The organism is Enterobacter cloacae complex sp. 370H10 (assembly GCF_050031535.1).
Classification (GTDB): Bacteria; Pseudomonadota; Gammaproteobacteria; order Enterobacterales; family Enterobacteriaceae; genus Enterobacter; species Enterobacter intestinihominis.
Window position 1 is genome coordinate 1,596,659 of record NZ_JBLGWG010000001.1, and the last position, 56,561, is coordinate 1,653,219.

At 55.8% G+C, this 56,561-nt stretch carries 55 protein-coding genes (2 of these 55 running past the window's edge); 34 read left to right on the top strand and 21 right to left on the bottom strand.

All coding sequences use genetic code 11. From position 1 onward, the window contains the following. Both ACQG2Q_RS07780 and ACQG2Q_RS07785 read right to left on the bottom strand, forming a co-directional pair. Window positions 1-812 carry the 5' portion of an abortive infection family protein gene (locus ACQG2Q_RS07780; RefSeq protein ID WP_045308519.1) on the bottom strand. 7 nt of this gene lie to the left of the window's left edge, so only the first 812 of its 819 coding nucleotides appear in the window; the start codon lies at window positions 810-812; its stop codon lies beyond the left edge, outside the window. A gap of 260 nt (window positions 813-1,072) precedes the next feature. Beyond that, a complete protein-coding gene (locus ACQG2Q_RS07785) occupies window positions 1,073-2,758 on the bottom strand; it encodes an aspartate:alanine antiporter (RefSeq protein WP_001024855.1) in 1,686 nt (561 codons plus the stop codon). Window positions 2,759-3,032: 274 nt separating this feature from the next. Here ACQG2Q_RS07785 and ACQG2Q_RS07790 point away from each other — a divergent pair, with 274 nt between their 5' ends. Then, window positions 3,033-3,407: an inner membrane protein YbjM gene (locus ACQG2Q_RS07790; protein ID WP_023299682.1), complete on the top strand. Its 375-nt coding sequence runs from the start codon at window positions 3,033-3,035 to the stop codon at window positions 3,405-3,407. A 30-nt stretch (window positions 3,408-3,437) separates the two neighbouring features. On the opposite strand, the gene ACQG2Q_RS07795 is transcribed toward ACQG2Q_RS07790, so the two are convergent. Further along, window positions 3,438-3,707 carry a GrxA family glutaredoxin gene (locus ACQG2Q_RS07795; protein WP_014169305.1) on the bottom strand — a complete coding sequence of 90 codons (270 nt, stop codon included), beginning with the start codon at window positions 3,705-3,707 and terminating at the stop codon, window positions 3,438-3,440. A 185-nt stretch (window positions 3,708-3,892) separates the two neighbouring features. Here ACQG2Q_RS07795 and nfsA point away from each other — a divergent pair, with 185 nt between their 5' ends. The 11 genes from nfsA (at window position 3,893) to ACQG2Q_RS07850 (ending at window position 14,608) form a co-directional block, all read left to right on the top strand. Continuing rightward, window positions 3,893-4,615, top strand: a complete 723-nt coding sequence (gene nfsA, locus ACQG2Q_RS07800; RefSeq protein ID WP_023299683.1) for a nitroreductase NfsA — start codon at window positions 3,893-3,895, stop codon at window positions 4,613-4,615. Window positions 4,616-4,679: 64 nt separating this feature from the next. Then, window positions 4,680-5,582: a 30S ribosomal protein S6--L-glutamate ligase gene (rimK, locus tag ACQG2Q_RS07805; RefSeq protein WP_063849212.1), complete on the top strand. Its 903-nt coding sequence runs from the start codon at window positions 4,680-4,682 to the stop codon at window positions 5,580-5,582. Window positions 5,583-5,645: 63 nt separating this feature from the next. Further along, window positions 5,646-6,122, top strand: a complete 477-nt coding sequence (locus ACQG2Q_RS07810; protein ID WP_022647571.1) for a YbjN domain-containing protein — start codon at window positions 5,646-5,648, stop codon at window positions 6,120-6,122. Between the two features lie 350 nt (window positions 6,123-6,472). Beyond that, window positions 6,473-7,585 (top strand): spermidine/putrescine ABC transporter substrate-binding protein PotF, encoded by a 1,113-nt coding sequence (potF, locus tag ACQG2Q_RS07815; protein ID WP_022647572.1) that lies wholly within the window; start codon window positions 6,473-6,475, stop codon window positions 7,583-7,585. Window positions 7,586-7,728: 143 nt separating this feature from the next. Further along, the gene (potG, locus tag ACQG2Q_RS07820; protein ID WP_006809449.1) at window positions 7,729-8,862 is read left to right on the top strand and encodes a putrescine ABC transporter ATP-binding subunit PotG; all 1,134 of its coding nucleotides are present in this window, start codon (window positions 7,729-7,731) and stop codon (window positions 8,860-8,862) included. A 9-nt stretch (window positions 8,863-8,871) separates the two neighbouring features. Beyond that, the gene (gene potH / locus ACQG2Q_RS07825; RefSeq protein ID WP_017384875.1) at window positions 8,872-9,825 is read left to right on the top strand and encodes a putrescine ABC transporter permease PotH; all 954 of its coding nucleotides are present in this window, start codon (window positions 8,872-8,874) and stop codon (window positions 9,823-9,825) included. Next, a complete protein-coding gene (potI, locus tag ACQG2Q_RS07830) occupies window positions 9,822-10,667 on the top strand; it encodes a putrescine ABC transporter permease PotI (protein ID WP_022647574.1) in 846 nt (281 codons plus the stop codon). Before potH ends, potI begins: the two co-directional genes overlap by 4 nt. 42 nt (window positions 10,668-10,709) lie before the next feature. Beyond that, window positions 10,710-11,207 (top strand): YbjO family protein, encoded by a 498-nt coding sequence (locus ACQG2Q_RS07835; RefSeq protein WP_087878582.1) that lies wholly within the window; start codon window positions 10,710-10,712, stop codon window positions 11,205-11,207. Window positions 11,208-11,247: 40 nt separating this feature from the next. Then, window positions 11,248-12,375, top strand: a complete 1,128-nt coding sequence (rlmC, locus tag ACQG2Q_RS07840; protein ID WP_063149649.1) for a 23S rRNA (uracil(747)-C(5))-methyltransferase RlmC — start codon at window positions 11,248-11,250, stop codon at window positions 12,373-12,375. 72 nt (window positions 12,376-12,447) lie between these two features. Beyond that, a complete protein-coding gene (locus tag ACQG2Q_RS07845; protein WP_063149658.1) occupies window positions 12,448-13,155 on the top strand; it encodes a response regulator transcription factor in 708 nt (235 codons plus the stop codon). Beyond that, entirely contained in the window at window positions 13,139-14,608 is a 1,470-nt protein-coding gene (locus ACQG2Q_RS07850; protein WP_032624570.1) for a sensor histidine kinase, read from the top strand. Before ACQG2Q_RS07845 ends, ACQG2Q_RS07850 begins: the two co-directional genes overlap by 17 nt. A 75-nt stretch (window positions 14,609-14,683) precedes the next feature. On the opposite strand, the gene artJ is transcribed toward ACQG2Q_RS07850, so the two are convergent. The 6 genes from artJ to ACQG2Q_RS07880 all read right to left on the bottom strand — a co-directional run bounded on the left by artJ (window position 14,684) and on the right by ACQG2Q_RS07880 (window position 19,203). Next, entirely contained in the window at window positions 14,684-15,415 is a 732-nt protein-coding gene (artJ, locus tag ACQG2Q_RS07855; protein ID WP_015571008.1) for an arginine ABC transporter substrate-binding protein ArtJ, read from the bottom strand. 173 nt (window positions 15,416-15,588) lie between these two features. Beyond that, window positions 15,589-16,257, bottom strand: a complete 669-nt coding sequence (gene artM, locus ACQG2Q_RS07860; protein ID WP_022647579.1) for an arginine ABC transporter permease ArtM — start codon at window positions 16,255-16,257, stop codon at window positions 15,589-15,591. Continuing rightward, a complete protein-coding gene (gene artQ, locus ACQG2Q_RS07865) occupies window positions 16,257-16,973 on the bottom strand; it encodes an arginine ABC transporter permease ArtQ (protein ID WP_003858367.1) in 717 nt (238 codons plus the stop codon). Before artQ ends, artM begins: the two co-directional genes overlap by 1 nt. Before the next feature lie 6 nt (window positions 16,974-16,979). Further along, window positions 16,980-17,711, bottom strand: a complete 732-nt coding sequence (artI, locus tag ACQG2Q_RS07870; RefSeq protein WP_063849211.1) for an arginine ABC transporter substrate-binding protein ArtI — start codon at window positions 17,709-17,711, stop codon at window positions 16,980-16,982. An 18-nt stretch (window positions 17,712-17,729) separates the two neighbouring features. Continuing rightward, window positions 17,730-18,458, bottom strand: coding sequence for an arginine ABC transporter ATP-binding protein ArtP (gene artP / locus ACQG2Q_RS07875; protein ID WP_262935140.1), 729 nt, complete (start codon window positions 18,456-18,458; stop codon window positions 17,730-17,732). A gap of 226 nt (window positions 18,459-18,684) precedes the next feature. Next, entirely contained in the window at window positions 18,685-19,203 is a 519-nt protein-coding gene (locus ACQG2Q_RS07880) for a lipoprotein (RefSeq protein ID WP_022647580.1), read from the bottom strand. A gap of 97 nt (window positions 19,204-19,300) precedes the next feature. Here ACQG2Q_RS07880 and ACQG2Q_RS07885 point away from each other — a divergent pair, with 97 nt between their 5' ends. From ACQG2Q_RS07885 to ACQG2Q_RS07895, 3 genes are all read left to right on the top strand, one after another. After that, a complete protein-coding gene (locus ACQG2Q_RS07885; protein WP_003858361.1) occupies window positions 19,301-19,624 on the top strand; it encodes a heavy metal-binding domain-containing protein in 324 nt (107 codons plus the stop codon). Next, the gene (locus tag ACQG2Q_RS07890) at window positions 19,621-20,451 is read left to right on the top strand and encodes an N-acetylmuramoyl-L-alanine amidase (protein WP_063163408.1); all 831 of its coding nucleotides are present in this window, start codon (window positions 19,621-19,623) and stop codon (window positions 20,449-20,451) included. The genes ACQG2Q_RS07885 and ACQG2Q_RS07890 overlap by 4 nt, the downstream gene beginning before the upstream one ends. Before the next feature lie 261 nt (window positions 20,452-20,712). Beyond that, window positions 20,713-21,336: a helix-turn-helix domain-containing protein gene (locus ACQG2Q_RS07895; RefSeq protein WP_199004797.1), complete on the top strand. Its 624-nt coding sequence runs from the start codon at window positions 20,713-20,715 to the stop codon at window positions 21,334-21,336. 3 nt (window positions 21,337-21,339) lie between these two features. Here the strand turns inward: ACQG2Q_RS07895 and ACQG2Q_RS07900 are convergent, their stop codons facing one another. Beyond that, window positions 21,340-21,972: a hypothetical protein gene (locus ACQG2Q_RS07900; protein ID WP_052680851.1), complete on the bottom strand. Its 633-nt coding sequence runs from the start codon at window positions 21,970-21,972 to the stop codon at window positions 21,340-21,342. Next, window positions 21,972-23,534, bottom strand: a complete 1,563-nt coding sequence (locus ACQG2Q_RS07905) for an ExeA family protein (protein ID WP_063150540.1) — start codon at window positions 23,532-23,534, stop codon at window positions 21,972-21,974. The genes ACQG2Q_RS07900 and ACQG2Q_RS07905 overlap by 1 nt, the downstream gene beginning before the upstream one ends. Before the next feature lie 300 nt (window positions 23,535-23,834). Between ACQG2Q_RS07905 and gspC the strand changes: the two genes are divergently transcribed. The 15 genes from gspC (at window position 23,835) to ACQG2Q_RS07980 (ending at window position 39,987) form a co-directional block, all read left to right on the top strand. After that, complete coding sequence (gene gspC / locus ACQG2Q_RS07910) at window positions 23,835-24,566, top strand: type II secretion system protein GspC (RefSeq protein ID WP_032671003.1); 732 nt, start codon at window positions 23,835-23,837, stop codon at window positions 24,564-24,566. Window positions 24,567-24,579: 13 nt separating this feature from the next. Then, window positions 24,580-26,502: a type II secretion system secretin GspD gene (gspD, locus tag ACQG2Q_RS07915; RefSeq protein WP_023299693.1), complete on the top strand. Its 1,923-nt coding sequence runs from the start codon at window positions 24,580-24,582 to the stop codon at window positions 26,500-26,502. A gap of 14 nt (window positions 26,503-26,516) precedes the next feature. Continuing rightward, window positions 26,517-27,995: a type II secretion system ATPase GspE gene (gene gspE, locus ACQG2Q_RS07920; protein WP_063138156.1), complete on the top strand. Its 1,479-nt coding sequence runs from the start codon at window positions 26,517-26,519 to the stop codon at window positions 27,993-27,995. After that, window positions 27,995-29,203, top strand: a complete 1,209-nt coding sequence (gspF, locus tag ACQG2Q_RS07925) for a type II secretion system inner membrane protein GspF (RefSeq protein ID WP_426759097.1) — start codon at window positions 27,995-27,997, stop codon at window positions 29,201-29,203. Before gspE ends, gspF begins: the two co-directional genes overlap by 1 nt. A 3-nt stretch (window positions 29,204-29,206) precedes the next feature. Next, a complete protein-coding gene (gspG, locus tag ACQG2Q_RS07930) occupies window positions 29,207-29,656 on the top strand; it encodes a type II secretion system major pseudopilin GspG (protein ID WP_038415752.1) in 450 nt (149 codons plus the stop codon). Next, on the top strand, window positions 29,656-30,141 hold the full coding sequence (gene gspH / locus ACQG2Q_RS07935) for a type II secretion system minor pseudopilin GspH (RefSeq protein ID WP_023299697.1): 486 nt from the start codon (window positions 29,656-29,658) through the stop codon (window positions 30,139-30,141). The genes gspG and gspH overlap by 1 nt, the downstream gene beginning before the upstream one ends. Further along, a complete protein-coding gene (gene gspI, locus ACQG2Q_RS07940) occupies window positions 30,134-30,514 on the top strand; it encodes a type II secretion system minor pseudopilin GspI (protein WP_048966125.1) in 381 nt (126 codons plus the stop codon). Before gspH ends, gspI begins: the two co-directional genes overlap by 8 nt. After that, window positions 30,511-31,164 (top strand): type II secretion system minor pseudopilin GspJ, encoded by a 654-nt coding sequence (gspJ, locus tag ACQG2Q_RS07945; protein WP_063150538.1) that lies wholly within the window; start codon window positions 30,511-30,513, stop codon window positions 31,162-31,164. The genes gspI and gspJ overlap by 4 nt, the downstream gene beginning before the upstream one ends. Beyond that, on the top strand, window positions 31,161-32,171 hold the full coding sequence (gene gspK / locus ACQG2Q_RS07950; protein WP_426759098.1) for a type II secretion system minor pseudopilin GspK: 1,011 nt from the start codon (window positions 31,161-31,163) through the stop codon (window positions 32,169-32,171). The genes gspJ and gspK overlap by 4 nt, the downstream gene beginning before the upstream one ends. Window positions 32,172-32,186: 15 nt before the next feature. Next, window positions 32,187-33,320 carry a type II secretion system protein GspL gene (gspL, locus tag ACQG2Q_RS07955; protein WP_023299701.1) on the top strand — a complete coding sequence of 378 codons (1,134 nt, stop codon included), beginning with the start codon at window positions 32,187-32,189 and terminating at the stop codon, window positions 33,318-33,320. Continuing rightward, window positions 33,317-33,802: a type II secretion system protein GspM gene (gspM, locus tag ACQG2Q_RS07960; protein WP_063849210.1), complete on the top strand. Its 486-nt coding sequence runs from the start codon at window positions 33,317-33,319 to the stop codon at window positions 33,800-33,802. The genes gspL and gspM overlap by 4 nt, the downstream gene beginning before the upstream one ends. Continuing rightward, entirely contained in the window at window positions 33,799-34,596 is a 798-nt protein-coding gene (locus ACQG2Q_RS07965; protein ID WP_063849209.1) for a prepilin peptidase, read from the top strand. Before gspM ends, ACQG2Q_RS07965 begins: the two co-directional genes overlap by 4 nt. 253 nt (window positions 34,597-34,849) lie before the next feature. Continuing rightward, window positions 34,850-37,483: a glycosyl hydrolase family 18 protein gene (locus ACQG2Q_RS07970; protein WP_063849208.1), complete on the top strand. Its 2,634-nt coding sequence runs from the start codon at window positions 34,850-34,852 to the stop codon at window positions 37,481-37,483. A 102-nt stretch (window positions 37,484-37,585) separates the two neighbouring features. Next, on the top strand, window positions 37,586-38,026 hold the full coding sequence (gene iagB, locus ACQG2Q_RS07975; protein ID WP_022647598.1) for a type III secretion system invasion protein IagB: 441 nt from the start codon (window positions 37,586-37,588) through the stop codon (window positions 38,024-38,026). A gap of 134 nt (window positions 38,027-38,160) precedes the next feature. Beyond that, the gene (locus ACQG2Q_RS07980) at window positions 38,161-39,987 is read left to right on the top strand and encodes a chitinase (protein ID WP_063849207.1); all 1,827 of its coding nucleotides are present in this window, start codon (window positions 38,161-38,163) and stop codon (window positions 39,985-39,987) included. 144 nt (window positions 39,988-40,131) lie between these two features. Here ACQG2Q_RS07980 and ACQG2Q_RS07985 read toward each other — a convergent pair whose 3' ends face one another. The 8 genes from ACQG2Q_RS07985 to aqpZ form a co-directional block, all read right to left on the bottom strand. Continuing rightward, window positions 40,132-41,145, bottom strand: coding sequence for an NAD-dependent epimerase/dehydratase family protein (locus ACQG2Q_RS07985; RefSeq protein WP_022647600.1), 1,014 nt, complete (start codon window positions 41,143-41,145; stop codon window positions 40,132-40,134). Window positions 41,146-41,237: 92 nt separating this feature from the next. Further along, complete coding sequence (locus ACQG2Q_RS07990) at window positions 41,238-42,674, bottom strand: SDR family oxidoreductase (RefSeq protein WP_045623357.1); 1,437 nt, start codon at window positions 42,672-42,674, stop codon at window positions 41,238-41,240. A gap of 10 nt (window positions 42,675-42,684) precedes the next feature. Further along, window positions 42,685-43,686 (bottom strand): low-specificity L-threonine aldolase, encoded by a 1,002-nt coding sequence (gene ltaE / locus ACQG2Q_RS07995; RefSeq protein WP_063849206.1) that lies wholly within the window; start codon window positions 43,684-43,686, stop codon window positions 42,685-42,687. 38 nt (window positions 43,687-43,724) lie between these two features. Further along, window positions 43,725-45,443, bottom strand: a complete 1,719-nt coding sequence (gene poxB, locus ACQG2Q_RS08000) for a ubiquinone-dependent pyruvate dehydrogenase (protein WP_063163397.1) — start codon at window positions 45,441-45,443, stop codon at window positions 43,725-43,727. Between the two features lie 238 nt (window positions 45,444-45,681). Further along, complete coding sequence (gene hcr, locus ACQG2Q_RS08005; protein WP_063146160.1) at window positions 45,682-46,650, bottom strand: NADH oxidoreductase; 969 nt, start codon at window positions 46,648-46,650, stop codon at window positions 45,682-45,684. A 10-nt stretch (window positions 46,651-46,660) separates the two neighbouring features. After that, the gene (gene hcp, locus ACQG2Q_RS08010; protein WP_023299708.1) at window positions 46,661-48,313 is read right to left on the bottom strand and encodes a hydroxylamine reductase; all 1,653 of its coding nucleotides are present in this window, start codon (window positions 48,311-48,313) and stop codon (window positions 46,661-46,663) included. 144 nt (window positions 48,314-48,457) lie between these two features. Beyond that, the gene (locus tag ACQG2Q_RS08015; protein WP_022647606.1) at window positions 48,458-49,357 is read right to left on the bottom strand and encodes a lysine exporter LysO family protein; all 900 of its coding nucleotides are present in this window, start codon (window positions 49,355-49,357) and stop codon (window positions 48,458-48,460) included. Window positions 49,358-49,534: 177 nt separating this feature from the next. Further along, window positions 49,535-50,230, bottom strand: coding sequence for an aquaporin Z (gene aqpZ, locus ACQG2Q_RS08020; RefSeq protein WP_063849224.1), 696 nt, complete (start codon window positions 50,228-50,230; stop codon window positions 49,535-49,537). A gap of 291 nt (window positions 50,231-50,521) precedes the next feature. Here aqpZ and ACQG2Q_RS08025 point away from each other — a divergent pair, with 291 nt between their 5' ends. Further along, window positions 50,522-52,180: an ATP-dependent endonuclease gene (locus ACQG2Q_RS08025; protein WP_063849204.1), complete on the top strand. Its 1,659-nt coding sequence runs from the start codon at window positions 50,522-50,524 to the stop codon at window positions 52,178-52,180. Here the strand turns inward: ACQG2Q_RS08025 and ACQG2Q_RS08030 are convergent. Further along, window positions 52,177-53,133: a VirK/YbjX family protein gene (locus ACQG2Q_RS08030; protein WP_063849203.1), complete on the bottom strand. Its 957-nt coding sequence runs from the start codon at window positions 53,131-53,133 to the stop codon at window positions 52,177-52,179. The two genes, ACQG2Q_RS08025 and ACQG2Q_RS08030, sit on opposite strands and share 4 nt — an antisense overlap. On the opposite strand from ACQG2Q_RS08030, the gene ACQG2Q_RS08035 reads away from it, so the two are divergent. Genes ACQG2Q_RS08035 through macB form a run of 3 tightly spaced genes read left to right on the top strand, consistent with a single transcriptional unit; the run spans window position 53,123 to window position 56,345 of the window. Continuing rightward, window positions 53,123-53,296, top strand: coding sequence for a hypothetical protein (locus ACQG2Q_RS08035; protein WP_159427240.1), 174 nt, complete (start codon window positions 53,123-53,125; stop codon window positions 53,294-53,296). The genes ACQG2Q_RS08030 and ACQG2Q_RS08035 overlap by 11 nt on opposite strands. Beyond that, the gene (gene macA, locus ACQG2Q_RS08040) at window positions 53,293-54,408 is read left to right on the top strand and encodes a macrolide transporter subunit MacA (protein WP_022647609.1); all 1,116 of its coding nucleotides are present in this window, start codon (window positions 53,293-53,295) and stop codon (window positions 54,406-54,408) included. The genes ACQG2Q_RS08035 and macA overlap by 4 nt, the downstream gene beginning before the upstream one ends. After that, entirely contained in the window at window positions 54,405-56,345 is a 1,941-nt protein-coding gene (gene macB / locus ACQG2Q_RS08045) for a macrolide ABC transporter ATP-binding protein/permease MacB (RefSeq protein WP_032624546.1), read from the top strand. Before macA ends, macB begins: the two co-directional genes overlap by 4 nt. Window positions 56,346-56,415: 70 nt before the next feature. Here macB and cspD read toward each other — a convergent pair whose 3' ends face one another. Continuing rightward, a protein-coding gene (gene cspD / locus ACQG2Q_RS08050; RefSeq protein WP_006174390.1) for a cold shock-like protein CspD crosses the window boundary here: on the bottom strand, window positions 56,416-56,561 show its 3' portion. The gene runs 76 nt beyond the window's last position; 146 of the gene's 222 nt are visible here — the last part of the coding sequence; the start codon falls outside the window, past its right edge; its stop codon occupies window positions 56,416-56,418.

Here is a 56,561-nt window from a genome sequence, read left to right on the forward strand (position 1 = left end):
CTTTTTTGTTTCTGTTCATCCCAAGATTCGAGAATGAACATAGTCAAGGTATGTGCGGCATTTATAGCTAACCTAGCGTGGCGAGGCTTTAAGTTATAGATTTTTCTCCCGGCTCCGTGAGCTGAACTTGCGTGAGTTCGTAGGGCACCAATCCCATCAGTCAACGAATAAAGGCCACTAAGAATGCGTTTGAGGTCTTCATCTTCAACTGCTTTAGTATCAAGCCCTAAAGACTCGCGAACAACTTTCCATAGTCCCTGGAGATCTTGCTTAGCTGGAACCTGAAGTTTTTCATCGGCAATAAACACTTTGAAGGTAGATTCCATAATGTTACAGGCTGCGGATACTGCTTCTCTCGGATCAGTGTGGATATTCTCAAGTGCCCTGGAAAACTCCATCTCTACTGCGGGAATGTTGCGTTTACCAATTGCCTCTTTTAGGGTGACAGAAGTTATCGATGCTCCATCAGAAATATGTCCGCCAGTTAGATATCGCAATCCATATCGACCAAGCAAATCAGTCATTTTTTCGGCAAAATCAACCTTGGGTTGCTCCCAACCGAATATGCTGCCTTTAGGCTGATCAGCTTCCATGTAGCCTTCTATCAATCTGCCAAGGATTGCTAATGGGTCGTCACATTCTTTGTTGATTCTTCTCAGCCAGTCCTGTGCTTTCGCCGCTTTCGCTAAATCAGGAGCATCGCCAGGTGCATCAGCGTACATGAACAAACTGTTCATGGTTGCGTGAGTTTCGACTGAGCCCATATGGTCCGATAAAACCGAAATAACTGGCTGTGGAATTTGTCGTCCCATATAGACTCCATCAACGTGATTACGCGCTGCCGCCATTTTGTCGCCAATGGCTTTAGTGAAAGGTTATAAGTGGTTGGTTTTCAGGGGATAATATAGCAGGCAACAAAAAACCCATCAACCTTGAACCAAAAATGGCGGGGTTGATGGGCTCCACAAATTGGGGACATCAAAGAAAAGCAGTGGCACTAGTTATGACTGCACCCTGCGTAAAAAGTTCTGCGCGTAACGAAAATTTTTTCAGCCACACGCAATCTTGAGATTTATCCGAGTCCTGGCCAGATAATGATGATCAGCGTACCTGCCAGCGTCAGCAGCACGTTTGCGATGGCGTAGGTGCCTGCATAGCCCAGCGCCGGGATGTTGCTGCGCGCGGTGTCGCTGATGATCTCCATTGCCGGTGCGCAGGTGCGCGCGCCCATCATCGCGCCGAAGAGCAGGGCGCGGTTCATGCGGAGCACGTAGGCGCCGAACAGGAAGCAGATGACTACCGGTACCAGGCTGACGATAAGTCCGGAAACCAACATTTGCCAGCCGACCGCACCCAGGCCATTGCCAATGCCGCTCCCGGCGCTTAAGCCGACACCCGCCATAAAGACCATCAGACCGAACTCTTTCACCATGTTCAGCGCTCCCTGAGGGATGTAGCCGAAGGTGGGATGGTTCGCTCGCAGGAAGCCCAGCATGATCCCGGCGAACAGCAGACCGGCAGCGTTACCGATGCCGAAGCTAAAGTTACTGAACTGGAAGGTGATCATTCCGATCATCAGGCCAACAATGAAGAAGGCGCAGAAGGCTAACAGGTCCGTCACCTGACTGTGAATCGAGATAAAGCCGATACGGTCGGCAACGGTTTTAACACGTCGGGCATCGCCGCTGACCTGCAACACATCGCCTTTATTAAGCACCACGTTATCGTCGATAGGCATTTCAATCTGGCTGCGGATCACGCGGTTGAGGAAACAGCCGTGGTCGGTCAGCTTCAACTGCGCCAGACGGCGGCCCACGGCGTTGTGGTTCTTCACCACAATCTCTTCGGTGACGATACGCATGTCCAGCAGGTCGCGGTCGAACACTTCTTTCCCGTTGCGGAAGCTCGGATCGAGACGCGCGTGGGCGTCCGGGTAACCAACCAGAGCGATGTCATCGCCCATCTGGAGCACCGCGTCACCGTCCGGGTTTGCCAGAATGCCGTTACGACGGATACGTTCGATGTAGCAGCCGGTCTGACGGTAAATCCCCAGCTCGCGCAGGTTTTTCCCGTCGGTCCAGGCAACCAGCTCTGGCCCGACGCGGTAGGCGCGGATCACCGGCAGGTAAACTTTACGTTTGGAGTCCGTATCCAGACCACGCTCTCGGGCAATGGTTTGGGCGCTGGTCTGGAGATCCTGATGCTGAAGTTTTGGCAGATAGCGCGCGCCAACAATCAGGCTCACCAGACCAATCAGATAGGTCAGGGCATAGCCCAGGCTCAGGTTATCCAGCGCGGCGGAAAGCTGCGTGCCTGCCATGCCAGAATGACGAAGCGTATCCCCCGCGCCAACAAGCACCGGCGTGGAGGTCATCGAGCCTGCCAGCATACCGGCCGTTAAGCCGATGTCCCAGCCAAACAGTTTGCCCAGCCCTAACGCAATCAGCAGGGCGCTGCCGACCATCACCAGCGCCAGCATCAGATAATTTTTGCCGTCTCGGAAGAAAATGGAAAAAAAGTTCGGACCGGCTTCCACGCCAACGCAGAAAATAAACAGCATGAAACCTAAGTTAAGCGCGTCCGTGTTAATACTGAAATGTTGCTGACCTAATAACAGGGAGACGACTAAAACGCCAATGGAATTACCAAGTTGAACTGAACCCAGGCGCAATTTACCCAGACAAAGGCCCAGTGCCAGTACCACAAATAATAACAGGATGTAATTCCCATTTAACAAGTCTGCGACGTTTATATTCACGGAGGCTAACTTCTTGTTTACCAGTAAGTTGTTGAATGAAAGGACTATTTGGGCTACTGTTTTCAGAGTCAGGGAATCACTTTGCACCTCCCTGCTTCCTGATAAATACCCTAAACACTAGCAGGCGGTTAGTTTAATCGTAATAGCTACCGACAGCCACCTATTATCGCACGACTTGTGTGCGTGTTTTGGCAAGGATTGCCGCAATGCTTTATCTGACTGGGCGTCCACCGGACGATTTTTGTATTTGATAGAGATAAGTCAGGAGGATAGTTTGAACTTTAAACGAAACTGGGTTGGCGTAATCAGCTGCTTTTTGCTGTTTACGGTCGTTTGCATGTCGCTTGCTTTTAATGTGAAGGGCGCCTTCAGAGCGTCCGGTCATCCCGAGCTGGGCCTGTTGTTCTTCATCCTGCCGGGGGTAGTGGCCAGTTTTCTCTCGCGCAAAGGCGAGGTGGTAATGCCGCTGCTGGGGGCCATCCTTGCGGCGCCCCTCTGCCTGCTTCTGATGCGCGTGCTGTTTCTCTCGTCGAGAAGCGTCTGGCAGGAAGTGGCGTGGCTACTAAGTGGCGTTTTCTGGTGTGCGCTGGGGGCGCTCTGTTTCTTATTTATGCGCAGCCTGCTGCAACAGCGGAAGCACCATAAATAAAAGCGCCCTCAGGGTGAGGGCGTCTTAGCATTACTGAGCGGCAAACAGGCCCAGGTGCTCTTTGGCGTACGCTTCGAAATCGGTGCAGCCGCCGATGTGTTTCTGATCGAGGAAGATTTGCGGCACGGTTTCAACCGGTTTACCCACGGTTTTTTCCAGATCGGCTTTGCTGATGCCTTCCGCGTGGATATCCACGTAACGGAAGTTGAAATCATCACGTTCTTCAGTTAGTTTCTCAGCCAGCTCTTTCGCGCGCACACAGTAAGGGCATCCTGGACGACCAAAAATTACTGCAAACATTTCTCTCTCCTCAAAAAACAAGCCTGACGGCGAATAATCCCTATAGTGCACGATAACCTGCCGTCATGGAAAGAAGGTTTCACCTGTCACTTTGATACAGTCAGGCTATGTTTCGCCAATTACATCAGGTGGATCATTGCCTATACTGGCTGCCATACGTTTTACGCAATACAAAGAGAGACAAAATGACGCCAACCATTGACCTGCTTCGTTCCCACCGTTCCATTCGCCATTTCACCGATGAGCCGATCACCCAGGCGCAGCGGGACGCGATCATCGACAGCGCAAGAGGCACCTCCAGCTCCAGCTTTTTGCAGTGCAGCTCCATTATCCGCATCACCGATCCGGCGATGCGTGAGCAGCTGGTAACGCTGACGGGCGGACAAAAGCACGTTGCCCAGGCGGCTGAGTTCTGGGTGTTCTGCGCCGATTTTAACCGTCACCTGCAAATCTGTCCTGAGGCGGAGCTGGGGCTGGCGGAACAGCTGCTGCTGGGCGTGGTGGATACGGCATTGATGGCGCAAAACGCGTTCACGGCGGCGGAATCGCTGGGGCTTGGCGGCGTCTATATCGGCGGGCTGCGTAATAACATCGAAAGCGTGACGCAACTGCTGAAGCTGCCGAAACACGTGTTGCCGCTGTTTGGTCTGTGCCTCGGCTGGCCGGCGGATAACCCGGATCTGAAGCCGCGTATTCCTGCTGCGATGCTGGTGCATGAAAACCACTACCAGCCGGTCGATCAGGACGTTCTGCATCAATACGATGAAGAGCTGGCGAACTACTATCTGACGCGCGACAGCAACAACCGCCGCGACACCTGGAGCGACCATATTCGTCGCACCATCATTAAAGAAAACCGCCCGTTCATTCTTGATTACCTGCACAAACAGGGCTGGGCAACGCGATAGTCCCTTCCTCCTGCGCCTCGTGTATGATAGGCAGGCTTTTCCCATGTCTTTAGAGAGGTGCAGGGTGAAAATTGCCATATTGTCCCGGGATGGAACGCTCTATTCATGTAAACGCCTGCGAGAAGCGGCGGCGAAACGCGGACATCAGGTTGAGATCCTCGATCCGATGTCCTGCTATATGAACATCGACCCTGCGGCGTCGTCGATTCATTACAAAGGCCGCAAACTCCCGCATTTTGATGCGGTAATTCCCCGCATTGGCTCCCAGATCACCTATTACGGCACGGCCGCGCTGCGCCAGTTTGAAATGCTGGGAAGCTATCCGCTCAACGAGTCCGTGGCGATCTCACGCGCCCGCGATAAGCTGCGCTCGCTGCAGCTGCTGGCGCGCCAGGGGATCGATCTGCCCGTCACCGGGATTGCTCACTCCCCGGACGACACCAGCGATTTAATCGACATGGTGGGCGGCGCGCCGCTGGTCATTAAGCTGGTGGAAGGCACGCAGGGTATTGGGGTGGTACTGGCGGAGACGCGTCAGGCGGCGGAAAGCGTGATTGACGCCTTTCGCGGTCTGAATGCCCATATTCTGGTGCAGGAGTATATTAAAGAGGCCAAAGGGTGCGACATCCGCTGCTTTGTGGTGGGCGATGAAGTGGTGGCCGCCATAGAGCGGCAGGCGAAAGAGGGCGACTTCCGCTCTAACCTGCACCGCGGCGGTATCGCGCGGGTGGCCCTTATCAGCGAGCGCGAGCGCAAGATTGCGGTGAAAGCGGCGCAGACGCTGGGCCTGGACGTGGCGGGGGTCGATCTGCTGCGTGCCGACCGCGGGCCGCTGGTGATGGAAGTCAACGCCTCGCCGGGGCTGGAAGGGGTGGAAAAAACTACAGGCGTCGATATTGCAGGTAAAATGATCGCATGGATTGAACGCCATGCGACGCCGGGATTTTGCCTGAAAACGGGCGGTTAAATGGATCGGCGCGCACTTTTTGCGTAAGCTGGACAACGTTTTTATTTAAGAGGCTGCACAGCGATGGATTTACAGGTCGTACCTACACTGGATACGTTACGTCAATGGCTCGATGATGCCGGTATTACTTTTTTCGAATGCGACTCCTGCCAGGCGCTGCATCTGCCTCACATGCAAAATTTCGATGGTATTTTTGATGCCAAAATCGATCTGATTAACGACGTGATCCTGTTCTCGGCGCTGGCTGAAGTGAAGCCTTCAGCGCTGCTTGCACTGGCATCCGATCTGTCAGCGATTAACGCCAGTTCTTTGACCGTGAAAGCGTTTCTCGACATACAGGATGATAATCTGCCGAAGCTGGTGGTTTGCCAGTCTTTATTCTCCGGCGCGGGGCTCTCCTTCAAACAGTTCGCCTGGTTTATGCGCCTGAGCGAAGAGCAAATTTCCATGGTAATGATGGAAGCCAACGCACATCACCTGCTGTATAGCGCGGAAGATGATGCCGAGAATAATGATGCATCTTCCAATTTTCTCCACTAAGCCTGTCTGACTTTTGCGCAGTCGCTACCAGAGCGGCTGCATAACACCGCTTTTTCTGCTGCTTTTAACCTTTCTTTAAAGAATTTTTCACCTCCTCTCAGGCCGTTTCGGCTTATCACGTAGACATAATCTGCATAAAAAATTGATAAAAGGCGTTTTTTCGTCTGGGCTATAGCCGGAGACACGGGCTACAGTTATTCTTGCGGTGCTTAAAAAAGCGAGCGGAACCTGCCGGGAAGAGGGGTGTATTTTATTTCGGGCAGAGCGACAAACTATGCATGAATATTGCATATCTTCAGGCTGCACAGTTTTGGTTCGTTTGTTAACGAGCTTTCAGAAGGAATAACAATATGATCGCCTTGAATAAAAAATGGTTATCGGGTCTGGTTGCGGGTGCTCTGATGGCCGTCTCTGCCGGCACGCTCGCTGCGGAACAAAAAACGCTGCACGTCTATAACTGGTCTGACTATATTGCGCCGGACACCGTCGCGAATTTTGAAAAAGAGACCGGCATTAAGGTTGTCTACGACGTATTCGATTCCAACGAAGTACTGGAAGGCAAACTGATGGCGGGCAGTACCGGTTTCGACCTGGTGGTGCCCTCTGCAAGCTTCCTGGAGCGTCAGCTGACCGCCGGTGTCTTCCAGCCGCTGGACAAGAACAAGTTATCGAACTGGAAAAACCTCGATCCGGAAGTGCTGAAGCTGGTGGCGAAGCATGATCCGGACAACAAATACGCCATGCCTTACCTGTGGGCGACCACTGGTATTGGCTTTAACGTGGATAAAGTCAAAGCGGCGCTGGGCCCGGACGTCAAACTGGACAGCTGGGACGTGGTGCTGAAGCCGGAAAATCTCGAGAAGCTGAAAAGCTGCGGCGTCTCTTTCCTTGATGCGCCGGAAGAGATTTTCGCCACCGTGCTTAACTATCTCGGCAAAGATCCAAACAGCAGCAAGGCCGACGACTACACCGGTCCGGCGACCGACCTGCTATTGAAGCTGCGTCCGAATATTCGCTACTTCCACTCCTCTCAGTACATCAACGACCTGGCTAACGGGGATATCTGCGTGGCCATCGGCTGGGCGGGTGACGTCTGGCAGGCAGCGAACCGTGCGAAAGAGGCGAAAAACGGTGTGAATGTTTCCTACTTCATTCCGAAGGAGGGGGCGCTGGCGTTCTTCGACGTCTTCGCGATGCCGGCTGATGCGAAAAACAAAGAGGAAGCGTATCAGTTCCTCAACTACCTGATGCGTCCAGAAGTGATTGCCCACATCAGCGACCACGTCTACTACGCCAACGGTAACAAGGCCTCCGTGCCGCTGGTGAGCGAAGAAATCCGCAATAATCCGGCGATCTACCCGCCAGCCGATGTGTTTGCCAAGCTGTTCACCCTGAAAGTGCAGGAACCGAAAATTGACCGTGTGCGTACCCGCGCGTGGACCAAGGTGAAAAGCGGTAAGTAACGGCGTTTGATATCGTTGCCCGGTGGCGCTGTCGCTTACCGGGCCGACAAATCCCGTAGGCCGGGCAAGCGTTAGCGCCGCCCGGCGATGCGCACCCTGACGGTGCGTTTGCACCAGTGTTGATCTATGCCGGAGAGCACCCCGTGAATGACGCGATCCCCCGCCCGCAGGCGAAAGTCCGTAAAGCGCTGACCCCGCTTCTTGAAATTCGAAACCTCACCAAGTCCTTCGACGGCCAGCATGCCGTGGACGATGTCAGCCTGACGATCTACAAAGGTGAAATTTTTGCTTTGCTCGGCGCATCCGGCTGCGGTAAATCGACCCTGCTGCGTATGCTGGCCGGGTTTGAACAACCTACCGCCGGGCAGATCGTGCTGGATGGGGTAGACCTCTCCAGCGTGCCGCCGTACCAGCGGCCCATTAACATGATGTTCCAGTCCTATGCCCTGTTCCCGCACATGACCGTCGAACAGAACATCGCCTTCGGCCTGAAGCAGGACAAACTGCCGAAAGCCGAAATCACCGCGCGCGTGGCGGAGATGCTGAGCCTGGTGCACATGCAGGAGTTCGCGAAGCGTAAGCCGCATCAGCTTTCCGGCGGCCAGCGTCAGCGCGTGGCGCTGGCAAGAAGTCTGGCCAAACGGCCGAAATTACTCCTGCTCGACGAGCCGATGGGCGCGCTGGATAAAAAGCTGCGCGACCGGATGCAGCTGGAAGTGGTGGATATCCTTGAGCGCGTAGGGGTGACCTGCGTGATGGTGACGCACGACCAGGAAGAGGCGATGACCATGGCCGGGCGCATTGCGATCATGAATCGCGGTAAGTTCGTGCAGATAGGCGAGCCGGAGGAGATTTACGAACACCCGACAACCCGCTACAGCGCGGAGTTCATCGGCTCGGTAAACGTCTTCGAAGGGCTGCTGAAGGAACGCCAGGAAGACGGTCTGGTGATTGAATCGCCGGGGCTGGTGCACCCGCTTAAGGTTGATTCTGATAATTCCGTGGTGGACAACGTGCCGGTTTACGTTGCCCTGCGCCCGGAAAAAATCATGCTTTGCGATGAGCCGCCCGCCGATGGCTATAACTTTGCCGTGGGCGAAGTGGTACACATTGCCTATCTCGGCGATCTGTCGATTTACCATGTCCGCCTGAAAAGCGGCCAGATGCTCAGCGCCCAGTTACAGAACGAACACCGGTATCGCAAGGGACAGCCAACCTGGGGCGACGAAGTGAGCCTGTGCTGGGATGCGGACAGTTGCGTAGTCCTGACGGTATAAGGAGCGGTCATGAGCACACTTGAACCTCCAGCCCGCGTCAAAAAACCGGGCGGTTTCGCGCTCTGGCTGGCGCGCATGCAGATGGCGCATGGCCGCAAGCTGGTCATCGCCATGCCCTATATCTGGCTGATCCTGCTGTTTCTGCTGCCGTTCCTGATCGTCTTTAAGATCAGCCTGGCGGAGATGGCGCGGGCGATCCCGCCGTATACCGATCTGTGGGAGTGGGCCGACGGCCAGCTGACGCTGACCGTAAACCTCGGTAATTTCCTGCAACTGACCGACGATCCGCTCTATTTCGAAGCCTATTTGCAGTCGTTACAGGTTGCGGCTATTTCAACGATCTGCTGTTTGTTGATGGGCTACCCGCTGGCGTGGGCAGTGGCGCACAGCAAGCCGTCGACGCGAAATATTTTACTGCTGTTGGTCATTTTACCGTCGTGGACATCGTTCCTGATCCGCGTGTACGCGTGGATGGGGATCCTGAAGAATAACGGCATACTGAATAACTTCCTGCTGTGGCTTGGGGTGATCGACCAGCCGCTGACGATCCTGCATACCAACCTTGCGGTGTATATCGGGATTGTCTATGCCTATCTGCCGTTTATGGTGCTGCCAATCTATACGGCGCTGACGCGAATCGATTACTCGCTGGTGGAAGCTTCGCTGGATCTCGGCGCACGCCCATTGAAGACGTTCTTCAGCGTCATTGTGCCGCTCACAAAAGGCGGGATCATCGCCGGATCGATGCTGGTGTTTATCCCGGCGGTCGGGGAGTTTGTGATCCCCGAACTGCTCGGCGGCCCGGACAGCATCATGATTGGCCGCGTGCTGTGGCAGGAGTTCTTCAATAACCGCGACTGGCCGGTGGCCTCGGCGGTGGCGATTGTCATGTTACTGCTGCTGATCGTGCCGATCATGTGGTTCCACAAACATCAGCAGAAACAGATGGGAGACCACGGATGAACAACTTACCGGTAGTACGCTCCCCGTGGCGAATTCTGATCCTGATTATCGGCTTTACCTTCCTGTACGCGCCGATGCTAATGCTGGTGATCTACTCGTTCAACAGCTCTAAGCTGGTCACCGTCTGGGCGGGCTGGTCGACGCGCTGGTACAGCGAGCTGTTCCACGATGATGCGATGATGAGTGCGGTGGGGCTGAGCCTGACCATTGCGGCGCTGGCGGCGACGATGGCCTGCGTGCTGGGCACGATTGCTGCGCTGGTGATGGTGCGCTTCGGCCGTTTTCGCGGAGCAAATGGTTTTGCGTTTATGATCACCGCCCCGCTGGTCATGCCGGACGTCATCACCGGTCTGTCGCTGCTCCTGCTGTTTGTCGCGCTGGCGCACGCCATCGGCTGGCCAGCGGATCGCGGGATGCTCACCATCTGGCTGGCGCACGTCACCTTCTGTACGGCGTATGTGGCGGTGGTCATCTCCTCGCGGCTGCGCGAGCTGGATCGCTCCATTGAAGAGGCGGCGATGGATCTCGGCGCCACGCCGCTGAAGGTCTTTTTCATCATCACGCTGCCGATGATTATGCCGGCGGTGATCTCCGGCTGGCTGCTGGCGTTCACGCTCTCGCTCGACGATCTGGTTATCGCCAGCTTTGTGTCGGGGCCGGGCGCGACGACGCTGCCGATGCTGGTCTTCTCCAGCGTGCGCATGGGGGTGAATCCGGAGATTAATGCCCTGGCCTCCATCATCCTCGGCGTGGTCGGAATTGTCGGATTTATCGCCTGGTATTTGATGGCGCGCGCGGAAAAGCAGCGCGTGCGCGATATCCAGCGTGCAAGACGCGGCTGAAGGAATTATTATTTCCAGTGATGTGCCGCGTATGACGCGGCACTGTTTTTCAGGGAAGTAAAAACATTGGGATTCTTGCAAAAAACACGTCATTCGCACGCCCGTCCGAACGTCCCTGCGCTGGTGCAGGTGGCGGCGCTCGCCATTATTATGATCCGCTGCCTGGATGTGCTGATGATTATGAACACGCTGGGCCCGCGAGGCATGGGGGAGTTCATTCACCGCAGCGCGCAGACGTGGAATCTGACGCTGGTGTTTCTCAGCAGCCTGATGCTGGTGTTTATTGAGATCTACTGTGCGTTCTCGCTGGTAAAGGGGCGCAACTGGGCGCGCTGGGTATATTTTCTTACGCAGATCACCGCCGCCAGCTATCTGTGGGCCGCCTCGCTGGGCTATGGCTATCCGGAGCTGTTCAGCATTCCCGGCGGCTCCCGCCGCGAGATTTTCCATTCCTTAGTGATGCAAAAATTGCCGGACATGCTGGTGCTCTGCCTGCTCTATGTTCCCGCCTCCAGTCGGCGGTTCTTCCGCCTGCAATAATGTGTATAATCGCAGCCCTCGTGATTCTTAAGGTTTTCATATGCAGTGCGCACTCTATGACGCCGGACGCTGCCGCTCCTGTCAGTGGATAGAACAGCCGGTCCCTCAACAACTCACCGCCAAAATGGTCGACCTGCAACAGCTGCTGGCAGCACACGCGGTGGGCGAGTGGTGCGCACCCGTCAGCGGGCCGGAGCAGGGCTTTCGTAATAAAGCCAAAATGGTGGTCAGCGGCAGCGTCGAAAAGCCGCTGCTGGGCATGCTGCACCGTGACGGCACGCCCGTCGATCTCACCGGCTGTCCGCTGTATCCCGCCTCGTTTGAGCCGGTGTTTACCGCCCTGAAACCCTTTATCGCCCGCGCGGGGTTAACGCCCTATAACGTTGCCCGCAGACGCGGCGAGCTTAAGTACCTTCTGCTGACCGAAAGCCAAATCGACGGCGGGATGATGCTGCGCTTTGTGCTGCGTTCGGAAACCAAACTGGAGCAGCTTCGCGCGGTGTTGCCGTGGCTGCAGGAACAGCTTCCGCAGCTCAAGGTCATTACTGCTAATATTCAGCCGGTGCATATGGCGATCATGGAAGGAGAGAAAGAGATTTTCTTCACCGAACAGCATGCGCTGGCGGAGAATTTCAACGGCGTGCCGCTGTGGATCCGTCCGCAAAGCTTCTTCCAGACTAACCCCACCGTCGCCAGCGCGCTGTACGCGACCGCGCGCGACTGGGTGCGTGCGTTACAGGTTCATCACATGTGGGATCTGTTCTGCGGCGTCGGCGGCTTTGGCCTGCACTGTGCCACGCCAGACATGCAGCTCACCGGGATTGAAATTTCTGCGGAGGCCATCGCCTGCGCGAAACAGTCCGCCGCGGAGCTGGGGCTGACGAATCTGCACTTCCAGGCGCTGGACTCGACCCGGTTCGCCACCGGTCAGGGCAACGTGCCGGAGCTGGTGCTGGTGAACCCGCCGCGCCGGGGTATCGGCCAGGCGCTCTGCGACTACCTGAGCCAGATGGCGCCGGAGTACATCGTCTACTCCAGCTGTAACGCGCAGACCATGGCGAAGGATATCGCCAGCCTGCCGGGCTACCGCATTGCGCGCGTTCAGCTCTTTGATATGTTCCCGCACACTGCGCATTACGAAGTGCTGACGTTGCTCGTGAAATCTTAAACAAAATGTGAACTCTTCCCCCGCTCGAAATCAGGTAAGCTTACGTCATAACAAATGATTGAAGGCTTACCCATGAAGCAGATCCTGCTGGTAGAAGACGACCACGATATCGCTGCACTCCTGCGTCTTAACCTGGAAGATGAAGGCTACGCCATTACCCACGAGCCGGACGGGGGCAACGCCTTACAGCGTCTTGATAAACAGCCGTGGGACGCGGTGATCCTCGATCTGATGCTGCCGAATGTTGATGGTCTGGAGATTTGCCGCCGTATCCGCCAGATGACCCGCTACCTGCCCATTATCATCATTAGCGCCCGCAGCAGTGAAACTGACCGTATTACCGGCCTGGAAACCGGGGCGGATGATTATCTGGCAAAACCTTTCTCGGTGCAGGAGCTGATTGCCCGCATTAAGGCGCTGTTTCGTCGTCAGCAGGCGATGGGCCAGGCGCAGACGGACGGCATTATTCAGGCGCACGGTCTGACTATCGATCCGCTGGCGCGCACCGTGCGTCTTAACGGTCAACACGTCGATCTCACCCCGCGTGAATTTGAACTGCTCTATTTTTTTGCCCGCCATCCCGGAGAGGTCTTTTCACGGCTGGCATTGCTGGAGCAGGTGTGGGGGTATCAGCACGAAGGCTACGAACACACCGTCAACACTCATATTAACCGCCTGCGCATCAAAATAGAGAAAGATGCCGCCGAGCCGGAGATCGTTCGCACCGTCTGGGGCAAAGGCTACAAATTTGCGGAGCAGAATCATGATGCGTCGCTTTAGCCTGAGCCAGCGCCTGACGCTGCTGTTTACGGTGTTACTGTTGCTCTGCGCCACCGTCGCCTGTGCGGTGCAGCTCTACGTTAGCATGCAGTACGGCAATGCGATGGTGCAGCGTCTCTCAGGCGGGCTGGCGCAGCAGATTGCGCAGCGGGAAGCGATTCTGGATTCGCAGGGCAGGGTGGATCGCAGCGCCTTAAAGCCGCTGTTCGATCGGCTGATGACCTTTAATCCGAGCGTCGAGCTGTATGTTGTCTCGCCTGATGGCGATATCCTGGCCGATGCCGCCCCGCCGGGGCACATTCAGCGGCAAAAAATTGACCTCGCGCCGATACAGAATTTCCTGAGCGGGACGGTGATGCCGGTGTTTGGCGACGATCCCCGAAGCCAGAATAAGAAAGTCTTCAGCGCCACCCCGCTGCGACAGGACGGCGAGCTGAAGGGGTATCTGTACATTATTTTGCAGGGGGAGGAGTCCAACGCGCTGGCGGAGATGGCCTGGCACAAAGCGCTCTGGAGTACGGCGCTGTGGTCGATGCTGCTGGTGGCGCTGTTTGGTCTGCTGGCGGGGCTGCTGCTCTGGTACTGGGTGACGCGCCCGGTTAAACAGCTCACGCTGGACGTGGCCGGGCTGGAGCAGGACAGCATCAGCGCGATTAAGCAGCTGGCGGCCCAGCCGCTCGAGCCTGCCGGCCAGGATGAAGTGGCGATCCTGCGCAATACCTTTATCGAGCTGGCGCGCAAAATCACCTCTCAGTGGGATCGGCTGGCCGACAGCGACCGCCAGCGCCGGGAGTTTATCGCCAACATTTCGCACGACTTACGCACCCCGTTGACGTCGCTGCTGGGTTATCTGGAAACGCTGTCGCTGAAATCCGCCACGCTGTCGCCGCAGGAGCATCAGCAGTACCTCGCTACCGCGCTGCGTCAGGGGCAAAAGGTACGCCATCTGTCGCAGCAGCTGTTCGAGCTGGCGCGTCTTGAGCACGGCGGCATCAAGCCCCAGCGCGAGCGTTTTGCCATGGCTGAACTGATTTCCGACGTGGCGCAGAAGTTTGAACTTACCGCCCGCACGCGCGAGGTGAACCTGCGTATTGATGTGCCGGGGCGATTGCCGCTGGTGAACGCCGACGTGTCGATGATCGAGCGCGTGGTCACTAATCTTCTGGATAACGCCATCCGTCATACGCCGAGCGGCGGAGAAATTCGTCTGGCGGTCTGGCAGGAGAATGAACGACTTCAGGTCGAAGTGGCAGACAATGGTACGGGCGTAGATGCCTCGCTGCGCGACGATTTGTTCCAGCGACCGTCAGCGTTAAATCCTCAGGCGTCGCGGGAGAACCGTGGGGGATTAGGGCTGTTAATCGTGAAGAGAATGCTGGAGCTGCACGGTGGCGGGATCAGGCTGATGGAGTCCGTGAGCGGGGCGCGGTTCAGGTTCTTTGTGCCGCTATGAGAAATTGCCGGGTGGCGCTGCGCTTTCCCGGCCTACAGACCACCCCCGTAGGCCAGACCACCCGGCAAAAAGAGATTACTGCGGGAACCACTGCTCGCTGATTTTCTGGTATGTGCCGTCAGCTTTGATCGCTTTCAGCGCGCCGTTCAGTTTTTCCAGCAGGGCTTTGTTATCCGGACGTACCGCGATGCCGAGGCCGGTACCAAAGTATTGCGGATCGGTCACTTTCTCCGTCGCTGTACCCAGCTGCGGGTTGGTTTTCAGCCACTCATTCACCACCGCGGTGTCGCCAAATACGCCATCGATACGGCCATTTTTCAGGTCGATAATTGCGTTCTGGTAGCTGTCATAGGCCACGGTTTTCACTTCAGGATGCTTGTCCTGGAGATATTTCTGGTGCGTGGTGCCGTTTTCCATGCCGATGCGCTTGCCTTTCAGCTCGTCGAAAGACTTATAAGCCCCTTTCTTCGCAATCACTACCGCAGAGTTCGCGTAGTACGGGTCGGTGAACGCGACCTGCTTGCTGCGCTCTGGGGTGATATCCATGCCGGAGATCACCGCATCGTATTTTTTAAATTTCAGGGACGGGATCAGGCTGTCAAACGCGTGGTTAGTAAAGGTGCAGTCGGCCTGCATCTGCTTGCACAGCGCTTTCGCCAGGTCAATGTCAAAGCCGACGATCTGGTTGCTGGCATCCAGCGATTCAAACGGCGGATAGGTGGCAGAAACGCCAAAATTGATTTTATCTGCGGCGGATGCGCCTGCGGCGAAGGTTGCGAGTAATGCGGCCAGAACTAACTTTTTCATTGTAATGCTCCCGTCTGTCTTATTTATGCGCCGTGTCTGCGGCCTGGATATACAATGCCATTTACTGAATTTATATGCAATAAAAATGATTAAATATTACATTTATTGCAAAAAAAAGCGGATAACCCATCAGGTTACCCGCTCAATGAATACCGTTTTATGCAATGGCGTGATTAATTCCTGCGCTCAAACGCCAGCGCCTTACGCTCGATAAGACGCATCATCAGCGTCAGCAGACCGTTGACCACCAGATAGACCAGACCCGCCGCACCGAACACCATCACGTCGTAGGTACGTCCGTACAGCAGCTGCCCGTGGCCCATCACTTCCATCAGGGTGATGGTGTAGGCCAGAGAGGTGCTTTTGAACACCAGAACGACTTCGTTGGAATAGGAAGAGAGCGCACGCTTAAAGGCGTATGGCAGCAGGATCGCCAGCGTGTCCTTCTTGCTCATGCCCAGCGCACCGCAGGACTGCCACTGGCCTTCCGGGATCGCGCGGATCGCGCCGTAAAACAGCTGCGTGGTATAGGCCGCGCTGTTCAGTGAGAGAGCTATCAGGGCGCAGAGCCATGGCTCAGAGAGCAAATGCCAGATAACCGGATATTCCTGTAACGACGGGAACTGCCCTGGACCGTAGTAAATCAGGAAGATCTGCACCAGCAGCGGCGTACCGGTAAAGAGCGTAATGTAGCCACGGACAATCCACACCAGCACCGGCGTTTTCAGCGTCAGGACGATGGTGAAGAACAGCGCCAGGATCAGCGCTACGATGATAGACGCAACGGTCAGCGTCAGGCTGGTGTGCAGCCCTTTCATCAGTTCGGGTAAATAATCCAGCATCAGCCTGGTCTCCGTTCAAAACGCGTTGCGCGCAGATCAATACGCTTCAGAACGTACTGGCTCAGCAACGTGATCACCAGGTAGATAGCCGCCGCGACGATGTACCAGGTAAATGGCTCCTGCGTACGGGTGGCGATACTTTTGGTTTGCAGCATTAAATCGTTCACGCTGATCAGGCTCACCAGTGCGGTATCTTTCAGCAGTACCAGCCACTGGTTGCCCAGCCCTGGCAGGGCATGACGCCACATCTGCGGCATCACCAGGCGGAAGAAGATCGCCGCTTTCGACAGGCCCAGCGCCTGACCGGATTCCCACTGTCCCTGCGGTACCGCTTTCAGCGCGCCGCGCAGCGTTTGTGACGCATAGGCCGAATAGAGCAGGGAGAGCGCAATTACGCCGCACAGGAACGGACTGACGTCGAAGTTCTCAATCTGCATTTGCACCGGGATCTGCGCAAAGCCGAGATTAATCGTAAAGCCGTCCGACAGCGTTAACAGCAGCTGTGAGGAGCCGAAATAGATAAACAGGACCACCAGAATTTCCGGCAGTCCACGCAGCACAGTTACCAGCGCTGAACCGAGCCATGCGACAGGGCGCCACTTAACGGACTCCCACACCGCAAAGAACATCGCCAGTACGAGGCCGATAATCAGTGCACAAACGGCAAGGCCGACGGTCATCCCGGCGGCGCTTGCTAAAGGAAAAATTTCATTCATCAGGAATTACTTCTGGAACCATTTTTTGTAGATGGTTTCGTAGGTGCCGTCTTTCTTCACTTTTTCCAGCGCAGCGTTGAATTTCTGCTGCAGCTCGGTGTTGCCCTGACGTACGGCAATACCCAGACCTGTACCGAAGTAGTCTTTATCTGTCACCTTGTCACCCACGGCGGCCAGCTTGTCGTTCGCTTTCAGCCATTCAGTCACGACAGCCGTGTCCCCGAACACCGCATCGATACGGCCGTTTTGCAGGTCCAGCTTCGCATTCTGGTAGCTGTCATACGGCACGGCGGTGATTTCCGGGTGCTTATCCATGATGAATTTCTGGTGCGTGGTGCCGTTCTGCACGCCGACTTTCTTGCCTTTCAGCAGGTCAACGGAGGCGTATTTACCTTTCTGACCAATGAACAGCGCCGAGTTGTCGTAGTAAGGGGTGGTGAACAGAACCTGCTTTTCACGCTCCGAAGTGATGTCCATACCGGCCATCACGGCGTCGATACGGCGGAACTTCAGGCTTGGGATCAGGCTGTCGAACGCCTGGTTGCTGAAGGTACAGGTCGCGTCGATCTCTTTACACAGGGCATTTGCCAGGTCCACGTCGAAGCCAACAATCTTGTTGTTCGCATCAATGGATTCAAACGGAGGGTAGGACGCTTCAGTGGCGAAACGGATGGTCTGGGCTGCGGTAGCGGAAAGGCTGACGCTAGCAAGCAGCGCGGCAATCAATACTTTTTTCATTATAATTTCCCTAACACATCAGTGTGATAAGTAGTTTTTGAAGGCATCGGTTTGCGGGTTGGTGAAGCAGCTCGCATCACCTTGCTCAACGATATACCCGTTTTCCATGTAGACCACGCGGCTGGCGGTTTTGCGCGCCACTTCCACCTCGTGGGTCACGATGACCTGGGTAATGTTGGTTTCCGCCAGTTCACGAATGATACTCACGATCTGGGCAGTAATTTCCGGGTCCAGCGCTGCGGTTGGTTCGTCGAACAGCAGCACCGCTGGCTCCATCATCAGCGCACGGGCGATCGCCACACGCTGTTGCTGACCACCAGAGAGATGCAGAGGATAACGGTCGCTGTACGGTTTCAGACGCAGACGTTCCAGCAGCTTTTCAGCTCGCGCCATCGCCTGGTCTTTGCTTAAGCCAAGCACGCGGCACGGGGCTTCAATCAGGTTTTGCACCACCGTCAGATGCGGCCAGAGATTATATTGCTGGAAAACCATGCCCACGTTTTGACGCAGTTCACGAATCGCTTTATCAGAAGGGGTTTTCGCGAAGTCAAAATGGTTACCGGCGATGGCCAGCGTTCCCGAACGGGGCATTTCAAGCAGATTTAAAACACGCAGAAGGGAGCTTTTTCCCGCACCGCTTGGGCCGAGCAAAACCAGCGTTTCGCCCTCCGGGCAGCTCAGCGTAATGTCGGACAGCGCCTGGTGTGCGCCGTAGAAGCAGTTAATGCCGTTTAGTTTAATACTCATCGGGGCAGTCTTTACTCATCCAGGCAATCTATAGCAATTGAGGCCGCAGATAGTACCGTTGACAGAATAGTTATGCAATATTTCTGCGTTAAAAGTTAAATATAACCCGTGTTTCCTCTTAAACATAGCACAAAATAGCGACGGGAAAGGGGGGCGAGAATAAATGTCGGCATTCCGCATGAAATGCCGGACATTTTACGGGGTTAACGTTTATTTAACGTATGCGTTAGCGGTTCTCAATCGACTGGCGAAGGGTGCCCGCCGGAGCATGAACGCTGCCGCCAATGTAGCGCACATCATCTATTGCCCAGCACTGGCCTTCACGGATCATCAGCACCTCATCCTGCCAGGTTTGCGTCCCCTGGGTTAGCTTCACGCGCAGAGGAATATTCCGTGCGTCGGTATTCGGAATGGTGGACGCGCTGGCGACGTCGGCGCTGTCCGGCAGCGTGGCGCGGCTGGAGAACGGATCGGATGAAAGCAGCGCGTTTTGCTGCGGATCGCGCGAGGCGTCATTAAGCAGTTTCGCCAGATTATCGCTCAGGTACGGGCGCAGGGCGGTGAGGTCATTACCGCGATGCTGAATGCGGTAATCATAGAACTGTTGCGCCACGGCGTCCGGGCCGCCCTCAATGCAGGGGCCGCTGCGGGAACCGATATCCTTAAAGGCTGGCGTGACCGGCGTAGTGCAGGCGCTGAGCACCAGCGCGCAGGGCACTAAAAGCGTTAAAGCAGAGTAGCGCATGTTGATTTCCTTATTTATTAACTATCCTTTCAATCATAGCGTAACGAACCGATAATGCAGTTGCTAACGCATTGAACGCTAAAGACGGAGAGGAAGTATGCAATTTTCAACAACACCAACCCTGGAAGGTCAACCCATTACCGAGTACTGCGGCGTGGTCACCGGTGAGGCGATTCTGGGCGCCAACATCTTCCGGGACTTCTTTGCCGGCATTCGGGATATCGTCGGCGGGCGCTCCGGTGCCTACGAGAAAGAACTGCGTAAAGCGCGTGATATTGCGTTTAAGGAGCTGGGCGAGCAGGCCAAAGCGCTGGGCGCGGATGCGGTGGTGGGCATTGATATCGACTACGAAACGGTCGGGAAAGATGCCAGCATGCTGATGGTGAGCGTAAGCGGCACGGCGGTGAAAACCCGTCGATGAAGCGTTCGCTCTCAACCCTCCTGCTGGCATTGTTGCTGGCAGGATGCGCCTCGGAAGAGGGCATTGTTGATAAAGGCGCGTACGAACTTGATACGCGCCATCAGGCGCAGGCGGCCTACCCGCGCATAAAGGTGCTGGTGATCCATTACACCGCCGATGATTTCGACACCTCGCTTGCGACCTTGACCGATAAAAACGTCAGCTCTCACTATCTCATCCCCGCGAAGCCCCCAGCTCCGCAGGGCAAACCGCGTATCTGGCAGCTGGTGCCGGAGAGCGAGCTGGCCTGGCATGCAGGTATTAGCTTTTGGCGTGGGACCAACCGCATAAATGATACCTCCGTCGGCATTGAGCTGGAAAACCGCGGCTGGCGGAAAACCGATGGTGTGAAAACCTTTACCCCCTTCGAACCGGGGCAAATTGCGGCGCTAATCCCGCTTGCCAGAGACATCATCGCCCGCTACGACATTAAACCGCAGAACGTTGTGGCCCATTCGGATATCGCCCCGCAGCGTAAAGACGACCCTGGCCCGCTGTTTCCGTGGCGCGAACTGGCGCAGCAGGGCATCGGAGCCTGGCCCGAACCGGCGCGGGTGAATTTTTATATCAACGGGCGACCGCATTATCAGCAGGTTGATACCGCAGCATTGCTCGATGTGCTGGCGCGCTACGGTTACGAGGTGCCAGAAAACAGCACGCCTGCACAGCAAAAACGCATCATCATGGTGTTCCAGATGCATTTCCGTCCGCAGTTATGGAATGGCGTAGCGGATGTTGAAACCATGGCGATTGCCGAAGCACTTTTAGAGAAATACGGGCAGGGGTAAACCTTTGGCTTACCCCCAAATGAGTATATTTCCGCAAGTTTCTATTAGATTAATCCTAAGTACAATCTCATTTCATTTTTAGTTAATTGACTTAAAATTATTCGGATTTAAGATGGACACATAGCACGCTAAGCAATTTAGCGAATAAAAAACTTCACTCTTTTTTTTATTCTTGAGTTTTTCATCAGGAAAATATTTATGGTTCGGTATGAATGCCGTTGCCATGTTATTTTAAAATCACATCTTAAAACGGGTATAACAATGTTAAGCATCTATGGAAAAAAATTACGTCCGCAACATGAAATGGAAAAGATTATTTCTGCAACCTCATGCGCTGAAGAAAGAACGTTAAAAAAATGGCAGAAGATTTCCACTGCTGATTCCGGTTTAATTCATATTATTGTCAGCGGCGAAGTCGAATTTCGACGTGACTCTGACGAACTGTGCTTGTTCACCGTTACCGGGCAATGCATTTTCGGCCTGTCGTCGATGTATTACAACGCCACCCATATGTACGGCCTTGTTCGGTCGAATACGGTTGTTCGCTCGATCAAGAAAGAGGTCTTCGCCCAGCTGATGACCGAGAAAAACCTGTGGCCTGAACTGACAAAAGTGCTTTCCTGGTACATATGCCTGATGAGCAAGCGCGATGATATTCTGGTCGCTCGCAGCGCATATTCTGTTGTTCGCGAATTTTTATATGAGATCAACGACCTGATTGTACAGCATCAGCGTGATATTAACGTTTATGATTACATTCAGGAATACACTAACCTGGCACGTAGCACCATTATTAAAATCCTCTCCGATCTGAAAAAAGGTCAATATATTGTGGTGGAAAAAGGTCGACTGCTTAACCTCACCGCACTGCCTGAAAAATATTAATGCCTACTCCCGCCGGTCTCCTTTATCACTGAAAGGGGAACGGCTGTTTTCACTGTTTTTAACACTTGCTTGTGAATTATCCTGCGTTTCGTCAACCGGCGGTGCGGGAATTTTTCCTTGAGAATAATCCTGCTCCTGCTCTTTTAATGCCTGTTTAAATAATTCCGTTAATGATGACTCTTCACTGCTCGTGCTGGCGGGGGCGGTATCGTGCTCATGCGCCTCAGTTCCGGGTAGGGTATCCCGCGAGGGTTCTTGCGGCACCGCGCCGTCGGGCGCCTGCTGCCAGTCGGCATCATCACTGATGATCGGCAGATCCTGCATCGGTGGAACATCAACAGGCACTGGCGCAGCTTTAGGCTGCGGATGTGGGAACGGTTTACTCACATACACGTAGTGCATCTCCGAAAGCTGGGTTTCCGGTTTGGCAACGCTGGCGTTGACTGGTTCAGGCGCCGGGTGGCGCATGTTCCAGTAGACATGCATATACAGGCCGACAACCAGCATGGCGCAAAGGCCGACCATCCATAATGCTGTTTTGCCGAAAACGTTTTTCAGGCTGGGGAGGCGGTACGAAAACCAGACCGCTTCCCCGGTTGTATAGCTGCGCTGGGCCGCAAGGCAGATGGTCGACATTAGGCTTTCTTCTCCTGCATTTTTGCGTCCGGGGTAGTGCGGGTGGCCTGAATCAGTACGCTCGGCGTGCTGTTGGTTACGCGCATCAGCTGCATCAGCGTTTCTTCGCCGGGGATGCCATCCACGTGCAGATGCATTTTTTGCTGAAACTCACGGGTGCGTTTCATCATCTCTGCGGTCCAGATCCGGGCATGCGTTTCGGGCTGGTTCAGCGCGATGCTTAACTGCTGATCGAGCCAGGCCATGTCTTTGCTGTCGCTGGCCGCGCCGATCGCGTCTTTTCCTTCCGGTGTCAGGCGGTGCAACTGGGTGAAGTTGCCGGTCGCATGCCGGTTAAACCAGCTGCGGCTCACCTGCCAGGTCCGGTTATTCATTAACAGGTCAATTGATGTATCTCCGACCCTGGCGACCACCGCATAGTTAAGGTGACCGCTGGTTTTCAGTTCACTGACCCACGGATACCCTTCCTGCGCCAGCGTCTCCGGCGACGCGTTCCCCTGTTTACACATCAGGTTCACTTTAGCGGCATTCTGGCACAGCGCATCTTCGGCCGAGGCGTCATATCCCCACATCAGATAGAGCTGGTGCATCGCATCCGGCTGATTAACCATTTCATTGTCGATAACCGGCACCACGGGCGCCTCCGTTTTTCGCGTCGGCTGTTTCCAACTGACGGGGACCGGCAGCTGGATGGGAAGATGCCCGCTGATGGACGAGGTTAAATACCAGCCGCAGGCGGCAAACAGCACCGATGCGAACAGCCCCACGGTTGCCAGACGCTTACCGTGTTTTTTCGCGGGCAGGATCTCTCCCGCCGCCAGGCGTAAATGACGCGGGCTGACCTGCGACGCGCGTTCCGTCCAGGCAGCGAGCATTGACAGGTGCGCCAGTTCGTTAAGTTTGCTGATGTTGCCTTTGGTCAACGTGTGCATTTTGCGCACGCGGGCCGGCGTTAACGGCGAATTTTCACAGCCGTGTTCTTCGCATTGCGCCTGCACATAGCCCAGGAATTCGCGGCAGGTCAGGGGGCGCAGGACATGACGAGTGTGTGTATATTCGCGCAGTTCAGGTTGCTTAAGCAGGATTTCCTGATCCGCAGTGCCCGTCAGCACCACGGAGAGCCGGAAGTTCAGCTCCTGGGCTCGCGTGAGCAGCGTACCCAGGACTTCACGGCAGCTCTCTTTCATGGCTTCGGCGTGTGAAATCACCAGCACTCTGGTTTTCGCTTTTCCCTCGTGCCACTGGCGCAGGATGGCATCCACCGCCTGCAGGCGATTCTTGCTCTCTTTCGTTACCGGATTGAGCTTGTACAGCAGGCTACTGGCACTCAGTTTGGGAAACGCATTGATAACAAGGACGTTACTGTGGCGGGTTTTTAGCGCATCGCTGAAGTGACCCAGAAGCGGGGCGTCGTCGCAAAAGAGCCCGATAATTCCCGCCTGCTGGGTTTTCTCTTTCAACAGGTTGAACACATCCTGATGATAAGGCACCAGAAAATCCCCGGATAAACGGGCGATCGATCTGAATGGCGGATTTTTAAAATTAAAGTGGCTCTGATACATAACGACTTACCGTCTCTGATTAGGAATAGCAACAGCATCAGAAAGTAAGGTAACGCCCCTGAACGGTCAATTTGCAAACAGGGTAAAAATATCCTGCTGGCAGCGTCTAACATTTGGATTTTATACGGTCAATATTTTTCTTTATGAAAGTTAGCGGCGAAGTCAGTGGTCGCATTTGCACCAGCTTATTACTATTTTCATCCATATTGGCGCAGTATGACGCTGCTTATTTTTGCTTTGCTATAGGCCGGATAAAAAATGAGGTTCTCATTTCTTTCACGGTGGATAACGCCTTGTATTATGTTTGTGCTGCTGATCTTTTGCGGCCAGCAAGGGTATCTCACCTTTAAAGATTATAAAAAAGTTATGAATAAGTTGGCTAATGCCGATCAACAGCCGCTGAAAAAAACGCGCGAAGAGAAATCCTTTTCGCTTTTTACGGCAGCCGTGCGTCAGGAAATCTTACCGGGTGCGGTGAAAGCCCCGCTGGCAGCTGAAATCGAAGGTATTGTGAACAGCGATGACGCCTGGCTCTCCTTTGCTGTCATCAAAACGCCAGGCGGTCAGAGAAGCTACCGTGAGGGTGAACCTCTCTCTGGATTTAACGACGCATTTATTCAGGAAATAAACAAAGATAATGTGGTGGTTAATTATGAAGGTACTACGCAGGTTCTGGCATTAAATAAACCGGACTATTTTAAGGGTGGCGTGGATAGCGGCCCGGTAACGAAATCGACAAAAGATGTTGGCGCAGAGAGTGTGCATCTTGATGATTATCTGGTGTTAAAACCCATAATTGAAAAGGGCCGACTGGAAGGCTACAGGATAAACCCAAGGAATGCCTCCGCCTTTTACAGCCAGTCAGGTCTGGTAAAAGGCGATGTGGCGGTTCAGGTTAACTCTGTCGATATGACCGATGAAGCAAAAGCGAAAAGCATTATTGCCAACTGGTCAAAAATGAAAGAAGCGGAGGTCATCGTACGACGTCACGCTCACCTTGAAAATATTCGGATTAATGTTCTAAACAATTAAAAAGTGTGCAGACATGAAAAAAATTCCCTGGGCGTGCGTGGCGCTGACCGCATTGTCGTTATATTCCAGTTCGCTGCTTGCAGCTAACTTTAGCGCGAGTTTTAAAAATACTGATATTCGCGAGTTTATCGATACGGTAGGCCGAAATCTCAATAAAACCATTCTGGTCGATCCGTCCGTCCAGGGAACCGTCTCGGTCCGAACCTACAACGTGCTGACGGAAGATGAGTACTATCAATTCTTTCTGAGCGTGCTGGATCTCTACGGCCTGTCGGTGATCCCGATGGACAACGGCATGGTCAAAGTGGTGCGCTCAAGCGTGGCGCGTACCGCAGGTGCGCCGCTGGCAGACAGCAAAAATCCGGGCAAAGGTGACGAGATCATCACCCGCGTGGTGCGCATGGAAAACGTGCCTGTTCGTGAGCTGGCCCCGCTGCTGCGTCAGCTCAACGATGCCACCGGTATCGGGAACGTGGTCCACTTTGAGCCGTCCAACGTCCTGCTGTTAACCGGTAAAGCCTCGGTGGTGAACCGGCTGGTGGATCTGGTGCAGCGCGTCGATAAAGACGGCATCCAGCGTCGCGAAATCATCCCGCTGCGCTTTGCGTCCGCCAAAGAACTCTCGGAGATGTTGAATAACCTCAACAATGAAGAACAGAAAGGGCAGAACGCGCCGCAGCTGGCGACTAAAGTCGTCGCGGATGACGAAACCAACAGCCTGGTGATCAGCGGCGCGGAAGATGCGCGGGCGCGCACCCGTTCCCTTATTCATCAGCTGGATCGTGAGCAGAATAACGAGGGCAATACCCGCGTCTTCTACCTCAAGTATGCCAGCGCCACCAAAGTGGTGCCGGTTCTCACCGGGATTGGTGAGCAGCTGAAAGACAAGCCGGGTGCGGCCAAAGCGAAATCCGCGAGCGCCTCAACCGATCTGAATATTACCGCCGACGAGTCAACCAACTCCCTGGTGATCACCGCACAGCCTAACGTGATGAACTCCCTCGAGAAAGTGATCGACAAGCTGGATATTCGCCGTCCGCAGGTGCTGGTGGAAGCGATCATTGCCGAAGTGCAGGACGGTAACGGCCTGGATCTTGGCGTGCAGTGGACCAGCAAGCACGGCGGGGTGCAGTTTGGCTCCACCGGCCTGCCAATCAGCCAGATTAAAAATGGCACCATGAAAGGGGCAAGTTTCACTGGCCTTGCGACCGGCTTCTTTAACGGTGACTTCGGTGCGCTGGTGACCGCGCTTTCCACTGACGGCAAAAATGACATCCTCTCCACGCCAAGCGTGGTCACGCTGGATAACAAAGAAGCGTCGTTCAACGTCGGTCAGGATGTGCCGGTGCTTTCCGGTTCGCAAACCACCAGCGGCGACAACGTCTTTAACTCGGTTGAGCGTAAAACCGTAGGGACCAAGCTGAAGATTGTGCCGCAGATTAACGATGGCGACATGATCCATCTGAAGATTGAGCAGGAAGTGTCGAGTGTCGACAACAGCGCGACGGAAGACTCCAGCCTCGGCCCAACCTTCAACACGCGCACGATTAATAACGAAGTGATGGTCCACAGTGGCCAGACGGTGGTGCTTGGCGGTCTGATGGAAAATGTGACCAAACAGTCCGTGTCCAAAGTGCCCCTGCTCGGCGATATCCCGCTGGTCGGTCAGCTGTTCCGCTACACCTCGCAGGATACTTCCAAACGCAACCTGATGGTGTTTATTCATACCACCGTCCTGCGTGACGACGACAACTACAGCGCGGCCTCGAAAGAGAAATATGACCAGATCCGGGTGCGCCAGATGCAGCGAGTGGAGGAGAAAAAGCTCGGTATTGTTGAGCCGACTGACAACGCCGTCCTGCCCGCGTTTCCCTCTGCAAGCACTGGCGCCGCACCGGTGAAAACCAGCGCCACGCGCAATCCGTTTAAAGAATAGCGCGGAGGGGTAACGTGGACGAACTGAGTAAAACACTGTGTAGCAGCAGCTACGCAAAAGATAACGGCGTTCTGTTTTACAACAATGATGTCTATATCCGGGACGACACTCCTGCGCATGCTCTGCTGGAGGTGCGCCGGGTGCTGGGCCGTGCTTTCATCCCCGTCACTGTGACGCCGGAAGCGTTTGACGAGATGCTGGCCAAAATCTGGCAGCAGAGCAGCGGCGTGTCGCAGCAACTGGTGGACGACATGGACGCGGATATCGATCTGATGGCCTTAACCGAGGAGATCCCGGATAACGAAGATCTGCTCGATAACGACGAAAACTCACCGGTGATCCGCCTGATCAACGCCATTCTCGGCGAGGCGGTGAAGGACGGCGCGTCGGATATTCATATCGAAACCTTCGAGCGCACGCTGAGCATCCGCTTTCGTGTTGACGGCGTGCTGCGCCCGGTGTTGCAACCGGCGCGTAAGCTCGCCCCGCTGCTGGTGTCGCGTATTAAGGTGATGTCGAAACTCGACATCGCCGAGAAACGTCTCCCCCAGGATGGACGTATCTCCCTGCGCATTGGCCGTAAGGCCATCGACGTGCGTGTGTCGACCATTCCGTCTCAGTACGGCGAGCGCGTGGTCATGCGCCTGCTCGATAAAAGCAATCTCAAGCCCGACATCAACAAGCTTGGGCTGATTGATGAAGAGCTGGAGAAGCTGAAAGGGCTGATTGACCGCCCGCACGGGATCATCCTCGTTACCGGCCCGACGGGTTCCGGTAAAAGTACCACGCTGTACGCCATTCTTTCGGCGCTGAACGGTCACGAGCGCAACATTCTGACCGTGGAAGACCCGATCGAATACGAGCTGGAAGGCGTGGGGCAGACGCAGGTTAACCCGCGCGTGGACATGACCTTTGCCCGCGGGCTGCGCGCGATTCTGCGTCAGGATCCGGACGTGGTGATGATCGGGGAAATTCGCGACGGTGAGACCGCCCAGATCGCGGTGCAGGCGTCGCTGACCGGTCACCTGGTGATGTCGACGCTGCATACCAACAGTGCCGCAGGGGCGATAACCCGTCTGCGGGATATGGGGCTGGAGTCGTTTTTAATCGGTTCATCGCTGCTCGGTGTCATTGCCCAGCGTCTGGTGCGTCGGCTGTGTACGCACTGCCGGACCACCAGTCCGCTGGATGCCAATGAAAAAGCGTTGTTCAGCTTTATGGACGCGCCGCCAAAAGCAATTTATCGCGCGGTAGGGTGTGAACACTGCCGTCAGAGCGGCTATCAGGGCCGCGCCGGTATTCATGAGTTTCTGGTGGTGGACAGTACCATGCGCCGCGCCATCCATGAAGATAAGGACGAAATGTCCATCGAAACGCAGCTCTTTAAGCAGGCCTACAGCCTGCGTGAAAACGGGCTGCTGAAGGTGATCGGCGGCGTGACGTCTCTGGAAGAAGTCATGCGCGTCACCGCCGAGCGTGGGGGGGATGCGTAATGGCCTTCTACGCCTGGACGGCGACGAGTGCCGCGGGAAAAACCCAGCGCGGGACGTTACAGGCCGAGGGGCAAAAGCAGGTTCGCCAGTGGCTTCGCGAGCAAAAGCTGATGCCCGTGAGCATCACCGAAACCCGCGAAACGGCGACAGGCGGGAAAGCGAAAACCGGGGGGAAGCTATCTACCCCGGTGCTGTCGATGTTTACCCGTCAGCTTTCGACGCTGGTGAACGCCGCGCTGCCGCTGGAAAGTGCGCTGAAGGCGATCTCTAAGCAGACGGAAGATAAAAAGCTGGCGGCGATGGTGGTGGAGATCCGCGAGAAGGTGGTCGAGGGGCATACGCTGTTCGACGCCTTTAGCCAGTTTCCACGCACCTTCGACAAACTCTACTGCACGCTGGTGATGGCCGGTGAGAAGACCGGCCATCTGGGCGACGTGCTGGAGAAGCTGGCGGAGTACAACGAACAGCGCCAGAAGATGAAAAGCAAGCTGACGCAGGCGATGGTCTACCCGATTACCCTCACCGTGGTCGCTATCGCGGTGATCGGCATTCTGCTGGTGGCGGTGGTGCCGCAGGTGATTGAGCAGTTTACCCACATGAAACAGCAACTGCCGATCACCACCCGGACGCTGATTGCGGTAAGTGATTTCCTGCAAGCCTGGGGTATCTATATTGTCGGCAGCCTGGCGGGGGCGTTCGTCGGCTTCAAAACCTGGGTGCGAAACGTGAAAAACCGTTTTCGCTGGCACAGCTGGCTGGTGAATGGCTCGCCGATTAAAAAGCTGGTGTGCGCCATCAACAGCGCCCGCTATATCCGTACCCTGAGCATTTTGCAGGCCAGCAGCGTGCCGCTGCTGGAGGGGATGTATATCGCGATGGACGGTATTGAAAATCTCTATGCCCGTCAGGTGCTTGAGCAGGCCGCCGATACCGTACGTCAGGGGGCGTCGCTGTATGCGGCGCTGGAACAGGCGAAATTATTCCCGCCAACCATGCTGTATATGATTGCCTCCGGTGAAGAGAGCGGGGAATTAGGTAATTTAATGGATCGCGCGGCGGAAAAGCAGGAATCGGCATTACAGCATCGAATTACATTAACGCTGTCGGTATTTGAACCGGCGCTGGTGGTATCCATGGCGACGATTGTTTTATTCATCGTTCTTTCAATATTACAACCGCTTCTGCAACTTAATAATATGGTAGGTTAAATCATGGCTCTAAAACGTAAAAACCTGGCTCGCCAGGCGGGCTTCACATTGCTCGAATTAATGGTGGTGATTGTTATTCTCGGCGTTCTGGCGAGTATGGTAGTGCCAAACTTAATGGGTAATAAAGAAAAAGCGGATACGCAAAAGGCGACCAGCGATATTGTCGCGCTCGAAGGCTCGCTGGATATGTATAAGCTGGACAACCACCGCTACCCGACCACAGAGCAGGGTTTGCAGGCGCTGGTGACGAAGCCGGAAATCGCACCAATCCCGAACGGCTATCGCACGGATGGCTATATTCGCCGCCTGCCGCAGGATCCATGGGGCAGCGATTATATTCTGGTCAGCCCAGGTGAACACGGTGCGGTGGACATTTTCTCTGCGGGTCCGGACGGCGAAGCGAATACTGCCGATGACATTACCAACTGGTCTCTGGATAAGAACGAGAAGTAATGAAAAATCAACGCGGCTTTACGTTGCTGGAAATTATTCTGGCGCTGGTGATATTTGCCAGCTGCGCCATGATGGTGGTGTCCACCATTCCTTCGCGCAGCGGCGCGGATATATTTGGCCAGCAATTAAAAGCGCTCGTTGATTATGGTTCAGACCGTGCGGTGATGGACGGAAATATTGTCGGGCTGGTGATCGCCACTGATAAATATCAGCTGGTGACGATCGCGGATAAAAATGGCGAGCGTCACTGGGTGCCATTATCTGCCGGACGTATTACCACCAAAGGTGATTTTCCGGAAGAGATGCACGTGTCGCTCTCGCCGCAGCGCCTGGCCGCGACGGTGGCGTCCGAGCCACAGGTGATCTTTTTACCGGACGGTGAAATCAGCCGCTTTACGCTGACGCTGCAAAGTTACGACAAACAGCACCATTTCCGCGTGGTGTCGCAGGGTGCGGCGCCGGTATCGGTAGAAAACGATGGCTAACGACAACACAAAGCAAAAGGGGATGACGCTGCTGGAGGTGATGGTCGCGCTGGTGATTTTCTCCACCTCCGCGCTGGCGCTAATGAACTCGGTCTCCCTGAACGTGCGTTTTACCCATGGTCTGGCCGATACCTTGCAGGCCAGTTGGGTGGCGGAAAATCAGCTGGCGGAAGCGCAACTCACCAAAACCGACTTCCCGGATGCTGAGCAGCAGGGGACGGAAATCATGGGCGGGCGCAGCTGGAACTGGCGTAAGCAGCGGGTGAAAACCGCCGACAACGGCTGGGCGAACTCCATTCGCGTCTATGCGGAAGGCGATGAGAGCCAGCCGGTTGTTTCCCTGCACATCATTCCGCCGGGAGAGAGCAAGTGAAGAAAACGCGACGCCAGCGCGGATTTACCCTGCTGGAGATCATGATTGCGCTGACTATTTTCGCGGTAATCAGCACCCTGGCCTGGCAAATTCTGGACGGCGCGATGCGTACCAGCTCGGCCACCGATGCCAGTGCCGCTAAGCTCAACCAGCTTCAGCGCGGCTGGAGTCTGATGGAGCGCGATTTTTTCCAGCTACAGGCGCGAGCGCCGCGTAATGAGCCAGAGCGGTTCCGTCAGGAGGGCGATGCCCTTGAACTGACCACCCTGAATGGCGTGAGCGGAACGGTCCAGCTGGAGCGCGTGCGCTGGCGGCTGGAAGAGGGGCGTTTGTACCGCGACGTCTGGCCGGTCATTGACGGCCCGGTGGACGTTAAGCCTGACGAAGTGCCGATTGTCAGCGGCGTAAAAGCATTGCATTGGCGGTTTTATCGTCAGGGCTGGCAGACAGCCTGGCACGACGCCGCCCATCTGCCGGACGGCGTGGAGGTTACGTTGACGATGGAAAACGGGGATACCTGGCGCTGGGTGTTCACCACGCCGGGGGATATGCCGGAGGTGGCCGCTGCCGCTGCCCCAGAGAAAGCCGCCGACGCGCCTGCGACGACTCCGGACGCAGCCCCTGCGCCTTCGCCGGAGACCAGACCATGAACCGAATCCGTCAACAAAAGGGCGTCGCCCTGCTGGTGGTGCTGATTTTGCTGGTGATGATGTCGGCGCTGGCCGCCAAAATCAGCCAGCAGTTCTGCCGTAATTTGCAGAAAACGCATTATCAGATAAGCCAGCAGCAGCTGCGCTGGGCGATGCAGGCCCAGGAAAAAGTGGTGAAGGACAGGTTACAGACCGATGCCAGCGGCGAGAGCAAGCCGTTGGCGCTGGACGGCGACTGGCATCAGCCGCTGGAGACGCAGGGAGAAGACTACACGGTCATGAGCCAGGTGGAAGACGCTCAGGACTGCTTTAACGTCAATAACCTGTTGACCGCCGACGTCGCGCCCCAGGGGCAAAGCGCTCCCGCGGTGGCGGAAAAACCGCGTAAAGAGCGGATTGTTGAACAACTCCTGACGGAAAGCGGGCTCAGTCCGGGCACGGCGGAGGCGGTCTATTTCCAACTGGTGGATTATCTCGATGGTGACAGCACCACGGCGAAAGAGGGTGCCGAAAGCGATGCGTGGGCTGGCGTCGTGCCCGCCCGGCAACCGGCAAACCAGATGATGCGCAGCATCGCGGAGATCAAACTGCTGCCAGCGTTCCCGGTTACGGCATATCCGAAGGTGAGCAAGCTGTTATGCGCGCTGCCGGACGCCGCCAGCAAGGTGGACGTTAACACCCTGCAACCGGAACAGGCCGCTGTGCTGGCGGCCATGTTTCCGGGAAAATTCACGCAGGATGACGCGGTTCGTCTGCTGGATACACGTCCGGAATCGGGCTGGGAAAATATGGACGCGTTCAGCAAAGCGCTGGAGCAGACCTTCCCGCAGTTAAAAGACGATCTCCCGCAGGTGGTAGATCAATTTTCTATAAACAGCCGGTACTTCCGCGTGAATTACAGCGGCAATACCGATGAATTAACGCTTCGCGTGGTCAGCCAGCTTCAGATGAATAACGAAGCCGGTGAGATCGTGACGTGGCAGCGTCGTTACCGAATGATTGAATAAGAAAAGTAGAACGTTATGAAACAGGTACTTTTTGTTCGCCCCGACAGCCGCGAGGGCGGGAAAATAATGTGCTGTGAGTCCGGCAGCGAGCGCGTCGAGGTGCTCGACAGCCTGGAGATGCTTGCCGAACACCCGCTGGCTACACGCGTTTGTCTCCTGCTGCCCGCCAGCGACATGATTTTCCGCCATTTCACGCTGCCGAAAAAGGTGGCTTCTCAGGCGATGGCCTTCTCGTGGATGGCGGAAGAGACGCTGATTGGCGACGTGGACAACCTCCACTGGACAGTGCTCTACAAAAAAGGCGCTGACGTCGACGCCGTTGCCATTGACGCCGACCGCCTGCGTGCGGCATTGACCCGCTGTCACGAGGCCGGATTAAACGTGATTCAGGCCCTGCCTGATGCCTGGCTGCTGCCCGTGGCGGCAGGGGGCAGCACGCTGGTCGCACAGGATAAAGGCTACTGGCTGCGTTTATCTCCCCACGTGGCGGGTGAAATGGAGGGAACCCTGCTGCCGCTGTTGATGCAGAAAGCCGGAGACGGGGAAGTGTGTTGCTACGGCGACGCGCCTGCGGACGTTCACGTTGACGTACAGCATGCCTGGCAGCACCCGCTGGTGCTGATCCAGCCGCAGTGGAAAACCTGTCGTGTGAATCTGCTTCACGGTGAATTCAGCCTTAAGGCCGGTCATGGCCAGGCCGCAAAAAGCATGAAAGCAGCGATGATAGCGGCGGGCCTGCTGTCCGTTGGTCTGCTGCTGGGGCCGCGCATTGCGATGGCCTGGATGCTGGTGCAGCAGGAAAATCGGGTTCAGCAGGAGATCGTTCAGGTTTATCAGCACCATTTCCCCAGCATGCGCCAGCAGACCAATATCAAATATCACTTTGGCCAAAGCCTGAAAAAACAGAGCAAGGGGTTCTTTCTTCAGCTTGAGGAGCTGGAGAAAGCCCGGCAGTCAGTCCCTGCGATGGAGATCGATCTGCTGGAATACGATGCGCAGCAAAACACCCTGACGCTGAGCGTTAGCGCGCAAAGCCAGCCCGCGTTGCAGGCGTTTGTGAACCAGACCAGTGAGAATTTTGATTTTACCTTACAACCTGTTTCAACAACCGAACCGTATACCGCCATGATCGCAGGGAAACATAAATGAAAGAGCGAATCGCGCAGCTGAAATCACGCTATCAGAATTACAGCGCCCGGGAAAAAATCATTTTAAAAATATGTGCCGTTGCCATTGTGGCGGCTGCGGTGTATTACACAGGAGTAATTCCCCTGGATAATATGATCCAAAATAGTAAATCGACGCTTAAAAGACAAAAAGAGACGCTCAACTGGATGCGCAGTGAAATTGATAAAAATCATCTTCAGGTCCAGTTAGTTAAAACGAATAATCCGCGTACGGTGGTCGAGAACAGCGCTCATGAAATTAATCTTTCACTGACGGATGTGCGCCAGGAGGGGCAAACTTTATCGTTCGTGGTGAATCGGGTAAATGTATATGAATTAAAAAGCTGGCCGCGTGAAATTAATCAGACCTCCGGCGTGACATTGCAAAAAATAAACCTCACGCCGGTTGACCACCTCAGCGATGTGAAAGCACAGGTGCAGCTTACCTGGTCAAAAAGCGCATGAATACCTTCACGCTGATGCGGGAGACCTATCCGCTCGGTTTCCCGATGATGAGTGCTATCCTGGGCGGGATTATGGGCAGTTTTCTCGGCGTTGTTGCCGAGCGCGTACCGGGAATGGTGATGAATGAGGAGGGGAGCGGCAATCTGCTCTTTCCTGCCTCGCACTGCCCGGTGTGTCAGCACACGCTTGCTGCATGGGAAAATATCCCGCTGCTCAGTTGGCTGTTATTACGGGGGCGCTGTCACCAGTGCGGCAGCGCGATCCCGCTGCGACTCTTTTTGGTGGAACTGTTCTCCGCGCTGTTTTTTGGCATCACGGCCTGGTGCATGCCGGACGTTCAGGCGCTGTTCTCTTTGTGGTTACTGGCGGCTTTTTTACTGCCGCTGGCCATGATCGACTGGCAGCATCAGTTGTTGCCGGACTGCCTGACCCAGCCGCTGCTGTGGGCGGGGTTAGTGCTCCATGCTATTGACCACACATTGCCGCTACGCGATGCGCTGTTTGGCGCGGTGGCGGGCTATCTGTCGCTCTGGCTGCTCTACTGGGCTTTTCGTCTGATCGCCGGACGAGAAGGGCTGGGTTACGGGGACTTTAAGCTACTGGCGGCGCTGGGCGCCTGGTGCGGCTGGCAGGCATTACCCTCCATTGAACTGGCAGCAGCGTTAAGCGGTATTGTCGGTTATTTCGCCGTCAATAATTTAAATAAAAATAACCTCACTATTTCTTTTGGTCCTTACCTCGCCTTTACTGGAATCGTGGTGTTTATTAGTCAGCAGTTTGCTTTCACATTTTAAATATACTGGTCAAGGTTTTTTATAAATCTTTTTGATGCTGGGAGAGAAGGACGACTCTTTACGCTCGGTGTATCGTAGGAGATATAAGCTACACGGGATTTGGCTTGTATCTTTTTATGGAGGAATACAGCGCAGCAACAATTTTTTGTTCACGGCACTCACGTTGGTTAAATACGCATTACGCGAAACGCATCCATGATCTCACGGAAGGCATGGGTTATTACGTTATAAATAAATTTATCAGGAAATAAAAATGAAATTTATGAAACCAAAATATCTGGCGCTCTTTATTGCGGCGGCCACCAGCTCCGCATTTGCAGCTGCGCCGGGTACGCCTTCTATTACATCGGGCAATGATAAATTTGCGCTGGTAGAAGTGGATCAGGCGGCACAGGATTACAACAACCTCATCAAAGTGCATAAAGAGGGTGTTGATGTAAAAGTGGAATGGAACGTCTGGAGCGGTGACGCCCCAACGTCTGCAAAAGTGCTGCTGGACGGCAAGACCGTCTGGACCGGCGCGGGCAGCGCGGCGGGTTCTGCGACCTTCAAAGTCAAAAAAGGGGGCCGCTATCAGGAACAGGTCGAACTGTGTAACGACAGCGGCTGTACCAAAAGCGCAAGCAAACTGATTATCGTGGCGGATACCGACGGAAGCCATTTGCTGCCGCTGAATACGCCGCTGCTGGAAAATAACAAAGCTTTCGCTCAGCATACCGATAAAGTCGTCGGTGCCTATTTCCCTGAGTGGGGCGTTTACGATCGAAACTTCTCTGCGGATAAGATCCCGGTCGCGAACATTAACCACCTGCTGTACGGCTTTATTCCAATTTGCGGTGGCGACGGTATTAACGACAGCGCCAAATCTTCAGGTGCACTGGAATCCCTGAAACGCGCCTGTGCTGGCCGTCAGGACTACACCGTGGCCATTCACGATCCATGGGCTGCATTGCAGAAACCGCAGAAAGGCGTAAGCAACTGGGACGATCCCTACAAAGGTAACTATGGGCAGTTGATGGCGATGAAAAAAGCCCATCCTGACCTGAAAATTCTGCCATCCATTGGTGGCTGGACCCTGTCCGATCCGTTCTATCAGATGGATAACAAAGTACTGCGTGACCGTTTCGTGGCGTCGGTAAAAGACTTCCTGACCACCTGGAAAGTGTTTGACGGCGTGGATATTGACTGGGAATTCCCGGGCGGCGGCGGTGAAAACGCCAAACTCGGCAATCCTCAGACCGATAAAGCTACCTACACCGCGCTGATGCACGACCTGCGTCAGATGCTGAATGAACTGTCTGCGGAAACCGGTCGTACCTACGAGCTGACTACTGCAATCGGTGCCGGTAAAGATAAGATCGAAGACGTGGACTATAACACCACGCAGCAGTACCTCGACCATATCTTCCTGATGAGCTACGACTTCTACGGTGCCTGGAGCAATACCGATCTGGGCCACCAGACCGCCCTGTACGGTGCTTCCTGGAAACCAGACACTAACTACACCACCGATAACGCGGTAAAAGCGATGCTGGAGCAGGGCGTTAAGCCAGGCAAGATCGTGGTAGGCGCAGGTATGTATGGCCGCGGCTGGACCGGCGTTCATGGTTATACCGGCGATAATCCATTTACCGGCACCGCAACCGGACCAATTAAAGGGACATGGGAAAGCGGTATCGTTGACTATCGTCAAATCGTCAACCAGATGCTGGGCAAACCGGGCTGGGAATACAAATATGACGAAGCGGCTGAAGCGCCGTACGTGTTCAACAAGTCCACCGGTGAGCTGGTGACGTACGATAACGCCCGTTCCGTTATGGCGAAAGGCAAATACGTACTGAACAAAAACCTGGGCGGACTGTTCGCATGGTCTATCGAGTCTGATAACGGCGATATCCTGAACGCCATGAACGAAAGCCTGCTGGGCGGAAGTTCCATCCCGGATCTGCCTGTTGAGACTAACCATGCGCTGACCTATAAATGGACGCAGGTTTCAGGCCCTTCTGTGACCATCGCCAATAGCACCAAAGCAAAAGCCAGCTTTAGCGTTCCGGCTGTGACAAGCGACCAGAACCTGGTCTTCCGTTTGACCGTAACCGACGCTAAAGGGCTGAGCAATGCTGTTGACGTCCAGGTTGTGAATAAAGCACCTAAAGCCAACCAGGCGCCGGTAATCAATGCTATGGAAGCCGTTACCGTTCAGTCCGGTGAAGCAATTTCTCTGCACGCGCAGGCATCCGATCCTGATGGTGACGCGCTGACCTACAGCTGGAGCGTACCGGCTGATATGAACGCGACCGGCACTGATTCGGCCAACGTTCGCATCACTGCGCCAGAAGTGCACAATACTTCTTCCTACACCCTGAGCGTTATTGTGACGGACGGTAAAACCAGCGTGCAGTCTGACGTGCAGGTGACGGTGGAGCCTAAGCCGGCTGACGAGGTAACGCCTCCTGCCGATGACGTAACCCCACCGGTTGACGACGTAACGCCTCCTGCCGATGACGTCACACCACCGGCTGACGACGTAACCCCTCCAGCTGATGATACCGCCGGCAGCTGCGACGCACCTGTCGATGCCAACGCCAGCAAATACGCTGCGTGGGACGCGAGCAAAATCTATAACAACGGCGATACCGTAAGCTTCGACCACCTCGTGTGGAAAGCGAAATACTGGACTCAGGGCAATCAGCCTGGCTTCGGTATGGACGCGTGGGAGCTGGTAAGCAACGTGAAGATGAACTGGCGTTCTGACCTGGTCTACAACGGCGGCGACACCACCACCTATGAAGGTAACGTTTACCGTGCGAAATGGTGGACCCGTGGTGATAACCCAGCAAATAGCGACGTATGGGTAAAAGAAGGCGCATCAACAGATTGCAAATAATCTAACCCATTAATTACTCCCCCCTTCTGAGGGGGAGTAATTAAAAATTCATTTTACAGGATGTTTCTAAGGAGAAATAACCAATAAAGTCAGCAGGTAAAAATGAAAAAGCTCATTTTGTTGTTATTAATAATAAGCCAGGGCGCTCTGGCAAACTGTTGGGATAAAGCGGCGCGTTATTATCATGTCGACCCTTATTTACTGTACGCGATAGCGAATGTGGAATCCGGTATGAATCCGTACGCGGTTGGGCAAAACCGCGATGGCACGCGGGATGTCGGGCTGATGCAAATCAACAGCTCGCATTTTACCGCGCTGGAAAGCAGAGGCATCGATGAGTATCGCTTAATGACCGAGCCGTGTACCTCCATCATGGTGGGTGCCTCCATTCTCTCCGGAATGATAAGAGTATATGGCTATAACTGGGAAGCGGTAGGCGCTTATAACGCCGGGTTGAAGAAAGAGAATTATCCGCAGCGGATGAAATATGCCCATAAGGTCTGGGCTAAATATCAGCAATTAAAATTAGCAGCACGCGATTAACGTTTTTTATTTTTGAAGAATTCCTGAAGGTGTTCTTCGAAAAGTGAAAACAGCTGAATGTGGTTTATGTATTAACGGAATAATACCTAAGCCGGGATATTAACATTTAATTTGAAACGAACAGGAAAACTGAAATGAACAAAAGGACGTTACTGAGTGTACTTGTTGCTGGTGCTTGCGTTGCACCTTTTATGGCGCAGGCCGCCTCTTTGCAGGCGACCACCGGCGAGCCGTACACCATGAAAGCCAGCGATCTGGCGAAGAAAGAGCATGAGCTCACTAACTTCCCGCTGATGGCCTCCGTTAAAGAGACTATTCAGACCCTGGACAACGCGCAGGTCGAACTGATTGAGCCAGGCCGCGCGGCGAACCCGGACAACGTCAAACGCGTTGAAGGGATTGTGAAAGCCAGCGACTGGGAATATCTCTTCCCGCTGCGTGCACAGGCTTATACCTACAGCAACTTCCTGAAAGCCGTGGGTAAATTCCCGGCGCTGTGTAAGACCTACAACGACGGTCGTGACAGCGACGCTATCTGCCGCAAAGAGCTGGCGACCATGTTTGCCCACTTTGCCCAGGAAACCGGCGGCCACGAAAGCTGGCGTCCGGAAGCCGAATGGCGTCAGGCGCTGGTCCACGTGCGTGAAATGGGCTGGAGCGAAGGGCAGAAGGGCGGCTATAACGGCGAATGTAATCCGGACGTCTGGCAGGGACAGACCTGGCCTTGCGGTAAAGACAAAGACGGCGATTTCCTGAGCTATTTCGGACGCGGTGCGAAACAGTTGTCCTACAACTACAACTACGGTCCATTCTCTGAAGCGATGTACGGCGACGTGCGTACCCTGCTCGATAAACCTGAGCTGGTGGCGGACACCTGGCTGAACCTGGCCAGTGCTATCTTCTTCTTCGCCTATCCACAGCCGCCAAAACCAAGCATGTTGCAGGTGATCGACGGTACATGGCAGCCGAACGATCACGATAAAGCCAACGGCCTGGTCCCGGGCTTCGGTGTAACAACCCAGATCATCAACGGCGGCGTTGAGTGCGGCGGCCCGACTGAAATTGCGCAGTCTCAGAACCGTATCAAGTATTACAAAGAATTTGCGAACTACCTGAAAGTACCTGTTCTGGCGAACGAAGTGTTGGGTTGCGCCAACATGAAGCAGTTTGACGAAGGTGGCGCAGGCGCCCTGAAGATTTACTGGGAACAGGACTGGGGATGGAGCGCGGATACCCCGGACGGCAAGACTTACTCTTGCCAGCTGGTGGGTTATCAGACACCGTTCAGCGCGTTCAAAGAGGGCGACTACAGCAAGTGCGTGCAGAAGTTCTATAACGTGAATATCGTGAATGACGACGGTTCCTCGGTGACGCCGGACGAAACCCCGGTCACGCCAACGCCAACACCTTCTGAAGATGTTACGCCGGCCCCAACGCCAGCGCCAGTTCCGGATGAAACTCCGGTTGAACCTGTCGCGGTGAACCACGCGCCGGTTGCGCAGATTGCGGGCCCAATCGGTGCCGTAGAAGCGGGCGCGCAGGTTTCTCTGAGCGCGGAAGGCTCTACCGACGCAGACGGCAACAAGCTGACCTACACCTGGCGTTCTCAGGATGGCCAGACCGTGACCGGCGAAGATAAAGCGGTGGTGACCTTTGAGGCGCCTGAGTCTGCAACGGCGCAGCAGTATGAAGTGAGCCTGACCGTCAGCGATGGCGAGCTGAGCAGCACCACGTCTTACCTGCTGAACGTGAAAGCGAAAGCGGCAACGCCATCCGGAGAAGATACGTCTTACCCGGCATGGAGCGCGAACAGCAAGTACAACGCCGGTGATATCGTGAACAACCACGGTAAATTGTTCCAGTGCAAACCGTTCCCGTACAGCGGCTGGTGTAACAGTGCGCCGACGTACTATGAGCCGGGTGCAGGCCTGGCATGGGCTGAAGCCTGGACGGCTCTGTAAAAGCAAACGGCAACCCTCGGGTTGCCGTTTTAATGTTTGCACCCTCTACCTGTGGGAGAGAGCCGGGGTGAGGGCATCAGTCCGCACTCTCTGTTTTTTGCCGGGTGGCGCTGCGCTTACCCGGCCTACATTAGGCTGGAACGCTTACCGGTGCAACTTCCCGTGATCCCGCAACCACGCCGCCGTACGCACTATCCCTTCATCGAGCGAGATAATCGGTTTATACCCCAGCTCGTTCTCCGCCCGAGAAATATCCAGCGTAAAATCAAAGTTGAGCTTCGACACACCGTAATGCGTCAGCGCAGGCTCTTTCGCCGATTTACTGCCAAAGCGCTCCATGCTGCGGGCAATCATGTCCAGCATCGGGTAGGGAACAGAACGGATCCGGCAGTCGATTTTTAACTCATCAATCAGCCTTTGCACAATGCTGCGCAGGGTACAGGGTTCGCCGTTGGTAATGTTATAGGCGCGGCCCGACACCAGCTTATCGCACTCCGGCTGGCTCGCCAGCCACATGGCGTGAACGGCATTTTCGTAATAGGTCATGTCTACCAGCGCATCGCCGCCGCGCGGTAACAGCACGCTGCCGTAATGGTGCATCATCTGGGCCAGTCGCGGGATAAAGACTTTGTCGTGCGGCCCAAACAGGCTCTGTGGTCGCAGCACGGTAAAGCGGGTGTGCGGATTTGACTGGGCCAGCAGGTCGATCACCTCTTCGCCAGCCGCTTTACTGCGGGCAAATTCACAGGCAAAGCGCGCAGGGCGGAAATCTTCCTGAATATCACGATGATGGTGATAATCAAAATAGAGCGACGGGGAAGAGATATGAATAAAGTTACGCACGCCCCAGGCGACGGCCCATTCGCCCAGACGGCGCGTGGCGCGCACGTTGGCGAGATCGAAGGCTTCCTGGGTACCCCACGGGGAGGTAAAACTGGAGCAGTGCCACAGCGTATCGATACCGGCGAGCATCACCTTGGCCTGAGAGGAGACCAGCTCCGTCAGGTCGGCATGGACAAACTCAGCGCCCATTTTTTGCAAGAGCTTGCCCATCGCCTCGTTGCGACCGGTGGCCCTCACGCTGATGCCTTTGTTGCGCAGAAATTCGACCGCATTTCGGCCTAAGCCGCTGGTCGCCCCGGTAACCAGTACCTTCATAACAATCCACTGTGTTGAAAAGAATTTCGTGCGCATTCTTTCGTGAATTACGATGTGTTGCAATGGGAAAGGTGAAAGATTAAGAGTTTTATTTAGTTACTTTCCCGCTTTTCTTCTGCCAGTTGCGCAATCCGTTTCGCCATTCCGCGGAAGATAAACAGGTGTGCCGGGATCATCAGCAGCCAGTAGAACAGCCCGGGCATTCCGTGCGGGTGCCACCACGCCCGAACGTCCAGCTCGCGGTGATCGCCTTTGTCTTTAAGGGTGAAGCAGAGCCGCCCCAGCCCCGGTGCCTTCATGCCAAACAGCAGCGCCAGCTGTTTTTCCGGCTCAACGATGATCACCTTCCAGCTGTCGACCGTATCGCCCACGTTCAGATACGGGGCGGCAGGACGGCCTTTTGCCAGCCGGTGACCCACCAGCAGATCCAGCGCGCCGCGCGTTTGCCAGAGGATATTGCCGAAGAAATAGCGCTCTTTGCCGCCGATCTGGTTCACAACGTCCCACAGCGCTGAGAGGCTGGCAGTGGTTTTTACCGTACAGCCCGCCTGTTTTGGGTAATAGCCGTACTCGGGCCGCCAGCGGGCAAACGCCTGCGCATCGTAGCCCCAGTCGCTGGAGTTCACCAGCTTCTCTTCTTCTTTCAGCGTATTGCGTACGGCATCGTCGAAGGGGATCAATTCCTGAGGGATCAAGGCACGCAGTTCACGATCGTCCGCCAGCAGATCGTGTTTCAGTCCCTGTATAAGCGCTTTGGCAGTCGTCGGCGGCACGGAGGTGATCACATTCAAAAACCACACCGAAATCCAGCGGGTCGGGAAGGGGACGGGCACCAGCCAGCGGCGGCGGCCACTCACCCGCATAAAATGTTCGAACTGCGCCTGATAACTCAACACTTCCGGGCCAGCCGCCTCCAGCACGCGATGCGCCGCCGCCGGATGATCCAGCAATGCCACCAGATAGTGGAGTAAATTCTCCAGCGCAATGGGCGTGGTGCGCGAGCGTACCCAGCGCGGCGGTGTCAGCACAGGCAGGTTGTAGACCATATCGCGCATCACTTCGAACGCGGCGGAACCCGCGCCGACGATGATCCCTGCCCGCAGTTCGGTGACGGGGATACGGGCGCTTCGCAATGTCTCTGCCGTCAGTTGCCGGGCGCGCAGATGGTCTGACTGCTCGTTCTCAGGCGCCTGAAGCGAGCTTAGAAAGATCACCTGCTTTACCGGCGTTTGCAGCAGCGTATCACGTACGTTCATCGCCACCTGACGCTCGTGGGCGATAAAATCGCCGCCTTCGCCCATGCTGTGAACAAGGTAGTAAAGCGTATCGACCCCTTCCAGCAGCGCAGGAAGCGCTTTCGGCCAGTTAAGGTCAACGTTGTGACACGTCACGCCAGGCAAATGTAGCTTTTGCAGGCGTTCCGTGTTGCGTGCCACTGCCAGCACCTGGTGCCCCTGCTGGCTTAACGCAGTGGTCAGATGCTGACCGATGTACCCGCTGGCGCCGAGCACCAGAATACGTTGCGGCACGGTATGCTCCTTAACGCTGTAAAAACGCTTGCCAGTGTTTCACCACCTCGGTCAACTGCTCGCGGTTAACGTCAAGATGCATCACCAGTCGCACGACCGGGGAGGCGTTGATCAGCACGCCTCGGGCTTTCATAAATTCGCCCAGCGCGGCAGCATGCTCATCGCCGACGCGGACAAACAGCATGTTGGTGTCGTGACGCATGACATCAGCGCCGATTTCATGCAGTTGCGCTGCCATCCACGCCGCATTGTCGTGATCGTCTTTCAGGCGTGACACGTTATTTTTCAGGGCGTACAGTCCGGCAGCCGCCAGAATACCCGCCTGACGCATCCCGCCGCCGGTCATTTTACGCCAGCGGTTGGCGCGTCTGATGTAGTCTGCACTGCCAACCAGCAGGGAACCCACCGGCGTACCCAGCCCTTTAGAGAGGCAAATGGTGAACGAGTCGCAATATTGGGTGATCTCTTTTAGCTCGCAGCCGTACTCCACCACGGCGTTGAAGATACGTGCGCCGTCAACGTGCAGGCCGAGCTTGCGCTCGCGGGTAAAATCCCATGCCGCTTTCAGGTATTCGCGCGGCAGAACTTTACCGTTATGGGTGTTTTCAAGGCTCAGCAGTTTAGTGCGGGCGAAGTGAATATCATCGGCTTTGATTTTTGCCGCGACTTTGTCCAGCGGCAGCGTACCATCCGGCGCGGCATCGATCGGCTGCGGCTGAATGCTGCCAAGCACCGCCGCGCCGCCGGCTTCGTACAGGTAGTTATGCGCCCCCTGGCCGACGATATACTCTTCGCCGCGCTCGCAGTGGCTCAGCAGCGCCACCAGGTTAGCCTGCGTGCCGGTGGGCAGGAACAGGGCAGCCTCTTTACCGCTCAGCTCGGCCGCATAGCGCTGGAGTTCGTTGACCGTCGGGTCATCGCCGTAGACGTCGTCCCCGACCGGGGCGGCCATCATCTCTTCGAGCATGGCGCGGCCCGGACGGGTAACGGTATCACTACGTAAATCAATCATTTCACATCCCTTTCATTTAAGAGGTCTTGTGAAATGTTTTACCTGAGCCAGTTGGTTTTTGCCAGTTCGATCACTTCGTCACCGCGCCCGCTGATGATGGCGCGCAGCATGTAGAGGCTAAAACCTTTAGCCTGTTCCAGCTTGATTTGAGGCGGGATTGCCAGCTCTTCTTTGGCGACCACCACATCCACCAGTACCGGGCCGTCGATGGCGAAGGCACGTTGCAGGGCTTCGTCCACATCTGAGGCTTTCTCCACCCGAATACCGGTGATACCGCAGGCTTCGGCGATGCGGGCGAAGTTGGTGTCGTGCAGCTCGGTGCCGTCCGTGAGGTAGCCTCCGGCTTTCATCTCCATCGCCACAAAGCCCAGCACGCTGTTGTTAAAGACCACGATTTTCAGCGGAAGCTTCATCTGCGCCACCGACAGGAAATCCCCCATCAGCATACTGAACCCGCCGTCGCCGCACATCGCCACCACCTGCCGTTCCGGTGCCGTCGCTTTTGCACCCAGCGCCTGCGGCATGGCGTTGGCCATTGAGCCATGGTTGAACGACCCAAGCAGGCGTCGTTTGCCGTTCATTTTCAGATAGCGCGCGGCCCAGACGGTGGGCGTACCCACGTCGCAGGTGAAGATGGCATCGTCGTCGGCGAAGTGGCTGATCTGCTGCGCCAGATACTGCGGGTGGATCGCTTTTTCGCTCGGTTTGGCGAGATCGTCCAGCCCCTTACGCGCATCGCGATAGTCGCTCAGGGCTTTATCGAGGAATTTGCGGTCCGTTTTTTCTTCCAGCAGCGGCAGGAGGGCGGCGAGGGTGGATTTAATATCGCCGATAAGCGCCATATCCACCTTGCTGTGCGCGCCGATGCTACCGGGATTAATGTCGATCTGGATAATTTTGGCATCCGTCGGGTAGAACGCGCGGTACGGGAACTGGGTGCCGAGCAGGATCAGCGTATCGGCGTTCATCATGGTATGGAAGCCGCTGGAAAAACCGATCAGCCCGGTCATGCCCACATCGTACGGGTTATCGTATTCAACGTGCTCTTTGCCGCGCAGGGCGTGCACAACTGGCGCCTTCAGCTTAGCGGCAAATTCCACCAGCTCTTTATGCGCGCCAGCACAGCCGCTGCCGCACATCAGGGCGATATTGTTGGAGTATCGCAGCAGCTGCGCCAGCTTTTTAAGTTCTTCATCCGCAGGGGTAATGGTTGGCTGTGGCGCAGAGTACCAGTGGGTGGTGGCGGTTTCAGGTGCAGCCTTCAGCGCCACGTCCCCCGGCAGCACAACCACCGAAACCCCGCGATTCAGGATCGCCTTACGCATGGCTATCGCCAGCACCTGTGGGATCTGCTCCGGCGACGAGACCAGCTCGCAGTAGTGGCTGCATTCACGGAACAGCTCCTGAGGATGCGTCTCCTGAAAATAGCCGCTGCCGATTTCGGATGACGGAATATGTGCGGCAATCGCCAGCACCGGAACATGGTTGCGGTGACAGTCGAAAAGACCGTTGATAAGGTGCAGGTTTCCCGGTCCGCAGGAACCTGCACAGACGGCGAGTTCGCCCGTGAGCTGCGCTTCGGCACCCGCGGCAAAGGCGGCGACCTCTTCATGGCGGGTGGGCATCCATTCAATGGTCTTCATCTTGTTGAGGCTGTCGCTGAGTCCGTTCAGCGAATCGCCGGTGACGCCCCAGATACGCTTTACGCCAGCCTGCTCCAGGGTTTTCGCTATGTATGCAGCCACGGTTTGTTTCATGGTGGTCCTTCTCCTTTATGTGATATCGCTTACAAGCTTAGAAGAAAGTCACTGTATTGGCTGCCTGGTATTCCATACGCACAGGCAGTAGGCACAACGTAAGCCGGGTAAACGCAATGCCACCCGGCAAAAAGCCCGGTGGCGCTAACGCTTACCGGGCCTACGAAGAGCCAACATGTACAAAGTAGGCCGGGTAAACGCAGTGCCACCCGGCAACAAATGGAGGCACTGCGCCAGATTATGCCAGCACCAGGTCCCCCTGCGGATGGCATGAACACGCCAACACGTAACCCTCTGCAATTTCCGCATCGGTCAGCGTCATGGTGCTGGTGACGGTGTATTCACCGGAAACCACCTTCGTCTTACAGCAGCCGCACACACCCGCGCGACAGGCTGCCGCTACCGGCACGTTATTGCTTTCGAGCGCTTCAAGCAGCGTGGTGCCCACGCGACCAAAGAAGGTCTGCGCCGGTTGCAGCTTCGTGAACTTCATCCCGCTGGTCGCCGCTGCCGCTACAGGCGTGAAGAACTGCTCTTTAAAGAAGCGGGTCACGCCGAGCGCTTTCACTTCTTTCTCCACGATCTCCATGTACGGCGCCGGGCCGCAGGTCATCACGGTACGATCCGCAATGTCCGGCACGCTTTGCAACATTTCGCGGCTCAGACGCCCCGCGACAAAACCGTGCGTCGCGTTGTGCTCAGCCACCAGGGTCACCGGATAATTTCGCCATTCCTCGGCAAAAATCACATCTTCCGGGGAACGCACGCTAAAGATCACCTGCACGTCGGCCTGAGGACGGTATTTCGCCAGCCAGCGGCGCATCGACATAATCGGCGTTACGCCACAGCCTGCCGCCAGAAGCAGGAATTTGTCTTCCTTCTTGTCGTCACAGGTGAACTCGCCCTGCGCGTCAGACAGCCAGATGTAATCCCCGCGCTTCACGTCACGGGTCAGCCACCGGGAGCCTGCGCCGTCATCAATACGACGGACGGTGAGCGTTATGTATTCGCTCACGCCCGGCGTGGAGGAGATCGTGTAGGCGCGCAGGGTATCCACCGAATTACGCACGCTCACCAGCGCATACTGACCTGCGCGGTACGGGTAGTAGTCATGGCACAGCAGCGACAGTGTCCACACATCCGGCGTCTCCTGTTGGATGTGATGAACCTGCATCCGCCACGGACATTGTGAGGTTGGCATGGTCATGAGTTACTCCTTACGCGCTCAGCAGTTGCTTCATATCATCTTCAACGTTGGTCACGGAACGCAGACCAAATTTCTCGTTCAGGATGGCCAGCAGGTCCGGCGTCAGGAAGCCTGGCGCGGTCGGCCCGGTGACGATGTTGGTCACGCCGAGAGAGAGCAGGGTCAACAGAATAACGATCGCTTTCTGCTCGAACCAGGAGAGCACCAGCGACAGCGGCAGATCGTTCACGCCGCAGCCCAGTTTCTCTGCCAGCGTGACCGCCAGAATGATGGCTGAATATGCATCGTTACACTGACCAGCATCCACCAGGCGTGGCAGACCTTCGATGTTGCCGAAGTCCAGCTTGTTGAAACGGTACTTACCGCAGGCCAGGGTCAGGATCAGACAGTCTTCCGGAACGCGGGTGGCGAAATCGGTGAAATAGTTACGTTCCCCGCGCGCGCCGTCACAGCCGCCGATCAGGAAGATGTGACGTAGTTTTTCACGGCTGACGAGGTCAATCAGGGAATCCGCCGCACCCAGCAGGGTTTCACGGCCAAAACCGACGGTGATGAGGTGCGGAATTTCGCTGTACGGGAAGCCTGCCATCTGCTGCGCCTGTGCGATAACCGGACCGAAATCATCGCCTTCAAGGTGGCTCACGCCCGGCCAGCCGACGATGCTGCGGGTCCAGATACGGTCGTCATACGCGCCCACGGTAGGGTCGATGATGCAGTTAGAGGTCATGACGATTGGGCCAGGGAAGCGGGCGAACTCCACCTGCTGGTTCTGCCAGCCGCTGCCGTAGTTACCGATCAGATGCTTAAATTTACGCAGTTCCGGGTAGCCGTGCGCGGGCAACATTTCGCCGTGGGTATAGACGTTAACGCCGGTGCCTTCGGTCTGCTTCAGCAGGTTGTAGAGATCTTTCAGGTCGTGGCCGGAGATCAGGATGCATTTACCTTCGGTCGCTTTGACGTTGACCTGCGTCGGCGTTGGGTGGCCGTAGGTGCTGGTTTCACCGGCATCCAGAATGCTCATCACTTTGAAGTTCATCTGGCCGATTTCCATCGAGCATTCCAGCAGGGCGTTCATGTCGGAAGGCCAGGTGCCCAGCCATGCCATGATTTTGTGGTACTGGGCATAAATGTCGTTGTCGTACTGGCCGAGTACGTGCGCGTGCTCCATATACGCCGCAGCACCTTTCAGACCGTACAGGCACAGCAGGCGCAGGCCGAGGATGTTCTCGCCAATCGCCGCTTTGTCTTTATTGGGAGTAAATTCGGCGGCCTGACGCTGTAGCTCGCCCAGGTCGTCGCTCACCAGCTGTAGTTCCGCCATCGGGTTGTCCACGCGGGCGCTGGCGTCGGCATTCAGGCATTGCGCTTTCAGGGCTTCACGCAGGGCAATCGCTTCGCGGGCATAGCCCACAATGCGTGGCGAATCGAAGTTAACGTTAGTCAGCGTGGAGAAAAATGCGCGCGGCGCAAAGCTGTCGACATAGTGATCGACAAGGCCATATTCACGGGCCTTGAAGGCCCAGGCGGATAAGCCTTGCAGCGCCGCAATCAGCAGGTCCTGGAGATCGGACGTTTCTGCGGTTTTGCCGCACATACCCTGCGCGTAAGAGCAGCCGTTGCCTGCCGGGGTACGGATGGTTTGTTCACATTGCACACAAAACATAATCACACCTGTTAAAGTTATATTTTAGATACATGTTTAAGGTTATGCCTGTGCCACAACGGAGAAAAGTGCTTTCTTATACTAAGTGGAGGGTTATTGATTTAGCGCAATTTTGGCGGCAGGTTCACTACCGCCAAAGCAGTATCAGGCTGAGAAGAACGCCATCAGGATGGGGACCAGCAGGCTCAGAATAAAGCCGTGTACAATAGCGGCAGGGACCATCTCAAGCCCTCCCGAGCGCTGTAACACCGGCAGGGTAAAGTCCATTGAGGTGGCCCCGCACAGGCCCAGCGCGGTAGAGCGGCTGCGGCGTACCAGGCCGGGGATCAGCATGATGGCTATCAGCTCGCGCGCCAGATCGTTAAAGAAGGCGGCGCTGCCGATCACCGGACCAAACGATTCGGTCAGCAGAATACCGGACAGCGAATACCAGCCAAAACCGGATGCCATCGCCAGGCTGGTTTTCAGCGGCAGATCGAGAATAAAGGCGTTAATCACTCCCCCCGCCATTGAGCTGGCCACAACGATAACGGCAACCATCATGCCCCGGCGGTTCAGGACAATCTGTTTCAGCGTCATGCCATTATTTCGCAACTGAATACCGATCAGGAAGAGCAGGAAAATCAGCGTATATTCGCTGGCTTCCGTAGCGTGCTGTAAAAAAGCCCATCCGGTTAGCCCCAGTAAAAAACCGAGCACCACCACGCCGCACAGCTTTAATGATTCCAGCGCCATCGCAATTCGGGAGGGAAGCTTTTCCTGATGGTGGTGATTTTTCCAGGGAATAGTGCGTTCCAGCCAGAACAGCGCGGCAATATTGCACAGCAGAATAACCACTACCGTAACCGCAGAATAATGCAGGATGGAAAGCAAGTTCGTCGCCAGATTATCCAGGAAGGCCAGGCTGATCCCCATAAAGAACAGAATGACGTAAACAATCCAGCTGAGAAAACGATTAATAAGCTTTAAGGCCGATTCATGACGCAGCGGAATAAGGTAGCCCACAATCAGGGGCAGAAGAATGATGAGGAGTCCTGAGAACATGAACAGCCGGTCCTTTTGAGTATCATTTAAGCGCCAGAGACACTACCCAATAAAGGCTGTACAGTAAAGCGGCAAAAGAAAGCCGGGTGGCGGATGCGCCTTACCCGGCCTACAAAGTGCACACTCACGTAGGTCGGGTAAGCTTTAGCGCCACCCGACATTACAGGCCGCACTTAATTAATCGCGTTTTTCCAGCAGGGTGCGATACAGCACGCCGCCCAGAATACCGCCAATAATTGGCATCACCCAGAACAGCCACAGCTGTTCAAGCGCCCAGCCGCCCTGGAAAATAGCCACCGCGGTGCTACGTGCCGGGTTAACGGAGGTATTGGTCACCGGGATGGAGATCAGGTGGATAAGCGTCAGCGCCAGACCAATAGCAATGGGGGCAAAGCCCGCAGGCGCGTATTTGTCCGTTGCGCCGTGGATCACCAACAGGAAACCTGCGGTGAGCACAATTTCAATCACGATAGCAGACAGCATTGAGTAGCCGCCTGGAGAGTGTTCGCCGAAGCCGTTTGACGCAAATCCGCTGGCCGCGGCGTCAAACCCGGCTTTTCCGCTGGCAATGACGTACAACACCGCCGCGGCAATAATACCGCCAATAACCTGGGCAATAATATAGCCAATAATATCTTTCGCCGGGAAACGTCCGCCCGCCCATAAACCTAACGTGACGGCCGGGTTGAAATGACCGCCGGAAATATGCCCCACGGCGAATGCCATGGTTAATACGGTTAAACCGAATGCCAGCGCGACGCCGACAAATCCAATACCTAATTCCGGAAATGCGGCTGCGAGTATTGCACTACCGCAACCACCAAACACCAGCCAGAATGTACCAAAGCATTCTGCCGCTAATTTTCTGAACATAACCACCTCAATAATAAACGTCCGCGCCCATTCCTGCGCGCGGGTTATATCGCCATAAAGGGATGACGACTCAAAGAGCCAGTATTTTGAAACCATCAACATCCCTTCGCCACTCAAATAAATTCACTAAATTTGATTTAAGGCAATGTGATGTCAATCCTTGTTCAGAATGGAGGTAATTAGAGCATAGCCCAATAATTAAGAGGGCGTATATTCTGCTGTCGTGACCTACAGCCTGCCGCTATACTGCTGATAACTTGAAGGAAAAAGTGGCCGAAATGCGGGGGATGTATGCTACTCGAACGTGTGGAGATTGTCGGGTTTCGCGGGATTAACCGCCTGTCGCTGCAACTGGAACAGAACAACGTCCTGATAGGCGAAAACGCCTGGGGTAAATCCAGCCTGCTGGATGCCCTGACGCTGCTGCTTTCGCCCGAAGCGAACTTGTACCACTTCGTCCATGATGACTTCTGGTTTCCGCCGGGGGATGTCAACGGGCGCGAGAAACACCTGCATATCATTCTGACCTTCCGCGAATCCGAGCCCGGTCGCCATCGCGTGCGTCGTTTTCGCCCTATGTCGCCCTGCTGGGTGCCCTGTGAAGATGGGTTCCAGCGTATTTTCTATCGCCTTGAGGGCGAAATGGCGCAAAACGACGGGGTATTAACCCTGCGTGAATTTCTTGATGAGAAGGGGAATCCGATCCCGCTCGATAATATTGACGAGCTTGCCCGCCATCTTATCCGCCTCTCCCCCGTGTTGCGCTTACGAGACGCGCGCTTTATGCGGCGGATCCGTAACGGCACCGTGCCGAATATGCCTGACGTGGAGGTGACCGCCCGCGAGCTGGATTTCCTCGCCCGTGAACTGGTCTCGCGGCCGCAGAACCTCACCGACGGCCAGATCCGTCAGGGACTGTCTGCCATGGTCCAACTGCTGGAGCACTACTTCTCTGAGCAGGGAACGGGGCAGGCGCGCCACCGCCTGATGCGCCGCCGCTCGCACGACGAGCAACGAAGCTGGCGCTATCTCGATATTATCAACCGCATGATCGACCGCCCCAGCGGGCGCACGCATCGGGTGATCCTGCTGGGATTATTCTCCACGCTTTTACAGGCGAAAGGGACGGTGCGCCTGGATCGGGACGCGCGCCCTCTGCTGCTGGTGGAAGATCCGGAAACGCGGCTGCACCCGATTATGCTTTCCGTGGCGTGGCATCTTCTTAATCTGCTGCCGTTGCAGCGTGTCACCACCACGAATTCCGGCGAGCTGCTCTCCCTGACGCCGGTGGAGTATGTCTGCCGCCTGGTGCGTGAATCCTCGCGGGTCACCGCCTACCGGCTCGGGCCCGGCGGGTTAAATGCCGAAGATGGCCGACGCATTGCGTTTCATATCCGTTTTAACCGAGCCTCTTCCCTGTTTGCCCGCTGCTGGTTACTGGTGGAAGGGGAAACTGAAACCTGGGTGATAAACGAGCTGGCGCGCCAGTGCGGACACCACTTTGATGCCGAAGGCATCAAAGTGATCGAATTTGCTCAGTCTGGCTTAAAGCCGCTGATCAAATTTGCGCGCCGGATGGGGATAGAGTGGCACGTGCTGGTGGATGGCGATGAGGCGGGTAAAAAATATGCGGCGACCGTGCGCAGCCTGCTCAATAACGATCGTGAAGAGGAGCGGGAACATCTGACCACGCTGCCCGCGATGGACATGGAGCACTTTATGTACCGCCAGGGATTTGACGACGTCTTTCACCGCGTGGCGATGATCCCGGTGGATGTGCCCATGAATATGCGTCGGGTGATTGCCAAAGCTATCCATCGGTCGTCAAAACCGGATTTGGCCATTGAAGTCGCGACGGAAGCGGGCAGGCGGGGCGTGGAGTCGGTGCCCACGCTGCTGCGTAAAATGTTCTCCCGCGTCCTCTGGCTGGCACGCGGGAGAGCCGATTAACGGGCAGTCGCCTGCGATACCTGTTGGTGCAGGCTATCAAGCAGGATATAGCGGCGGCGGTACTCGGACCGTTTTTTACTCGCAATCTCTTCCATCGGTTTGCGTGGCATGGTCAGTGGCAGGGCAAAGTTGCCGTTCTCCTGCTGCTGTCCGCCAAGGGAGCGCCAGAAGCTGTCATAGTCAGCCAGCAATTTTCCCTCTTTTTTCTTGCGATAGCGCCAGCTGCGGTAGATGTGGGTGGCGTTACTCACCGCGAGGATCTGCTCGACGGGGAAGGCGCCTGCCAGCGTCATGACCGCTTCAACCAGCAGACGTTTTGGGAACAGTCCGTGACAGGCTTTGGTCGCCAGCTGAATGTGCTCGTGCGGGACATGCGCTTTCGCCCCCTGCATTCCGCCGATGAAGAGCGTTGACTTGCCCTGGTATTGGCACAGCGTAAAGGTCAGCTCGGCCAGCACCGTGTTCTGGTGGTCACAAAAAGTGAGGGTCGCTTCCCCTTCTTTGTCCAGAAACGCATCCGCGCTCAGGCGAACGCTAAACTGCTGCTCCTCTTTGCCCGTTAACGTCACCAGCGTGATGCCCTGGCTGGAAAGGTAGCCGTTCAGCAGTGACGCCGGAAGATGTCGGCTCATCATCTGATAGTGATTGTCCAATGCGTCCAGCGTATTCTGACGGCCCATATTGACGGTCAGCCACGGTCGGTGCAGGCGGCACGGCAGGCCGGGCTGCACGCGCAGGATCTGCATCAGACGGGGCTGTTTTGCAAGGTTTCCGAGCAGGTGCGCAGTGGTGAACGGCGTTGCCAGCGAGCGCAACATAAACTTACGTCGATAGGCCGGATTTTGCCACGCCAGCCCCGGCGTGAGGGAACCCGATGCCAGGCTTTTAAACAGTTGCCAGCCCGATTTAGGCTGGGACAGCGTTGAATAAGGTGTATCGACGATGGAAGACATGTTAGATCCTGCTTCTGGTGGAATTTCGCTATTTCAGCAGGCGCTTTATCAACATCAGGTAAACAATTCCCGACGATTACGGGGATCGGGGGTTTCGTTGAGGAGTGGTTTAGATAAAATCAACGGTGATGATAGCCAGAACAATTATTTGGAATATTTATGAACCTGAAGGGAAAACGCAGAAAGCTGTTTCTGCTGCTGGCGGTAGTGGTGTTAGCAGGCGGATTCTGGTTATGGAAGGTACTGAACGCGCCGGTACCACAGTATCAAACGCTGATTGTTCGTCCGGGCGAGCTGCAACAAAACGTGCTGGCGACGGGGAAGCTGGATGCCCTGCGTAAGGTTGACGTGGGCGCGCAGGTCAGCGGTCAGCTTAAAACCCTGTCGGTTGAGATTGGCGATAAGGTTAAAAAAGGCCAGTTGCTGGGCGTGATCGATCCTGAGCAGGCGCAAAACCAGATCCGCGAAGTGGAAGCGACGCTGATGGAGTTGCGCGCGCAGCGCGCTCAGGCTCAGGCGGAGCGTAATCTCGCTCAGGTCACCCTGTCGCGCCAGCAGGCGCTGGCGAAAACGCAGGCCATCTCGAAACAGGATTTGGACACAGCCGCCACGGAGCTGGCGGTGAAGCAGGCGCAGATTGGCACCATCGATGCGCAAATCAAGCGGAATCAGGCCTCGCTGGATACGGCGAAAACCAACCTCGATTACACGCAAATCGTTGCGCCAATGGCCGGGGAAGTGACGCAGATAACCACCCTGCAAGGCCAGACGGTCATCGCCGCGCAGCAGGCGCCGAACATCCTGACCCTGGCGGATATGAGCACCATGCTGGTGAAAGCCCAGGTATCTGAAGCGGACGTCATTCACCTTAAGCCGGGGCAGAAAGCCTGGTTTACGGTGCTGGGCGATCCGCAAACCCGCTATGAAGGGGTGCTGAAAGATATCCTGCCGACGCCGGAGAAGGTCAACGACGCCATCTTCTACTATGCGCGTTTTGAGGTGCCAAACCCGCAGGGCGTGCTGCGTCTGGACATGACCGCTCAGGTGCATATCCAGCTGACCGGCGTGAAAAACGTGCTGACGGTTCCGCTCTCCGCGCTGGGCGAATCCGCCGGGGACAATCGCTACAAAGTTAAGGTGCTGCGCAACGGTGAAACCCGCGAGCGGGAAGTGGTGATTGGCGCACGTAACGACACCGACGTGGTGGTGGTCAAAGGGCTGGAAGAGGGTGAGGAAGTGGTCACCAGCGAAAGCCTGCCTGGAGCCGCGCAATGACGGCGCTGCTTGAGCTGAATGACATTCGTCGCAGCTATCCGTCCGGCGACGGGCCGGTGGAGGTGCTGAAAGGCATCTCCCTGCGCGTTGAAGCCGGTGAAATGGTGGCGATTGTCGGGGCATCGGGCTCGGGTAAATCAACGCTGATGAACATTCTCGGCTGTCTGGATAAGCCTACCAGCGGCACCTATCGCGTGGCCGGGACGGATGTTTCCACCCTGGACGGCGACGCGCTGGCGAAGCTGCGTCGCGAGCATTTTGGCTTTATCTTCCAGCGTTACCATCTGCTTTCACACCTGAGCGCGGCGCAGAATGTGGAAGTGCCAGCGGTGTATGCGGGCGTCGAGCGCAAAAAACGCCTCGAACGCGCGAAGGCGCTGTTAACGCGTCTTGGGCTGGCGGAGCGTGTTGATTATCAGCCTTCGCAGCTTTCCGGCGGTCAGCAGCAACGCGTGAGTATTGCCCGCGCGCTGATGAACGGTGGGCAGGTGATCCTCGCCGATGAGCCAACCGGTGCGCTCGACAGCCATTCCGGTGAAGAGGTGATGGCGATCCTGCATCAGCTTCGCGATCAGGGGCATACGGTGATTATCGTCACCCACGATCCGCAGGTGGCAGCGCAGGCGGAACGCATTATCGAGATCCACGACGGCGAGCTGGTCAGCAACCCGCCGCCACGTCAGTCCAGAGCGGCGGCGACGAAAGAGGCGCTGCCGGCCGCAACTGGCTGGGGCCAGTTTTCCAGCGGTTTCCGCGAGGCGCTGACCATGGCCTGGCTGGCGATGGCGGCCAACAAAATGCGCACTCTGCTGACCATGCTTGGCATCATTATTGGTATTGCCTCAGTGGTGTCGATTGTGGTGGTGGGCGATGCGGCGAAACAGCTGGTGCTGGCAGATATTCGCGCCATCGGGACTAACACCATCGACGTTTACCCCGGCAAAGATTTTGGCGACGACGAGCCGCAGTATCAGCAGGCGCTGAAGTATGACGATCTGGCGGCTATTCAGAAGCAGCCGTGGGTGAACTCCGCCACGCCTGCCGTCTCGCAAAACCTGCGTCTGCGCTACGGCAACATCGACGTGGCGGCCAGCGCTAACGGCGTCAGCGGAGATTACTTCAACGTCTACGGCATGACCTTCAGCGAAGGGGCGACCTTCAACGCTGAACAGCTGGCGGGCAGGGCGCAGGTGGTGGTGTTAGACGCTAACTCCCGCAGGCAGCTGTTCCCGAATAAGACCAATGTGGTGGGGGAAGTGATCCTCGTAGGCAACATGCCAGCGACGGTGATCGGCGTGGCGGAAGAGAAGCAGTCGATGTTCGGCAGCAGTAAAATCCTGCGCGTCTGGCTGCCGTACACCACCATTTCCGGGCGCATCATGGGGCAGTCATGGCTTAACTCTATTACCGTTCGAGTGAAGGAGGGCTACGACAGCGGGCTGGCGGAACAGCAGCTGGAGCGGCTGTTAACCCTGCGCCACGGGAAAAAGGATTTCTTCACCTGGAATATGGATGGCCTCTTGAAAACGGCGGAAAAGACCACACGTACTCTTCAGCTGTTCCTGACGCTGGTGGCGGTGATTTCGCTGGTCGTCGGCGGGATAGGGGTGATGAACATTATGCTGGTGTCGGTGACCGAACGTACGCGGGAGATCGGCATCCGCATGGCGGTCGGAGCCAGAGCCAGCGACGTGCTGCAGCAATTTTTGATTGAAGCGGTGCTGGTGTGTCTGGTGGGCGGTGCGATGGGGATTGCGCTCTCGATGATGATCGCCTTTGCGCTCCAGCTCTTCTTACCGGGCTGGGAGATTGGCTTCTCGCCGATGGCGATCCTGACGGCGTTTTTATGTTCCACCTTCACCGGTATTCTGTTCGGCTGGCTACCGGCGCGGAACGCGGCGCGGCTGGATCCGGTGGATGCGCTGGCGCGCGAATAACCCGAAAATAAAAATGCCAGCCGATCGGGCTGGCATTTTGCCTGCAGGGTGTACACAATGAATCAGAGAGCTATGCAACCGCTTCTGCTTCAACGGGGACGATCAGACTGGCATGATTGCCTTTTGGCCCCTGGTGTACATCGAACCGGACGGACTGCCCGGCTTTGAGCGTCCTGTAACCATCCATCTGAATGGTGGAATAGTGAGCGAAGATAT

Excerpts from the sequence above, each read along its gene's own strand:
- gspD (WP_023299693.1), top strand. The coding sequence starts at position 24,580 with ATGAAAAAAATTCCCTGGGCGTGCGTGGCGCTGACCGCATTGTCGTTA.
- ACQG2Q_RS08015 (WP_022647606.1), bottom strand. The coding sequence starts at position 49,357 with ATGTTCTCAGGACTCCTCATCATTCTTCTGCCCCTGATTGTGGGCTAC.
- ACQG2Q_RS07900 (WP_052680851.1), bottom strand. The coding sequence starts at position 21,972 with ATGTCGACCATCTGCCTTGCGGCCCAGCGCAGCTATACAACCGGGGAA.
- ACQG2Q_RS07985 (WP_022647600.1), bottom strand. The coding sequence starts at position 41,145 with ATGAAGGTACTGGTTACCGGGGCGACCAGCGGCTTAGGCCGAAATGCG.
- gspM (WP_063849210.1), top strand. The coding sequence starts at position 33,317 with ATGAAAGAGCGAATCGCGCAGCTGAAATCACGCTATCAGAATTACAGC.
- artM (WP_022647579.1), bottom strand. The coding sequence starts at position 16,257 with ATGCTGGATTATTTACCCGAACTGATGAAAGGGCTGCACACCAGCCTG.
- ACQG2Q_RS07980 (WP_063849207.1), top strand. The coding sequence starts at position 38,161 with ATGAACAAAAGGACGTTACTGAGTGTACTTGTTGCTGGTGCTTGCGTT.
- artI (WP_063849211.1), bottom strand. The coding sequence starts at position 17,711 with ATGAAAAAAGTATTGATTGCCGCGCTGCTTGCTAGCGTCAGCCTTTCC.
- aqpZ (WP_063849224.1), bottom strand. The coding sequence starts at position 50,230 with ATGTTCAGAAAATTAGCGGCAGAATGCTTTGGTACATTCTGGCTGGTG.
- ACQG2Q_RS07880 (WP_022647580.1), bottom strand. The coding sequence starts at position 19,203 with ATGCGCTACTCTGCTTTAACGCTTTTAGTGCCCTGCGCGCTGGTGCTC.
- ACQG2Q_RS07970 (WP_063849208.1), top strand. The coding sequence starts at position 34,850 with ATGAAATTTATGAAACCAAAATATCTGGCGCTCTTTATTGCGGCGGCC.
- iagB (WP_022647598.1), top strand. The coding sequence starts at position 37,586 with ATGAAAAAGCTCATTTTGTTGTTATTAATAATAAGCCAGGGCGCTCTG.
- poxB (WP_063163397.1), bottom strand. The coding sequence starts at position 45,443 with ATGAAACAAACCGTGGCTGCATACATAGCGAAAACCCTGGAGCAGGCT.
- ACQG2Q_RS07965 (WP_063849209.1), top strand. The coding sequence starts at position 33,799 with ATGAATACCTTCACGCTGATGCGGGAGACCTATCCGCTCGGTTTCCCG.
- ACQG2Q_RS08030 (WP_063849203.1), bottom strand. The coding sequence starts at position 53,133 with ATGTCTTCCATCGTCGATACACCTTATTCAACGCTGTCCCAGCCTAAA.
- gspC (WP_032671003.1), top strand. The coding sequence starts at position 23,835 with ATGTTTGTGCTGCTGATCTTTTGCGGCCAGCAAGGGTATCTCACCTTT.
- artQ (WP_003858367.1), bottom strand. The coding sequence starts at position 16,973 with ATGAATGAAATTTTTCCTTTAGCAAGCGCCGCCGGGATGACCGTCGGC.
- potF (WP_022647572.1), top strand. The coding sequence starts at position 6,473 with ATGATCGCCTTGAATAAAAAATGGTTATCGGGTCTGGTTGCGGGTGCT.
- macA (WP_022647609.1), top strand. The coding sequence starts at position 53,293 with ATGAACCTGAAGGGAAAACGCAGAAAGCTGTTTCTGCTGCTGGCGGTA.
- gspL (WP_023299701.1), top strand. The coding sequence starts at position 32,187 with ATGAAACAGGTACTTTTTGTTCGCCCCGACAGCCGCGAGGGCGGGAAA.
- ACQG2Q_RS08035 (WP_159427240.1), top strand. The coding sequence starts at position 53,123 with ATGGAAGACATGTTAGATCCTGCTTCTGGTGGAATTTCGCTATTTCAG.
- gspF (WP_426759097.1), top strand. The coding sequence starts at position 27,995 with ATGGCCTTCTACGCCTGGACGGCGACGAGTGCCGCGGGAAAAACCCAG.
- ACQG2Q_RS07810 (WP_022647571.1), top strand. The coding sequence starts at position 5,646 with ATGGATTTACAGGTCGTACCTACACTGGATACGTTACGTCAATGGCTC.
- gspK (WP_426759098.1), top strand. The coding sequence starts at position 31,161 with ATGAACCGAATCCGTCAACAAAAGGGCGTCGCCCTGCTGGTGGTGCTG.
- rlmC (WP_063149649.1), top strand. The coding sequence starts at position 11,248 with ATGCAGTGCGCACTCTATGACGCCGGACGCTGCCGCTCCTGTCAGTGG.
- hcr (WP_063146160.1), bottom strand. The coding sequence starts at position 46,650 with ATGACCATGCCAACCTCACAATGTCCGTGGCGGATGCAGGTTCATCAC.
- nfsA (WP_023299683.1), top strand. The coding sequence starts at position 3,893 with ATGACGCCAACCATTGACCTGCTTCGTTCCCACCGTTCCATTCGCCAT.
- artJ (WP_015571008.1), bottom strand. The coding sequence starts at position 15,415 with ATGAAAAAGTTAGTTCTGGCCGCATTACTCGCAACCTTCGCCGCAGGC.
- gspI (WP_048966125.1), top strand. The coding sequence starts at position 30,134 with ATGGCTAACGACAACACAAAGCAAAAGGGGATGACGCTGCTGGAGGTG.
- gspG (WP_038415752.1), top strand. The coding sequence starts at position 29,207 with ATGGCTCTAAAACGTAAAAACCTGGCTCGCCAGGCGGGCTTCACATTG.
- potI (WP_022647574.1), top strand. The coding sequence starts at position 9,822 with ATGAACAACTTACCGGTAGTACGCTCCCCGTGGCGAATTCTGATCCTG.
- ACQG2Q_RS07905 (WP_063150540.1), bottom strand. The coding sequence starts at position 23,534 with ATGTATCAGAGCCACTTTAATTTTAAAAATCCGCCATTCAGATCGATC.
- ACQG2Q_RS08025 (WP_063849204.1), top strand. The coding sequence starts at position 50,522 with ATGCTACTCGAACGTGTGGAGATTGTCGGGTTTCGCGGGATTAACCGC.
- ACQG2Q_RS07845 (WP_063149658.1), top strand. The coding sequence starts at position 12,448 with ATGAAGCAGATCCTGCTGGTAGAAGACGACCACGATATCGCTGCACTC.
- ACQG2Q_RS07890 (WP_063163408.1), top strand. The coding sequence starts at position 19,621 with ATGAAGCGTTCGCTCTCAACCCTCCTGCTGGCATTGTTGCTGGCAGGA.
- gspH (WP_023299697.1), top strand. The coding sequence starts at position 29,656 with ATGAAAAATCAACGCGGCTTTACGTTGCTGGAAATTATTCTGGCGCTG.
- hcp (WP_023299708.1), bottom strand. The coding sequence starts at position 48,313 with ATGTTTTGTGTGCAATGTGAACAAACCATCCGTACCCCGGCAGGCAAC.
- ACQG2Q_RS07895 (WP_199004797.1), top strand. The coding sequence starts at position 20,713 with ATGTTAAGCATCTATGGAAAAAAATTACGTCCGCAACATGAAATGGAA.
- artP (WP_262935140.1), bottom strand. The coding sequence starts at position 18,458 with ATGAGTATTAAACTAAACGGCATTAACTGCTTCTACGGCGCACACCAG.
- potH (WP_017384875.1), top strand. The coding sequence starts at position 8,872 with ATGAGCACACTTGAACCTCCAGCCCGCGTCAAAAAACCGGGCGGTTTC.
- ACQG2Q_RS07850 (WP_032624570.1), top strand. The coding sequence starts at position 13,139 with ATGATGCGTCGCTTTAGCCTGAGCCAGCGCCTGACGCTGCTGTTTACG.
- macB (WP_032624546.1), top strand. The coding sequence starts at position 54,405 with ATGACGGCGCTGCTTGAGCTGAATGACATTCGTCGCAGCTATCCGTCC.
- ltaE (WP_063849206.1), bottom strand. The coding sequence starts at position 43,686 with ATGATTGATTTACGTAGTGATACCGTTACCCGTCCGGGCCGCGCCATG.
- ACQG2Q_RS07795 (WP_014169305.1), bottom strand. The coding sequence starts at position 3,707 with ATGTTTGCAGTAATTTTTGGTCGTCCAGGATGCCCTTACTGTGTGCGC.
- ACQG2Q_RS07885 (WP_003858361.1), top strand. The coding sequence starts at position 19,301 with ATGCAATTTTCAACAACACCAACCCTGGAAGGTCAACCCATTACCGAG.